At 59.6% G+C, this 57,671-nt stretch carries 53 protein-coding genes (2 of these 53 running past the window's edge); 27 read left to right on the top strand and 26 right to left on the bottom strand.

The genetic code is table 11. The features are described from left to right. The 10 genes from pnuC to WM94_RS23010 form a co-directional block, all read left to right on the top strand. A protein-coding gene (pnuC, locus tag WM94_RS23055) for a nicotinamide riboside transporter PnuC (RefSeq protein ID WP_061552174.1) crosses the window boundary here: on the top strand, window positions 1–435 show its 3' portion. 132 nt of this gene lie to the left of the window's left edge; 435 of the gene's 567 nt are visible here — the last part of the coding sequence; its start codon lies off the left edge, out of view; it ends in the stop codon at window positions 433–435. Then, the gene (locus tag WM94_RS23050) at window positions 432–1,001 is read left to right on the top strand and encodes an AAA family ATPase (RefSeq protein ID WP_061552173.1); all 570 of its coding nucleotides are present in this window, start codon (window positions 432–434) and stop codon (window positions 999–1,001) included. Before pnuC ends, WM94_RS23050 begins: the two co-directional genes overlap by 4 nt. A 298-nt stretch (window positions 1,002–1,299) precedes the next feature. Beyond that, on the top strand, window positions 1,300–1,734 hold the full coding sequence (locus WM94_RS23045; protein WP_015270165.1) for a hypothetical protein: 435 nt from the start codon (window positions 1,300–1,302) through the stop codon (window positions 1,732–1,734). A gap of 1 nt (window position 1,735) precedes the next feature. After that, window positions 1,736–2,314: a hypothetical protein gene (locus tag WM94_RS23040; RefSeq protein ID WP_061552172.1), complete on the top strand. Its 579-nt coding sequence runs from the start codon at window positions 1,736–1,738 to the stop codon at window positions 2,312–2,314. Window positions 2,315–2,362: 48 nt separating this feature from the next. Continuing rightward, on the top strand, window positions 2,363–3,814 hold the full coding sequence (locus WM94_RS23035; RefSeq protein WP_061552171.1) for a hypothetical protein: 1,452 nt from the start codon (window positions 2,363–2,365) through the stop codon (window positions 3,812–3,814). A gap of 62 nt (window positions 3,815–3,876) precedes the next feature. Next, window positions 3,877–4,557 carry a C39 family peptidase gene (locus WM94_RS23030; RefSeq protein ID WP_013972457.1) on the top strand — a complete coding sequence of 227 codons (681 nt, stop codon included), beginning with the start codon at window positions 3,877–3,879 and terminating at the stop codon, window positions 4,555–4,557. Window positions 4,558–4,603: 46 nt separating this feature from the next. Continuing rightward, on the top strand, window positions 4,604–5,356 hold the full coding sequence (locus WM94_RS23025) for a hypothetical protein (RefSeq protein ID WP_061552170.1): 753 nt from the start codon (window positions 4,604–4,606) through the stop codon (window positions 5,354–5,356). A gap of 46 nt (window positions 5,357–5,402) precedes the next feature. After that, window positions 5,403–6,683 (top strand): transporter, encoded by a 1,281-nt coding sequence (locus WM94_RS23020; RefSeq protein WP_024087027.1) that lies wholly within the window; start codon window positions 5,403–5,405, stop codon window positions 6,681–6,683. Between the two features lie 135 nt (window positions 6,684–6,818). After that, window positions 6,819–9,020 carry an LTA synthase family protein gene (locus tag WM94_RS23015; protein WP_061552169.1) on the top strand — a complete coding sequence of 734 codons (2,202 nt, stop codon included), beginning with the start codon at window positions 6,819–6,821 and terminating at the stop codon, window positions 9,018–9,020. Between the two features lie 94 nt (window positions 9,021–9,114). Further along, window positions 9,115–9,843 carry a thioredoxin family protein gene (locus WM94_RS23010; protein WP_061552168.1) on the top strand — a complete coding sequence of 243 codons (729 nt, stop codon included), beginning with the start codon at window positions 9,115–9,117 and terminating at the stop codon, window positions 9,841–9,843. Between the two features lie 343 nt (window positions 9,844–10,186). Here WM94_RS23010 and ureG read toward each other — a convergent pair whose 3' ends face one another. The 9 genes from ureG to xerC all read right to left on the bottom strand — a co-directional run bounded on the left by ureG (window position 10,187) and on the right by xerC (window position 17,069). Then, window positions 10,187–10,810 (bottom strand): urease accessory protein UreG, encoded by a 624-nt coding sequence (ureG, locus tag WM94_RS23005; RefSeq protein WP_010953755.1) that lies wholly within the window; start codon window positions 10,808–10,810, stop codon window positions 10,187–10,189. A gap of 11 nt (window positions 10,811–10,821) precedes the next feature. Beyond that, on the bottom strand, window positions 10,822–11,496 hold the full coding sequence (locus WM94_RS23000; protein WP_039612955.1) for an urease accessory protein UreF: 675 nt from the start codon (window positions 11,494–11,496) through the stop codon (window positions 10,822–10,824). Next, window positions 11,496–12,041, bottom strand: coding sequence for a HupE/UreJ family protein (locus WM94_RS22995; protein ID WP_061552167.1), 546 nt, complete (start codon window positions 12,039–12,041; stop codon window positions 11,496–11,498). Before WM94_RS22995 ends, WM94_RS23000 begins: the two co-directional genes overlap by 1 nt. Before the next feature lie 17 nt (window positions 12,042–12,058). Beyond that, window positions 12,059–12,568: an urease accessory protein UreE gene (gene ureE / locus WM94_RS22990; RefSeq protein ID WP_039612953.1), complete on the bottom strand. Its 510-nt coding sequence runs from the start codon at window positions 12,566–12,568 to the stop codon at window positions 12,059–12,061. A gap of 10 nt (window positions 12,569–12,578) precedes the next feature. Further along, window positions 12,579–14,282, bottom strand: a complete 1,704-nt coding sequence (ureC, locus tag WM94_RS22985; protein WP_013972449.1) for an urease subunit alpha — start codon at window positions 14,280–14,282, stop codon at window positions 12,579–12,581. Beyond that, window positions 14,279–14,596, bottom strand: coding sequence for an urease subunit beta (locus WM94_RS22980; RefSeq protein WP_003256924.1), 318 nt, complete (start codon window positions 14,594–14,596; stop codon window positions 14,279–14,281). Before WM94_RS22980 ends, ureC begins: the two co-directional genes overlap by 4 nt. A 19-nt stretch (window positions 14,597–14,615) precedes the next feature. After that, window positions 14,616–14,918 (bottom strand): urease subunit gamma, encoded by a 303-nt coding sequence (locus tag WM94_RS22975; RefSeq protein WP_003256923.1) that lies wholly within the window; start codon window positions 14,916–14,918, stop codon window positions 14,616–14,618. A gap of 9 nt (window positions 14,919–14,927) precedes the next feature. Continuing rightward, the gene (locus WM94_RS22970; RefSeq protein ID WP_061552166.1) at window positions 14,928–15,761 is read right to left on the bottom strand and encodes an urease accessory protein UreD; all 834 of its coding nucleotides are present in this window, start codon (window positions 15,759–15,761) and stop codon (window positions 14,928–14,930) included. Window positions 15,762–16,154: 393 nt separating this feature from the next. After that, window positions 16,155–17,069, bottom strand: a complete 915-nt coding sequence (gene xerC / locus WM94_RS22965; RefSeq protein WP_015270152.1) for a tyrosine recombinase XerC — start codon at window positions 17,067–17,069, stop codon at window positions 16,155–16,157. A gap of 214 nt (window positions 17,070–17,283) precedes the next feature. Here xerC and WM94_RS22960 point away from each other — a divergent pair, with 214 nt between their 5' ends. After that, on the top strand, window positions 17,284–18,465 hold the full coding sequence (locus WM94_RS22960) for an NnrS family protein (protein ID WP_061552165.1): 1,182 nt from the start codon (window positions 17,284–17,286) through the stop codon (window positions 18,463–18,465). A gap of 49 nt (window positions 18,466–18,514) precedes the next feature. Here WM94_RS22960 and WM94_RS22955 read toward each other — a convergent pair whose 3' ends face one another. From WM94_RS22955 to WM94_RS22935, 5 genes are all read right to left on the bottom strand, one after another. Beyond that, complete coding sequence (locus WM94_RS22955) at window positions 18,515–20,776, bottom strand: ATP-dependent DNA helicase (protein WP_061552164.1); 2,262 nt, start codon at window positions 20,774–20,776, stop codon at window positions 18,515–18,517. Continuing rightward, window positions 20,773–22,422, bottom strand: coding sequence for a VRR-NUC domain-containing protein (locus WM94_RS22950; RefSeq protein ID WP_061552163.1), 1,650 nt, complete (start codon window positions 22,420–22,422; stop codon window positions 20,773–20,775). The genes WM94_RS22955 and WM94_RS22950 overlap by 4 nt, the downstream gene beginning before the upstream one ends. 311 nt (window positions 22,423–22,733) lie before the next feature. Beyond that, window positions 22,734–24,089 carry an aminotransferase class I/II-fold pyridoxal phosphate-dependent enzyme gene (locus WM94_RS22945; RefSeq protein WP_061552162.1) on the bottom strand — a complete coding sequence of 452 codons (1,356 nt, stop codon included), beginning with the start codon at window positions 24,087–24,089 and terminating at the stop codon, window positions 22,734–22,736. Next, complete coding sequence (locus WM94_RS22940; protein WP_061552161.1) at window positions 24,089–25,474, bottom strand: hypothetical protein; 1,386 nt, start codon at window positions 25,472–25,474, stop codon at window positions 24,089–24,091. Before WM94_RS22940 ends, WM94_RS22945 begins: the two co-directional genes overlap by 1 nt. Window positions 25,475–25,986: 512 nt before the next feature. Continuing rightward, window positions 25,987–27,009 (bottom strand): zinc-dependent alcohol dehydrogenase family protein, encoded by a 1,023-nt coding sequence (locus WM94_RS22935; RefSeq protein WP_015270146.1) that lies wholly within the window; start codon window positions 27,007–27,009, stop codon window positions 25,987–25,989. 206 nt (window positions 27,010–27,215) lie between these two features. Here WM94_RS22935 and WM94_RS22930 point away from each other — a divergent pair, with 206 nt between their 5' ends. Both WM94_RS22930 and WM94_RS22925 read left to right on the top strand, forming a co-directional pair. Continuing rightward, window positions 27,216–28,130: a LysR family transcriptional regulator gene (locus WM94_RS22930; protein ID WP_013972367.1), complete on the top strand. Its 915-nt coding sequence runs from the start codon at window positions 27,216–27,218 to the stop codon at window positions 28,128–28,130. A 151-nt stretch (window positions 28,131–28,281) separates the two neighbouring features. Next, a complete protein-coding gene (locus tag WM94_RS22925) occupies window positions 28,282–29,547 on the top strand; it encodes an integrase arm-type DNA-binding domain-containing protein (protein WP_038409467.1) in 1,266 nt (421 codons plus the stop codon). A 371-nt stretch (window positions 29,548–29,918) separates the two neighbouring features. Here the strand turns inward: WM94_RS22925 and WM94_RS31225 are convergent, their stop codons facing one another. The 4 genes from WM94_RS31225 to WM94_RS22910 all read right to left on the bottom strand — a co-directional run bounded on the left by WM94_RS31225 (window position 29,919) and on the right by WM94_RS22910 (window position 33,573). Beyond that, window positions 29,919–30,014 (bottom strand): hypothetical protein, encoded by a 96-nt coding sequence (locus tag WM94_RS31225; RefSeq protein WP_371264042.1) that lies wholly within the window; start codon window positions 30,012–30,014, stop codon window positions 29,919–29,921. Between the two features lie 298 nt (window positions 30,015–30,312). After that, a complete protein-coding gene (locus WM94_RS22920) occupies window positions 30,313–31,197 on the bottom strand; it encodes a DMT family transporter (RefSeq protein ID WP_038409466.1) in 885 nt (294 codons plus the stop codon). 352 nt (window positions 31,198–31,549) lie between these two features. Continuing rightward, window positions 31,550–32,488: a citrulline utilization hydrolase CtlX gene (ctlX, locus tag WM94_RS22915; protein WP_013972363.1), complete on the bottom strand. Its 939-nt coding sequence runs from the start codon at window positions 32,486–32,488 to the stop codon at window positions 31,550–31,552. A 32-nt stretch (window positions 32,489–32,520) separates the two neighbouring features. After that, a complete protein-coding gene (locus WM94_RS22910; protein ID WP_013972362.1) occupies window positions 32,521–33,573 on the bottom strand; it encodes an ornithine cyclodeaminase in 1,053 nt (350 codons plus the stop codon). 183 nt (window positions 33,574–33,756) lie between these two features. Between WM94_RS22910 and WM94_RS22905 the strand changes: the two genes are divergently transcribed. The 3 genes from WM94_RS22905 (at window position 33,757) to WM94_RS22895 (ending at window position 36,183) form a co-directional block, all read left to right on the top strand. Next, complete coding sequence (locus WM94_RS22905) at window positions 33,757–34,179, top strand: Lrp/AsnC family transcriptional regulator (protein ID WP_038409465.1); 423 nt, start codon at window positions 33,757–33,759, stop codon at window positions 34,177–34,179. Window positions 34,180–34,523: 344 nt separating this feature from the next. After that, window positions 34,524–35,939, top strand: a complete 1,416-nt coding sequence (locus WM94_RS22900) for an amino acid permease (protein ID WP_061552160.1) — start codon at window positions 34,524–34,526, stop codon at window positions 35,937–35,939. A 10-nt stretch (window positions 35,940–35,949) separates the two neighbouring features. Next, a complete protein-coding gene (locus WM94_RS22895; protein ID WP_038409464.1) occupies window positions 35,950–36,183 on the top strand; it encodes a ribbon-helix-helix protein, CopG family in 234 nt (77 codons plus the stop codon). Between the two features lie 49 nt (window positions 36,184–36,232). On the opposite strand, the gene WM94_RS22890 is transcribed toward WM94_RS22895, so the two are convergent. Further along, entirely contained in the window at window positions 36,233–37,210 is a 978-nt protein-coding gene (locus tag WM94_RS22890) for a LysR family transcriptional regulator (RefSeq protein WP_013972359.1), read from the bottom strand. A 156-nt stretch (window positions 37,211–37,366) separates the two neighbouring features. Here WM94_RS22890 and WM94_RS22885 point away from each other — a divergent pair, with 156 nt between their 5' ends. The 8 genes from WM94_RS22885 to WM94_RS22850 all read left to right on the top strand — a co-directional run bounded on the left by WM94_RS22885 (window position 37,367) and on the right by WM94_RS22850 (window position 45,532). Next, the gene (locus WM94_RS22885; protein ID WP_038409462.1) at window positions 37,367–38,662 is read left to right on the top strand and encodes an MFS transporter; all 1,296 of its coding nucleotides are present in this window, start codon (window positions 37,367–37,369) and stop codon (window positions 38,660–38,662) included. Between the two features lie 13 nt (window positions 38,663–38,675). After that, a complete protein-coding gene (locus WM94_RS22880) occupies window positions 38,676–39,431 on the top strand; it encodes a class II aldolase/adducin family protein (protein ID WP_013972357.1) in 756 nt (251 codons plus the stop codon). Beyond that, a complete protein-coding gene (locus WM94_RS22875; protein ID WP_038409461.1) occupies window positions 39,428–40,357 on the top strand; it encodes a glyoxylate/hydroxypyruvate reductase A in 930 nt (309 codons plus the stop codon). Before WM94_RS22880 ends, WM94_RS22875 begins: the two co-directional genes overlap by 4 nt. A gap of 28 nt (window positions 40,358–40,385) precedes the next feature. Next, window positions 40,386–41,612 carry a Zn-dependent hydrolase gene (locus tag WM94_RS22870; protein WP_038409460.1) on the top strand — a complete coding sequence of 409 codons (1,227 nt, stop codon included), beginning with the start codon at window positions 40,386–40,388 and terminating at the stop codon, window positions 41,610–41,612. A 139-nt stretch (window positions 41,613–41,751) separates the two neighbouring features. After that, complete coding sequence (locus WM94_RS22865) at window positions 41,752–43,077, top strand: MFS transporter (RefSeq protein WP_038409459.1); 1,326 nt, start codon at window positions 41,752–41,754, stop codon at window positions 43,075–43,077. A 73-nt stretch (window positions 43,078–43,150) separates the two neighbouring features. Then, the gene (locus tag WM94_RS22860) at window positions 43,151–44,458 is read left to right on the top strand and encodes an OprD family porin (protein ID WP_038409458.1); all 1,308 of its coding nucleotides are present in this window, start codon (window positions 43,151–43,153) and stop codon (window positions 44,456–44,458) included. 58 nt (window positions 44,459–44,516) lie between these two features. Next, on the top strand, window positions 44,517–44,906 hold the full coding sequence (locus WM94_RS22855; protein ID WP_038409457.1) for a RidA family protein: 390 nt from the start codon (window positions 44,517–44,519) through the stop codon (window positions 44,904–44,906). Next, window positions 44,903–45,532 (top strand): RraA family protein, encoded by a 630-nt coding sequence (locus WM94_RS22850; RefSeq protein WP_013972351.1) that lies wholly within the window; start codon window positions 44,903–44,905, stop codon window positions 45,530–45,532. Before WM94_RS22855 ends, WM94_RS22850 begins: the two co-directional genes overlap by 4 nt. A gap of 277 nt (window positions 45,533–45,809) precedes the next feature. Here the strand turns inward: WM94_RS22850 and WM94_RS22845 are convergent, their stop codons facing one another. The 3 genes from WM94_RS22845 to WM94_RS22835 form a co-directional block, all read right to left on the bottom strand. Beyond that, the gene (locus WM94_RS22845) at window positions 45,810–47,114 is read right to left on the bottom strand and encodes an aspartate aminotransferase family protein (RefSeq protein WP_061552159.1); all 1,305 of its coding nucleotides are present in this window, start codon (window positions 47,112–47,114) and stop codon (window positions 45,810–45,812) included. A gap of 243 nt (window positions 47,115–47,357) precedes the next feature. Continuing rightward, a complete protein-coding gene (locus tag WM94_RS22840) occupies window positions 47,358–48,854 on the bottom strand; it encodes a CoA-acylating methylmalonate-semialdehyde dehydrogenase (RefSeq protein ID WP_038409454.1) in 1,497 nt (498 codons plus the stop codon). Between the two features lie 64 nt (window positions 48,855–48,918). Next, complete coding sequence (locus WM94_RS22835; RefSeq protein ID WP_013972348.1) at window positions 48,919–50,265, bottom strand: aspartate aminotransferase family protein; 1,347 nt, start codon at window positions 50,263–50,265, stop codon at window positions 48,919–48,921. Window positions 50,266–50,366: 101 nt separating this feature from the next. On the opposite strand from WM94_RS22835, the gene WM94_RS22830 reads away from it, so the two are divergent. The 3 genes from WM94_RS22830 (at window position 50,367) to WM94_RS29600 (ending at window position 53,791) form a co-directional block, all read left to right on the top strand. Then, window positions 50,367–51,287 carry a LysR family transcriptional regulator gene (locus WM94_RS22830; RefSeq protein WP_013972347.1) on the top strand — a complete coding sequence of 307 codons (921 nt, stop codon included), beginning with the start codon at window positions 50,367–50,369 and terminating at the stop codon, window positions 51,285–51,287. Between the two features lie 241 nt (window positions 51,288–51,528). Beyond that, window positions 51,529–52,385, top strand: a protein-coding gene (locus WM94_RS29605) for an IS5 family transposase (RefSeq protein ID WP_085982917.1) whose coding sequence is annotated in 2 segments (ribosomal slippage) — window positions 51,529–51,870 and window positions 51,873–52,385 — 855 coding nt in all. Because the reading frame shifts where the segments join, the coding sequence is not laid out codon by codon here. Between the two features lie 518 nt (window positions 52,386–52,903). Beyond that, a complete protein-coding gene (locus WM94_RS29600) occupies window positions 52,904–53,791 on the top strand; it encodes a LysR family transcriptional regulator (RefSeq protein WP_082810618.1) in 888 nt (295 codons plus the stop codon). Window positions 53,792–53,923: 132 nt separating this feature from the next. Here WM94_RS29600 and WM94_RS22815 read toward each other — a convergent pair whose 3' ends face one another. From WM94_RS22815 to WM94_RS29595, 4 genes are all read right to left on the bottom strand, one after another. After that, entirely contained in the window at window positions 53,924–54,760 is an 837-nt protein-coding gene (locus WM94_RS22815; protein ID WP_044047000.1) for an ABC transporter permease, read from the bottom strand. A 2-nt stretch (window positions 54,761–54,762) separates the two neighbouring features. After that, window positions 54,763–56,019, bottom strand: coding sequence for an ABC transporter permease (locus tag WM94_RS22810; protein WP_256207039.1), 1,257 nt, complete (start codon window positions 56,017–56,019; stop codon window positions 54,763–54,765). Between the two features lie 14 nt (window positions 56,020–56,033). Further along, a complete protein-coding gene (locus WM94_RS22805) occupies window positions 56,034–57,089 on the bottom strand; it encodes a polyamine ABC transporter substrate-binding protein (RefSeq protein ID WP_038409451.1) in 1,056 nt (351 codons plus the stop codon). Between the two features lie 69 nt (window positions 57,090–57,158). Further along, window positions 57,159–57,671, bottom strand: the end of a protein-coding gene (locus tag WM94_RS29595; RefSeq protein WP_080563775.1) for an ABC transporter ATP-binding protein. It continues 573 nt past the right edge of the window; 513 of the gene's 1,086 nt are visible here — the last part of the coding sequence; its start codon lies beyond the right edge, outside the window; its stop codon occupies window positions 57,159–57,161.

Genomic DNA, 57,671 nt, shown 5'->3' with positions numbered 1-57,671 from the left:
AAGCTGTACTCCGGCATGTTGCTGCAACTGGCCTATGCCATCCTGCAGGTCTACGGCTGGTGGCAATGGAAGCGCCCGGGCCATGCTGAAGACGCCCGCCAGGTCACCCGCCTGCGGCGCCCGGCATGGCTCGTCGGTTTGGCCGGCGGGGTGCTGTTGAGCGCCACCTTGGGCGCGGCGATGGCCACCTGGACCGACGCCGCCCTGCCCTGGCTGGACGCCACCCTGACCGGCTTCAGCCTGGTGGCACAACTGTGGATGGCGCAGAAGCGCCTGCAGTGCTGGCCGCTGTGGGTAGTGGTAGATATCGTCTACGTGGGCCAGTACCTGCACCAGCAGTTGTACTTCACCGCCGGTTTCTTCGCCGTGCTCACCCTGATCGCCGTGCGCGGCTGGCTGGAATGGCGCCGTGACCCGGCGTTGGTGCAGCCATGAGCGCGGCACAATCCATGAAAGTACTGGTGCTGTGCGGCCCGGAATCCAGTGGCAAGAGCTGGCTCAGCGGTGTGATCCAGGCGCATTTCGGCGGCGTGGTGGTGGCCGAATACGTGCGCCACTTCATCGATCAGGAACGCCGCGACACCTGCTATGCCGATATCCCTGCCATCGCTCGTGGTCAGCTGGCCTGGGAAGACCAGGCCCGTGAGCAGGCACCGTCGCTGCTGATTCTCGACACTCACCTGCTCAGTAACATGCTCTGGAGCCACGCCCTGTTCGGCGACTGCCCGGCCTGGCTGGAACAGGCATTGCTGGCGCGGCATTACCACCTGCACCTGCTGCTGAGCCCGCAAGGCGTGGATTGGGTTGCCGATGGCCAGCGCAGCCAGCCCGAACTGCGCGACCGCCAGCGCTTTTTCGACGACAGCCTGCACTGGCTGCAACGGCATGAGCAAGCGTACAAAATAATTGAGGGCAATTGGCCACAACGCCAGCTGCTGGCACTTCAAACAGTAGCTAAGCTCATTGGTAGCAATGCGCCACCCTGCCCCGCCGAGTGTTAATTCACCGACACACCCCTTTTAGGCGAAGGCCCTGAAAACATGGGGTCTTTCCTTGCGTCGAAGGTAGTGTCAAGCTGCTGATACACTTCTGCAAAAACCCTTCCAATCAAGGCCAACACTGGCTTTGCCTGCATCGCTCGCCGCTGCATGTTTCACCCCTGAGACAGAATACGCCGCAGCTTGGCATGGTACTCATCTTAAGCTTTTGATCTGAAAACGCTTCTCAAAAGCGGCACACCTTCTGCTCCCTCGTTCGCATCGCTGAACAGGGCCAGCGCTCATTGAAGGAGTTGCCGTCGTGAGGAAAACTGACAAACGCCTTTATCACCTGCTGCTGATGGGCTATGTGCTGGGTTCGTTGAGCCTGACGGCCCAGGCCGACAACGGCATCATCGTGATAACCCGTGATGTGCAGACACGCAACGCTGTGGTCCCGCCGTTAAGACCCGACCCCAACCCCACCACCGTCAATGCCAATCCTTCCGCTCACATCCTCAAGCAAACCAACGAACTGAGTGATGGCGACTTCGCCAACATCAGCAGCGGTGCGGGCATCAGCACCCTGATTACCCAGCAGACCAACAACCTGGGCGGCAATCTCAATAACCAGTCCCAACTGCCCAACCTGGCCGGTGGCCGCGGTACAGGCTCGGGAAATGGCATCTCGAACATGGTCAACTCGAGTGTGCAGCGCGGCCTGGCGCCGCTGCAGATCCTGACCGGAGGCAAGTGAGATGAAGCACACGCTGCTGATCCTGGTCACGCTGTGCAGTACATCGGCCTTCGCGCAATCCCCGGTCCCCGTGATCAACAACGCCGACATCGACAGCTCGGGCAGCCGTTACCAGGGCAACCTGTCGGTCAACCAGGCAGCCGGCGACCAACAGCAACAGGCCAACGCGCGCGCCTTCGCCGCAGGGCCCGAGGCTGGCGCCGCCACGCAGATCCGCCAACGGCTGAACGCCCCCGCAACTTCCGCGATGGACGCGCGCTCGACCATACAGGGCGACGCCTTCAGCAACGGTAGCGGCGCCCTGGGTGTCAACCAGAGCGCCGGCGCCAACACCCAGCAAGCGAACGCACTGAGCATCAGCCTCGGTGCCCAGCCGCAAAGCATCGACGACAGCGTACTCATGCAACAGAACGTGGCGCTGCTCAACAACTCCGGTCCGATTGACACTTCAACTGGCCATCGCCAGGTCACCACCAGTGACCAGGCATTCACCGGTAGCCGTGGAGTGATTCAGTTGAACCAGAGTGCCGGGGTGGGAAACCGAATGGCCAACACCTTGAGCATCCGGGTCGCGGATTGACCCATCCAGTTAAGAACAACACTTAACCTAAAAGTACGGAGAATCACCATGAAACCCTCGATGGCAATCAAGCCTCTGGTTTTCGCAATTGCTGCGGTCATGGCTGTTGCTGTACAAGCTGATCAGAACGACCGGCGTGGCGGGCACCACAATGGTCACCACAATAACGGGCATCACACCCCTCCTCCCACCCGGATTCCTGTGTATGCCACAGCCAACGCCATGGACAGCCAACGCAGCACGGGTAATACCATCACCAACCAAGGCACCATCAACGAAGCCGAAATGAGCAGCTCGGCCACGGGTGCAAGCGGCAACGTGGGTGTCAACGTGGCAGCCGGTAACGGCAACCAGCAGGACAATGCTGCGGCTATTGCCAATGCATCGTCCGAGTCCAGCCTGGACAACAGCTTCGTGTTCGGCACCGCCGAGGCCACCGCTGACGTTCGCCAGTTCAGCAACAACAACCGTGTCGACAACTGGTCCACCCAGAACTCGGCAGTCATGGCCGGCTCGGCCGATGGTGCGGAGGGTAACGTCGGCATCAACATCGCTGGCGGCGACCTGAACCAGCAGAAAAACACCATGGCCATCGCCAACACCGGTGCCCCGCTGGGCAATGCCACCGCCACCGCCTCTGCCGACCAGAACGGCCCAGGCCTGACGGTGAACAACGGCGCCGACCGCACCTACCGGGTGGACACGCTGACCATCACCACCACCAAGAGCGGTTCCAGCTCGCGTGAGGGCACGTTCAATTCGACCGACGACCGCAGCTCGTCCTCGAGCTTCAGCGTGGCCGGCTCGCAAAGTGCCAGTTCCAGTGGCTCCAGTGGCTGGAACTCCAGCGGTTCGAGCAGCATGAACGCCAGCGGCTCGCACAGTTCCACTGCCAGCGGCTCCAACAGCTGGAACGCCAGTGGTTCGATGGCCGGCAACTCCAGTTCGTCCAGCAGTGCCAGCCTGAGCGCCTCCTTGGCCGCGGCAGCCGATGCGACCCGAACCACGACCACCGATTTCGGCCGTCACGAGCGCACTCGCACCGACAGCTTCGATGCCTCGCTCAATGCATCGCTCAATGTGGATGTCGACCACTCGCGGGAAAGCTCTTACGACAAGTCGTTCGAGAAGGCATTCGACTCGTCGTATGACAAGGCTCGCCAATCGAGCTACGAGAAGTCTCGCGACTCCTCGTATGAGAAGGCTCACGAGTCGTCCTATGCCAATGCATCGGAATCGGCGTTTGAAAAGTCTGGCGAGAAATCGTCTCAATCGTCGAACGACGTGTCGAAGAGCTACAGCGAAAGCAGTGCCTACGACTTGAGCAATACCGTGTCCTTCCAAGTGCTGACCCCGACCGGCTGGGCAAACCCTGTTACCAACACTGCAACCCTTAGTGGTTCGGTGAATGGCGGCAGTGGCAACCTGGGCGTGAACGTGGCAGCCGGTGTGGGCAACCAGCAGAGCAACTCGCTGGCCATCTCCAACACCTCGTTCTGATCGCTGTGCTTGAGGCCCCCTTCGGGGGGCCTTTCTTCAACAGAACCGGAAGGCATCCGATCATGCGCATCATTGCCCTGGCGTTTTTGCTGTGCCTGGCCAGCATGAGCGAAGCTGCACAAATGCCGCTGTCCGTCCTGCCGGGCGGCGCTGTGGTGTTCAAGCCCATCCAGAGCATACGCGAGCGCAAGTTCGCCGACCTGGTGCAACAGAAAACCGACTTCAGCTGCGGCGCCGCCGCGCTGGCCACCATCCTGCGCCAGGCCTACTGGCTGGATGTGGACGAGCAACAGATCATCGAAGGCATGCTGGCCCACGCCGACCAGGACCTGGTGCGCACGCAAGGCTTCTCGATGCTCGACATGAAACGCTACGTGGAAAGCCTGGGGATGCGTGCCCGCGGCTACCGGGTGGCACCCGAGACCCTGCACAGCGTGCGCATCCCGGTCGTGGTGCTGATGGACGTGCGCGGCTACAAGCACTTCGTGGTCATGCAGAAGGTCGACAAGGGTTGGGTGTATATCGGTGACCCGGTACTGGGCCACAAGCGCTACAAGGTCGAAGATTTTCTCAAGGGCTGGAACGGCATCATCTTCGCCGTCATCGGCCAAGGCTACGACAAGAACAACATCCTGCTCGACCCGCCCCTGCCGCTGACCGCCAAGGGCCGGGTGAACAACTTCACCCCGGTGCAGGATGCAGAGCTGCTGGACTTCGGTTTCATCAAAAGCGACTTCTTCTAACGACTCTTGCAACGACAAGGAGCACGAGGCTCCGGGGAGCACCCCAATGAAGAACCCATTCTGGCTCGCGATCGCATGCCTGGCCGTCAGCCTTCCCACCCATGCCGAAACGTTCAAGCCCATCGAGCTGAAGGACCATGAGTTGGCGACCCTGCGTGGCCGCTACGTGATGCCGGGGCGAATCGTGAGTTTCGGTATTGTCATGTCCAGCACCTGGCAGAATGCCAAAGGGGACGTGATCGGTGCCACGAGCACGATGCAGATTCAGCAGTCAACCATCAAACCGCAATTCTATGTGTCGTTGATCGACGAAAGCGGCACCGGCACAACGTCAGCTGGATCCACCGCACCAGGTACCGGTACCGTCACGGGCGGTGCCGGCCTCAACACCACAGAGGGTGTTACCCAGGTGGTACGCGCCGCTGGCGACAACAACACCGCCTACAACGATGTCGCCATCAATGTCTCCAAGGCCAACCAGGCGCCCACCGCGCAGCCACAGGGCCAGGCACTGGCCAACGGCCAGACGCTGACGGGCGAAAACGGCGCAGGTGCGCTGAGTGTGTCTGCCAGCGGCGTAGGGGTGCAGTTCAATATCAATGCCAGCAACAACCAGGGCAGCAGCGTACAGCGCCTGGCGCAGGGTGGCCTGATGCAGAACTCGACGCTGCTGGGCAATGGCAACCGGGTGAACAACGTCACCACGCTCAATGTGGTGATGCGTGAAAGCGTGCCTACAGCCGCGTCGCTGAACGGTAGCCTCGATCAGCTCAAAGGTCTTCGCACATTCGGATACTGATCTACGCTCAGTCTCATCAAAAGTAGTCGGCAGGGACGGCAATTCCATGCACCGATCTTTATCGCTCAAAGCTTTTGTGTGTTTGACCACTTTGGCCCCGGCCACATTGCTCTACGCCGCCTCCGACCCACAGGTTGAGGCTCTCAAGCAGGAACTGATGGAACTGAAACGTCGCTACGAAGCCCAGCAGCAAGCGCTGATGGTGCTGGAGCAGCGCGTACGCCAGGTCGAGGAAACCCCGGCAGCACCACCGCCCAAACGCCTGGTCAGGTCCCCGGCCGAAGGGGTCAAGGGCGCACAGACGGTGGCATCGGGTGCACCGGGCACCACCGGCAGCTCCTATGGTCAGGCGCTGACCGCCGACGCCGAACCGGCACAGAGCGTGTCCAACCTGTATGACGAGGCCAGCGGCTTCTTCGGCGGCGGCAAGTTCAGCTTCGAGACCGGTGTCACCTATACCCACTACGATACTCGGGCGCTGGTGCTCAACGGCTTCCTGGCACTTGACTCGATCTTCCTCGGCAGTATCAACCTTGACCGGGTGAAGGCAGATAACTGGACCCTGGACATGACTGCCCGCTACAACCTCGCCCAGCGTTGGCAGTTCGACATCAACGTCCCGGTGGTGTACCGCGAATCCACCTACTCTTCCGGCGGTGCGGGGGGAGCCGGGGCGAGCACCTCGGACGAAACCGTAACCCGCGACCCGGAAATTGGCGACGTCAACGTCGGCGTCGCCTACAAGTTCCTCGACGAAGACGAGACCTGGCCTGACGCCGTCGCTACCTTGCGCATAAAGGCACCGACCGGCAAAGACCCGTATGGCATCAAATTGCGCCAGGTCGAGGGCAACGACAACCTGTCGGTACCGGAAAGCCTGCCGACCGGCAACGGCGTCTGGTCGATCACGCCGGGCATCTCGCTGGTCAAGACGTTCGACCCGGCCGTGCTCTTCGGCAGCCTGTCCTATACCTACAACATGGAAGACTCGTTCAGCGACATCAGCCCACAGGTCAACAGCAAGGTGCCCGGCGACGTGAAGCTGGGCGACTCCTGGCAGATCGGCGGCGGTATCGCCTTTGCCCTGAACGAGAAGATGAGCATGTCGTTCTCGGTGTCCGACCAGTTCGCCCGCAAGAGCAAGATAAAGCCGGATGGTGGTGACTGGCAGTCGATCTCCAACAGCGACTACAACGCAGCCAACTTCAACATCGGCATGACCTTCGCCGCCACCGACAACCTGACCATCGTGCCCAACCTGTCCATTGGTCTGACCGATGACGCACCGGACTTTTCCTTCAGCCTGAAATTCCCCTACTACTTCTGATACTTGCCATCGGCCGGGCCCGCGCTAAAGGGCCCGGTTTTGGTTACCAGCCTTGTCCCGGACCGCCTTCCATGCCACGGCCTGTTATCATCAAGCACAGTTGCATGACGATTTAATGGCAAAAGGGATGTTTTCGTGAAGAACCTGTCAGACCACCCACGTACCCGGCTTGTCGCCCTGGCGACCCTGGTACTGGTGATCCCACTGGGTACGCGCGCCATGCTGGGTTGGTCCAACCCGCTCGGTTACCTGTCCGACCTCGCACTCGGCAGCCTGCTGGTCTTGCTGCTGCACCGTCGGCCGTGGTGGTTGGCGCTCCCCGTATTGCTGGCCTGGGCGGCCCTCTGGGTGGCTTCGGCCGAACTGGTCAGCGCGGTTGGCCGTTTGCCCACCAGCGCTGACCTGACATACCTGCTCGACCCGCAGTTCATGGAAAACTCGACCGGTGGCGGCCTGGCCCATGCCTGGCTGCCCTGGATCATGGGCACCGGCCTGCTGGGCTGGCTGGCCATCGCCTGGCGCAGCCGTAGCCAACGCAGCCAGCCGCTGCCACGCAAGGCCTGGGCCATTCCGCTGCTGCTGTTTGGCGCCCACTGGGGCAGCCAGCAACTGGTACCTTCCGACGCCGACCAATGGCGGCAATACAACCTCACCCACCAGTTGCTGTCGGCCGGGGCCGGCAACCTGCAGCGCCAGGTCGAAGGCTGGATGGGCCGCACACATACCTTCACCCCTCTGGCCAGTACCGGCCTGACCCAGTCCGACCTGCATGGCCAGCGGCTGCTCGCCGGGCCAGGCAACGCCCGCAACCTGCTGATCATCACCGTGGAAGGCATCCCCGGGGCCTACCTGCGGCCCAACCGCCAGGCCCTGCACAGCCGCTTCGACGAAGAGTTGATGCCAAAGCTCAGCCAGTGGGCCGAGCGCGGCATGAACACCCCGGACTACGTGCTGCATACCCACCAGACCATCCGTGGCCTGTACGCGATGCTCTGCGGTGACTATGACAAGCTGGCCAACGGCACGCCCAAGGGCATGGAGCTGCTGACCCAGAACGATCGCAACCAGGCCTGCCTGCCGGCGCAGTTGCGCCAGGCCGGTTTCACTACCCACTACCTGCAGGGTGCCGGCCTGCGCTTCATGGCCAAGGACCGCATCATGCCGCACATCGGCTTTGACTCGGTGCACGGCCAGGAGTGGTTCCGCAACAAGAACTACCTGGACTTCCCCTGGGGCAAGGATGATCGCTCCTTCTTCGAGGGGGCGCTGAACTACGTCGGCCAGCTGCAAAAGCAGGACAAGCCATGGATGTTGACCCTGCTCACCGTGGGCACCCACCAGCCCTACTCGGCGCCGTTCGAGTACATGGAGCGCTACGACACGCCGAAACAGGCGGCAGTCGCCTACCTGGACGATGCGCTCGGTGCATTCCTCGACAACCTCGAACGCCAGGGCGTACTCAAGGACACCCTGGTGGTGGTGACTTCCGACGAGTCCCACGGTATCGACGGTGTGCGCCTGGCCTCGTCCTGGGGCTTCAACCTCACCCTGGCGCCGGAGCAGGCGCAGTTGCCACGGATCAAGCGGGGCACCTACGGCCATATCGACCTGGCCACCTCGCTGCTCGACTACTTTGCGCTGCCCATCCCCATGGCGCTCGGCGGTCGCTCGCTGTACCGCGATTACGACAGCGGTCGTGAAATGATCTCCTACACCAACGGCATGCTGCGCTATCACGACGGCCGGGGTGTGTTCACCGAGTGCGACTTCCAGCAGCGCTGCCGGCGTTACGCCAGCGAGGGCTTCATCGCCGACCAGGCACGTTACCTTGGCCTGGGCGACAGCCTGCTGGGCCAGCAGATCGGTGCCCTCGCCGGGGTGCTCGACCAGTCCCTGCTGCAGACACCGCTCAACCTTCGTTACCAGTTCGGCGGCCCATCGCCGATCCAGCTGCGCAAGCGCATCAAAGATGACTGGGCCGACAACCTGATCGGCGCCCAGTACCTGGAAATGCCCGAGGGTTCGCATACCCGCGTACGGGTCAAGGTACGTTCGCTGGACCCCAAGCGCGCAGCCTATATCCAGCTCAAGGCCAAGCAGCTGGAGCAGGACGTACCGCTGGGCTTGCCTTACGAAGTGAAAGTCACTGCCGACGAGCCGCTGGAGATGGAGTTCAGCTTCGACAACCCGACCGCGCGCAAGGCGTTTTCCTTCCATTTGCTGGGCTATGGTGGTGGCCAGGTGGAAATCAGCGACTTCAGTGTGATAACCGCACTGCCAGGGGAAGACGAAGCAGCGGATGAGCTGACCGAAGGGCATATCGCCCATTCGGGCTGAACGGTACCACTCATCGCCGGGCTGCCGCGACCTGTCGATTCAACCCGCCAGTGCTCGACTAGTGTGTGAATCCCCCCAATGTGGAGATAACACCATGAGCACGAGCGAAAGCAGGCACCCGGTGGTTTCCCGCAGCCAGTGGCTGGCGGCCCGCCGGCAGCTGTGGCTGCACGAAAAGGCCTTCACCCACCACCGCGACGCGCTGTCCGCAGCCCGTCGCGCCCTGCCCTGGGTCAAGGTGGAGCACGACTATCGCTTCCAGGGACCGGACGGCGAACTGAGCCTGGCCGACCTGTTCGCAGGCCGCAGCCAACTGCTGGTTTACCACTTCATGTTCGCCGAAGGCTGGAGCGAAGGTTGCCACGGCTGCTCATTCCTGGCCGACCACTTTGACGGCGCCAACCTGCACCTGGCCCATCACGACGTGTCGCTGGTGGCGGTGTCGCGTGCGCCGTATGCCGAGTTCCAGGCATTCCGCCGACGCATGGGCTGGCAGTTCCCCTGGTATTCGTCACATGGCAGCGGCTTCAACGAGGACTTTGGCGTCAGCGTCGGCAGCGAGGGCCAGCGGCAGTACAACTATGAGCCATATGAGGGCGATGAAAGCGAGCTTCCCGGGCTGAGTGCGTTCTACCGCGAGCCGGACGGCAGCGTGTACCACACCTACTCAACCTATGCCCGCGGGCTGGACATCCTGGTCAACACCTACAACTTCCTCGACATCGCGCCACTGGGGCGCAACGAGGCCGGGACCATGGACTGGGTGCGGCACCACGACCGTTATGAAGGGCAGCCGGATAAGCCTAACTGCTGCCACAAATAACGTGAGCCAACACATATCCCTGTGGGAGCAACTGTCTTGCTCAAATTCCCAAAGGCGGCGCGACCTCTGTGGGAGCGGCCTTGTGTCGCGAAAGGGCTGCAAAGCAGCCCTAGGAATTTCAATTGTTGTGAATCAACCCTGGGGCCGCGTTGCGGCCCTTTCGCGACACAAGGCCGCTCCCACAGGTATAGCGACAACCTCGAGAGCAACGCTGTACCTGTGGGAGCGGCTTTAGCCGCGAAGAAGCCAACGCGGTGGGTGGCACCGGCTGCGCCGGTGTTCGCGGGTAAACCCGCTCCCACAGGAATTGCGCCATGGTCAAGACTGCGTTCAACCCGTTACATCACCCGCGCACACCCAGCATCCCGCGCTCGACGATGAAGTCGATCACCGCCTGCAGCCCCTCGCCCTTCTTCAGGTTGCTGAAGGTCCATGGCCGCTGCGGGCGCATGCGCTGGGTATCGCGCTCCATCACCTCCAGCGAAGCCCCCACATAGGGCGCCAGGTCGGTCTTGTTGATCACCAGGAAGTCCGACTTGGTAATCCCTGGTCCACCCTTGCGCGGGATCTTCTCGCCTTCGGCCACGTCGATCACGTAGATAGTCAGGTCGGCCAGCTCAGGGCTGAAGGTGGCACTCAGGTTGTCACCGCCGCTTTCGACAAAGATCACCTCGAGGTTGCCAAATTTGCGCGCCAGTGCTTCGACCGCCGCCAGGTTCATCGAGGCGTCTTCACGTATCGCCGTGTGCGGGCAGCCGCCGGTTTCCACGCCGACGATGCGCTCCGGCTCGAGGGCCCCGGCTTCGGTCAGGATGCGCTGGTCTTCCTTGGTGTAGATATCGTTGGTGACCACTGCGATCTGGTAATGGTCGCGCATGGCCTTGCACAAGGCTTCGAGCAGCGCCGTCTTGCCGGAGCCGACCGGGCCGCCGACACCGACGCGCAGGGGTTGTTGATAGCTTTGCATGCAGGCAGTCCTCAGGAACGGAACAAACGGGTGTATTGGGTTTCGTGTCGCGATGAGGCAATGGCCAGCAACGGCAGGCCGCCGCCAAGCTGGTCATCGCCCAGGCCCAGTGCCTGGTCGAGGGCCGCGGGCAGCCCTGCCCCCAGGTCGCGCAGCAAGGTCTGGGCGGCCTGCTGGCCGAACGGCACCAGCTTGACCCCGGCCATTACCGCGCCCTCCAGCCAGGCAAAACCATGGCCCAGGGCCAACTGGCGCAGTGGGATCGCCCAATGCGCAGCCAGCCAGGCCATACCGCCCAGCTGGGTGAGTTCTAGGCTGGCCCGCCAGGCCGGCGCCTGGCCCAGTTGCCAGCCGTCCAGCAGCCGTGCCAGCGCCGCGCCGCGCTGCTGTTCTTCCAGGCGCAGCTCGGCGGTTTCACGGTTGGCCAGCAGAAAGCGGCTCCAGTGGCCGAAGGCTTCGGCGTCCTCGGCCTGGCAGGCGTGGTACAAGCGCGCCAGCACCGGCCAGTCGAGGCAGGCCAGGGTGTCGTCGATCTGCTCGCGCTGCCAGGCAGCGAAACCATCCACGTCCCGTACCCAGCCCGCCTCGACCGCCCACTCCAGGCCTTGCGAGTAGGTGAAGCCACCCACCGGCAAGCCAGGGCTGGCCAGCTGCAGCAGGCGCAACAGCGCCAGGTCGCTGTCCATCAACCAGCCAGTACCAGCGCGGCGCCGGCCAGCAGGCCGCCGCCAAAGGCCTTCTGCAGGCCGCTATGCCTGCGCAACAGGCAACCGACCGCAAAGCCGGCCGCCAGCAACAGGCCGCTGACCGTGACGAAGCCGGCGCTGAACTGCCAGAACGCGCTTGGCGTGGCTTCCACGCCATGGGCCCAGCCATGGAACAGGGCGAACACCGGCATGGCCATTGCCAGCAGCAGTTGGCGGCTGGGCAGCAGCACGGCACCGGCAGCCACCAGCAGCGACACGGCAATTAGGGTTTCCATGCCCAGTACATCGCCGAACAGGTGGCCGCACACCGCGCCGCCAAACATCGCCGCCAGGGTTGCCAGGGGTAGCGTCAGGTTGCGCCGGGTCAGCGCGGCGAGCGCACCGGTGCCCAGCAGCATCAGCAGGTGGTCAAGACCGGTCAGCGGGTGCAGCAGGCCGTCCTGCAGCGGGTTGGCGTCGTGCCCGGGGTGGGCGAAGGCAGGCAGAGCCAGCATCAGCAGAAACAGGGCGAAAGTCTTTTTCATCGGTTGCTCCAGGCAGTTCAGGAATGGGCAGGCAGGCGCACGAACGGGTGATCGTGGCCGTGGGTGTGGCTATGGCTGTGGCTGTGGCTGTGCGGTGCGCTCTGATAGGCGCCCGCTTCAGGCTCGAACGGCGCCTGTTCGGCCTCTACCGTCAGGCCCAGGCCACGCAACATGTCGTCCAGCACGTGGTCGTGCTGGAAGCGCAGCAGGCCGGGTTCGATCTGCAGCGGTACATGGCGGTTGCCCAGGTGATAGGCCGCGCGGGCCAGCAGGTGCGGGTCGGCGCAACGCACCGTGGACACCGCTTCGGGCGCCGCCAGCACACGGATCAGCTGGGTGCCCTCGGCATCGGCCAGCAGTTCGCCTCCGCGCAGCAGGTGGCCGCGTTCGAGCATCAGCCCGGCCTCGCGACCATCATCCAGGGTCACCCGCAGGCGGCTCTTGATGCGGCTGTCCACGTCCAGGGTAACGGTGCCGGTTTCGCCCAGCGTGCCGGGCTCGGTGATACGGCGGGTCAAGACAATCATCGGTGCTCCTTCAGAACAGGAAGTAACGCTGGGCCAGCGGCAGTTCGCGGGCCGGTTCGCAGACCAGCAGTTCACCGTCGGCACGCACCTGGTAGGTCTGCGCATCGACCTCGATCAGCGGCTGCAAAGTGTTGTGGACCATGTCGGGCTTGCGCACCCGGCGGCAGCCGTGGGCCACGCCGATCAGGCTGCGCAGGTTCAACTCCTCAGCCAGGCCACGATCCATCGCCGCCTGGGGCAGGAAGGTCATGCGCGTGGCATGCCGCGCCGCGCCCAGGGCGCCGAACATCGGGCGGTAATGCACCGGTTGCGGCGTGGGGATGGAACCGTTGATGTCACCCATGGGCGCGGTGACGATCATTCCGCCCTTGATCACCAGGGCCGGCTTGACCGCAAAGAACGCCGGCGCCCACAGCACCAGGTCGGCCAGTTTGCCGACTTCCACCGAGCCCACTTCGTGGCCGATGCCGTGGGTCAGTGCCGGGTTGATGGTGTACTTGGCGATGTAGCGCTTGACCCGGAAGTTGTCGCTGTAGCTGGTGTCCGGCGCCAGTGGCCCGCGGCGCAGCTTCATCTGGTGGGCCACCTGCCAGGTGCGCAGCACCACCTCGCCAACCCGGCCCATGGCCTGGGAGTCGGACGAAGTCATGGCAAAGGCGCCCATGTCGTGGAGAATGTCCTCGGCGGCGATGGTTTCGCGGCGGATGCGCGACTCGGCAAAGGCCACGTCTTCGGCGATGCTCGGGTCCAGGTGGTGGCAGACCATGAGCATGTCCAGGTGCTCGTCCACGGTGTTGACCGTGTACGGCAGGGTCGGGTTGGTCGAGGAAGGCAACACGTTGGCCTGGCCTGCCGCGCGGATGATGTCCGGGGCGTGACCGCCACCAGCACCCTCGGTGTGGAAGGTGTGGATGGTGCGGTCGCCGATCGCCGACAGGGTGTCTTCGATGCAGCCGGACTCGTTGAGGGTGTCGGTGTGGATCGCCACCTGGATGTCCATTTCCTCGGCCACGCCCAGGCAGCAGTCGATGGCTGCTGGTGTCGAACCCCAGTCTTCGTGCAGCTTGAGGCCCACGGCGCCGGCTGCGATCTGCTCGCGCAGCGCTTCCGGCCGCGAGGCGTTGCCCTTGCCCAGCAAGCCGATGTTGATCGGCAGGCTGTCGGCGGCCTGGAGCATGCGCGCCAGGTACCAGGGGCCGGGCGTGCAGGTGGTGGCATTGGTGCCGGTGGCCGGCCCGGTGCCGCCGCCGATGAAGGTGGTGACACCGCTGTTCAGCGCCTCGTCCACCTGCTGCGGGCAGATGAAGTGGATGTGCGAGTCGACACCACCGGCGGTGACGATCTTGCCCTCGGCCGCGATCACCTCGGTGCCGGGGCCCACTGGCACGTTCACGCCCGGCTGCACATCGGGGTTGCCAGCCTTGCCGATCACCGCGATACGCCCGTGCTTGATACCGATATCGGCCTTGACGATGCCCCAGTGGTCGATGATCAGGGCATTGGTCAGTACCAGGTCCATGGCTTCGGCAGCCAGCATCTGGCCCTGCCCCATGCCATCGCGGATGACCTTGCCGCCACCGAACTTTACCTCTTCGCCATAGATGGTGAAGTCGTGCTCCACCTCGACCCACAGCGCGGTGTCGGCCAGGCGCACGCGGTCGCCCACGGTGGGGCCGAACATGTCGGCATAGGCCTGGCGGGAAATGCGGCTCATGCCCTGCCCTCCAGCGCGCCCATCACCTTGCCCTGGAAGCCGTAGACCTCGCGCTTGCCGGCGTATGCGACCAGTTGCACGGTACGCGCCTGACCAGGCTCGAAGCGCACGGCGGTACCCGCGGGGATGTCCAGCCGAAAGCCCAGCGTAGGCGCGCGCTCGAACACCAGCGCCTCGTTGACTTCGTAAAAGTGGTAGTGCGAGCCGACTTGCACCGGCCGGTCGCCATGGTTGGCCACGCTGACAGTGACTGTCGCGCGGCCGCTGTTCAGCTCGATGTCGCCGGCGGCGACCTGGATTTCACCTGGGATCATGCGGGGCTCCTGGGCAATTTCAAACGATGGGGTCATGCACGGTCACCAGCTTGGTGCCATCCGGGAAGGTCGCTTCAACCTGCACGTCGTGGAGCATTTCGGCGATGCCAGGCATTACCTGCTCGCGGCTCAATACTTCACGCCCCAGGCTCATCAGCTCGGCGACGGTGCGGCCATCACGGGCGCCTTCGAGCACGGCGGCACTGATCAACGCCACCGCTTCCGGGTAGTTGAGTTTCAGGCCACGGGCCAGGCGCCGCTCCGCCAGCAGCGCGGCGGTGAACAGCAGCAGTTTGTCTTTCTCTCTCGGGGTCAGCTCCATGGCGCTCTCTCAGGTGGCCCAGATACGCGGCGGGCAGGCCGGCAGGCCGAGGACGGCCGGGCGCAGCACATGCCACAGGCGTTGCAGGGTGCGTTGCAGGTGTTGGTTGTCATGGTCGAGCACGCGGATCACCAGCAACGACCCGAGCAGGGTCGCGCCGGCCGGGTTGGCCATCTCGTCGAGCAGCGGGCGCACCAGATCCAGCACGGCCTGGTCGGCGGGTGCGGCGCAGAAGGTGGCTAGCAGCGGATGCCCGCCAAGCTTGCTCAGGCGCCCGCCTTCGACGCGCAGGCGCTCGTGCAGGCCCACTTCGTCGGGCAGTTCGATGTGCAGGCGGCTGTCGAGGGCACCCTGCTCGAAACGCTCGTTCATCACCGGGCGCCCCAGGCACAGGGTTTCCCAGGCCAGCAGGCGCGCCCCTGGTTCGAGGGTGAAACGGCTGTCGAGGCTGGCGCGGGCGCCGGAGAAGAAGATGCTGTCCTGCGGCAGCCACTCCAGGGTGCTGTCGGCGCCCAGGTGAAAACGCTGGACCAGCCGCGCGGTCGGGCCGATGCTGCGGTAGAACTTGCTGGCGCCGGGCATGGTCAGCAGCGCGTGGCTGCCCGGCTCCAGCAGGATATCCAGCTCCAGGCGGTCGCCAGCGACGATCCCTCCAGGAGGGTGCAGCACGTAGACATGGCACGGTGCACCTTCGGGATAGAATGGCCGCTGCACCAAAAGAGGTCCGAAATGCCGCCACGCACCAAGGCGGGTCACCTTGTCGCGTCTGACGAAGCGCAACTGCAGGTGAGCGCTCCAACCGGCATCGTCGTGTTGTTGTTCGATCTGCTCCGCGAGCGACATCCTGCGGCCCCTGAAATCCGTGGCCTGCTGGCCGTTTAGAGTGGCAGGCACGCACGGCTACGGCGTGCGCGCCCTGACCACTCGATCAAATTCGCAGGCTGGATATAGCAGGTTGCGGGCCAACTCCGCAGGTGAACGAAGATGAAGGATTTGCCATGGCCGCTCTGGCATCGGGCATAGAGGGAGATGGCGCACAAGGCAGGGGCGTGCTTCGGCCCTGTTTCGGTGCTGGGATCTCAAGGCAAAAATTACCCGATGCTGCGACACGGCCTCTGTGGGAGCGGGTTTACCCGCGAAGAATCCAACCCAGTGCATGGCACGGGCTTCGCCCGTGTTCGCGGTTGAACCCGCTCCCACAGGGTTAGAGCAAGCCCTTTATACAGCGACAAGGCCTCAGTAATCGAAGCGGTCCACCGCACGCCGGCGTTCGTTGTCGTCACGCCGGTCATAGATGGCGGTGGTCTGGATATTGGCGTGATGCGCCAGCTTCTGCGCAATGGACAGGTCGTGCTCTTCGATCACCCGGGTGATGAACGCGCGACGGAAGTCGTGCGGCATGATCTTCACGCCCACCTGCGCACCACGCTGGCGGGCGATGTAGTAAATGGCATGCTTGGTGATACGCGCCCGGGTTATATGGCTGCCACGGCGGATGCGGTTGAACAGGAACGGGTCGTCTTCGGCCCCTGCGGGCAAGTCCTGGCGGCGCAGGTCCAGCCACGCCTGCAACTTCTCGAACGCCCATGGCGGGGCGTACTTGATCAATTGGCGGTTGCCCTTGCCCAGCACCTGCAGGCTGCGCGCTTCGAAGTCGACCTGGTCCAGGTCGATGTCCACCGATTCCGACTTGCGCATGCCGGTGCCGTACAGCAAGGCGATGATCGCCGCGTCACGCACACCCTGAGGCCGTGGGTCGGCCGCGCACACATCCATCAGCTCGCGAATCAGGCTGCGGCGCAGGTTGCGCCCCGGCGGCAGGCGGCTGCCGGTGGCCGGCTTGACCTCGCGAATGCGCAGCAACTGCTCGTGATCGATCAGGCCCTGGCGCCAGGCTTCGTTCATCACACCGCGAATGGCGTTGACGTACAGCGACGAGCTGTTGGGGGCGTAACCATCCGCACGCAGCGCCGCCACCAGGGCGATCACATGGCCGGGCTCGAGCCGATGCCAGGGCACATCGACGATATTGCAGTCGACAAAACCCAGCCGATCGGCGGCGTCCTGAAGGATGTAGCGCATGGTTTGCTGGCTGGATGGGGCCAGGCGGGCCATGTACTGCAGCAGCGGATTTTTCGAGAGGTCGGACAAAACGTGAATCCTGTAGCGAAGCGTTGGCCAGCGGCGAACCGGCCAGACCCTGAAGCAAGTCAATACGACATACAAGCAGGTCCAAATAACAGCGGAATACACATGTCATTCGGACCCGAAGAAGTGCCATCACCTTGATATACAAGGGGTTCGGAGCTGGCACGGATCGTGATCTTACCCCAATTGAGCCCACTGAACGAACGAAGGTCAGCCCATGCTTGTGCAGCCGATCGATTCACGCCCACGCCAGGCCGTCTGGGGCCTGGGTTTCCGCCCATTCTTCCTGGGTGGCAGTTTGTTCGCGCTGCTCGCCTTGCTGTTGTGGGGCGGCGTACTGGCCGGTGCGCTGAAGCCCACGCCCCCCGGTGGCATGCTCGCCTGGCACCGCCACGAAATGCTCTATGGCTTTGCTGCTGCCATCATCGCGGGCTTCCTGCTGACCGCCGTGCAGAACTGGAGCGGCATCCCAGGCTTGAACGGGCGCCCGCTACAGGGTTTGTTCCTGCTTTGGCTGCTGGGCCGGGTGAGCTGGTTCCTGCCACTACCGGGCAGCGTGCTGGTAGTGATCGAGGGCAGCTTCCTGCCGCTGGTGGCACTAGCCCTGGCACGGCCGATCGTGCAACGGCGCTTGCGTAACAACTACCCGATCGTCGGCCTGGTGCTGTTGATCGCCGCCTGCCAGTGGCTGACCCTGGTCGGCTGGCTGCGCCAGGACGAACTGTGGCAGCGCCGCGGGGTGTTTGCCGGGTTGTGGCTGGTGGCCGCGATGATGACCGTGCTTGGCGGGCGGGTGATCCCGTTCTTCACCCGGCGCGGCCTGGGCAACATGGCACCGGCCCCTGCCCGCCCCTGGCTGGACCGGGCCTGCCTGCTGCTGAGCGTGGCGGTACCGCTGGCCTTTGCTTCGAGTTTGGCCGATACGGCGCGAGTAGGCCTTGCCGTGCTGTTCGGCACCTTGTTTGCCCTGCATACGGCCCGCCTGGCCTTGTGGCATGACCGCGGCCTGTGGCGTGTGCCCCTGCTGTGGTCGCTGCATCTGGCCTATGCCTGGATTGCCATTGCCTGCCTGGGCATGGCGCTGTGGCATGCCGGGGTGGCGCTGGGCCCGAGCCTGGTGACCCACGCCCTGACCGTGGGCGCCATGAGCGGCTTGATCCTGGCGATGATGGCACGGGTCAGCCTGGGCCACAGCGGCAGGCCGCTGCAGGTGCCAACCAGCATTGCCTGGGCCTTTGCCTTGATCCAACTGGCGACGCTGGCGCGGGTGGTGCTGCCGCTGTTCACGCCGCTGGGGGTGAGCCTTTCGGTGGTGTGCTGGAGCCTGGCGCTGCTGCTGTTCCTGCGTCACTACCTGCCCATCCTGCTGCGGCCACGGGCTGACGGTATGCCTGGCTAGCCTTGATGCCCAGATTGGGGCCGCTTTGCGGCCCATCGCCGGGGCCGCGTTAACCTCCCGGCGCCGGCCACCACCCCGGGAACATTTGCTGCACCCGGGGTTCGGCGAAGCGCTCGTCGATCAAGACCAGAACGCCACGGTCCTGGTCGCCCCGGATGACCCGGCCTGCCGCCTGGATAACCTTGCGCACGCCCGGGTAGAGATAGGCGTAATCGAACCCCGCACCAAACTGCCGCCCCAGGCGCTGCTTGAACTGCTCGTTGACCGGGTTGACCTGGGGTAGCCCGAGGGTGGCGACAAACGCGCCGATCAGCCGTGTGCCCGGCAAGTCCACCCCCTCCCCGAATGCACCACCCAGCACCGCAAAGCCCACCCCACGGCCATCCGCCACAAAACGATCGAGAAAGCCCTGGCGGGCCGCTTCGTCCATGCCTGGTTCCTGAACCCACATGGGTATCTGCGCATGTCGCTCGGCCAACAGCCCGGCCACCTGTTGCAGGTACTCGAAACTGCTGAAGAACGCCAGGTAATTACCCGGCATCCGCTCGTACTGCCGGGCAATCAGCTCGACGATCGGCGCCAACGAAGCCTGGCGTTGCTGGTAGCGGGTGGATACCTGGCTGGCGATGCGCACTTCCAGCTGTTCGGCGCGAAACGGCGCGGCCACTTCCAGCCAGGCGGTATCGACCGGCATGCCCAGCAGGTCGCTGTAGAAATGCCGTGGGCTCAGGGTGGCGGAGAACAGCGTCACGCTGCGCGCCGCCTGCATGCGTGGGCCCAACAGGCGCGCCGGGGTGACATTGCGCAGGCACAGGGTGGCCAGCCGCCGCTTGCGTGGCCCTTGGCGCTGGCTGATGTCGAACAGGAAGTGCTCGTCGAACAGCTCGGCAACCCGGCTGAACTGCAACGCCTGGTAGAAGAACTGCAGCACCTGCGGGTCCATTTGCGCGGGTGCCTGGTTCATCTGTTCCTGGATCAGCCCGATGCATTGCTGCAGGGCATGCAGCAAAGCATCTGGCAGCGACTCGCTGGCCTGGTACGGCGCGCGCTGCTCCTTGTAGAGGGCGTTCCACTGCCGGTTCAGCCGGTCCAGCGCACTGACCAGCCCGGGCGGTTTGCTCTGGCGCAGGGCCAACAACTGCCCCTGGTCGAGGCTGGCGCTGTACATGCCTCGGCCGCGCTCGACCAGGTTGTGCGCCTCGTCCACCAGCACCGCGACCCGCCACTGGTTGGCCTGGGTCAGGCCGAACAACAAGGCATGGGCATCGAAGTAGTAGTTGTAATCCGCCACCAGCACGTCTACCCAGCATGCCATCTCCTGGCCCAGGTAATACGGGCACACCTGGTGCGCCAAGGCCACTTCGCGCAGCTGGGCGCGGTCAAGCATGGGCAACGCTGCCGCCGCAGCGCGCGCGGCCGGCAGGCGGTCGTAGAAGCCTGCGGCCAAGGGGCAGGATTCGCCATGGCAGGCCTTGTCGGGGTGCTCGCAGGCTTTGTCGCGGGCGATCAGCTCCAGCGTGCGCAAGGCCGGCTGCGGCGTGGCATCGGTGATCTGGCGCATGGCATCCAGGGCCAGGGCCCGGCCCGGGGTCTTGGCGGTGAGAAAGAACAGCTTGTCCAGTTGCTGCGGCACCATGGCCTTGAGTAGGGGGAACAAGGTACCGAGGGTCTTGCCAATTCCGGTACTGGCCTGGGCCATCAGGCAGCGGCCAGTGCTTACCGCCTTGTACAGGGTTTCTGCGAGTTGTCGCTGGCCCTGGCGGAACGCCGGATAGGGGAAGCCCAGCGCTTGCAGGCCCTGGTTACGCTCGGCCAGGCGCTGCTCCTGCCCTTGTGCCCAAGCCAGAAAGCGTTGGCACTGGGTCTCGAAGAAGGCCTGCAGTTCGGCTGCCGTGCAGTGTTCACTGATCAGCGTCTGGCCATCGCTGTCCACGTCCAGGTACACCAGCGCCACCTCGATGTTCGGCAGTTTCCGAGCCTGGCACATCAACCAGCCATAGACCTTGGCCTGCGCCCAGTGCAACTGGCGATGGTTGGCCGGCTGGCGCGACAGGTCGCCACGGTGAGTCTTGATCTCTTCCAGGCGGTTGCAGGTGGGGTCGTAACCGTCGGCGCGGCCACGTACTTTCAAGGTTTCGAACTGGCCTTCGAGGGTAATTTCCGACTCATAGCCCGCAGCGCGTCGCGCCACCGCCCGACGGTGCCCCTCGATCCCCTCCTGAGCGGTGGGTGATGGGGTGAAGCGCAGGTCCAGGTCGCCGACCTTGGCGCTGAACTCGCACAAGGCCCGTACCGCCACGCTATAGCTCAAGGCGTTTCGCTCCAGCGTACATGGCACACCGCGACAGGCAAACCGTGCGCCCGGCAGAACTCCAGCCAGCGCAGCTGGTTGTCCTGCAGGCGGTCGCCGGGCCCCTTGACCTCGACCATGCGGTAGCGGCCCTGTTCGGGCCAGAACTGGATCAAGTCGGGCATGCCGGCGCGGTTGTTGCGGATGTCCTGCAGCAGGCGCAGGAAGCACTGTTTCAAATGGACCGCCGGCAGGCAGGCCAGGGCTTGCTCAAGCAACTCTTCGCTGAGCACGGACCAGAACACGAACGGCGACTGCAGGCCTTGCTTGGCGGTGTAGCAGTCGAGAATCGCGCTGTGATGGCTGCCATCGTCGAGTCGCCCCAGGCAACGGTCGAACAGAGCACTGCGGCGTTGCTGGAAATCACCGTCGTGCAGGTCCTGCGGGGCGGCCTGGAACGGGTTGAAGAAGGCGCCAGGCACCGGGGCGAAGATCGCCTCCCAGCACAGCAGGCCGAACAGGCTGTTGAACAGCGTGTTCTCCACGTAATGCACCGGCCCACCGGCTTCGGCCAGGTACTGGCGTACCGCCTCCTCCACGCCCAGCGCTGCCTGTTCCCGGGGCAGCTCCAGCTCGATCAGTTCCAGCGGCGCGACACGCTGGCGCCGCTGTGGCGGGCCACCGAGCTTGCGTGCCAGGCGTGGCAACATGCGTTCCAGCGCCTGCACTTCCAGGGCGTTGGCCGGCGCCGCCGCCAGTTGCAGCGCCAGCGCATGGGCCTGGGGCCACTGCTCGCTGCGCTCCAGCACCCGCACCTGGCGGATGCGCGCCTGGGCATGGCTGCACTGCGTGTACACAGCCATGGCCTGCGACCAGTCGCCTAGACGCTCGCATTGCTGGCCCAAGGCGAATTGCAGGCGCGCATGGCGCCGGGCCAGCCATGGGTTGTCGCTGTGCAGGCCCTGCATGGCTGCCAGGATCGCCTGCGGGTCGTCGCCTTGCTCAAGGCGCTCGGCGCAACGGTGCAAGGCCATGGCCAGGTCGACTTCGGCACGTTGTTGAAGGGCACGCGAATCGGGGCTGAACGGCACCTGTTCGTAGCGCAACAAGCCAAGGTCGGCGAGGACGAAGTCCGACCAGTCCTGGTACAGGTTGCCGAAGAACAGCAGGCGCATGCGGTCGCACAAGGGTTGCAGGCACCAATGGAGGATGCGCATGCCGCTGTCCGGGAACCACTCGGCCAGTGAACGGGCTTGCAGGTCCAGAGGTTGCAGCTGTGCAAGCAGGTCATGCTTGGCGGCGCGAGGGCGGCTCAGCTGTGGGGCAAAACAACGGGCAAATTCGTCCTTGCGCAGCAGGGCGAACAGTTGCTGCAGTTCCAGTTGCGCGGGCTCCCGTACCCAGCCGAGGGCCAGCAACGGCTGCAGGGCCTGTCCGGTATCGCCGATTTCGGCATAGTCGAGGCGGTCGCTGCGAAACAGCTCGCCCTTGCGCATGACCATGCGCACCATCAGGGCCTGCGCCGGGGCGTCCAGTTGGCTGAAGGTGTGGATGAAAGCGAGTTCCTGATCGTCGAGCAGGTCTTCGTAGCGCTGTTCTACCCACAGCAGCACCTGGCGGAAATTGTGCAGGTAGTAGAACGGGTCGTCGACGGAATGGGCGATCACGGGCTGGGGTCAGGCGGCTGGAAGGGGTACTGGTTATACATACAGACCAGTAAGCCTGGCAAGTGCCGTGGGTCAGTTCGGTGGCGCTGCCTGTGGAGCGGCCTTGTGTCGTGATGGGCTGCGCAGCAGCCCCGGCGAACTGGCCCGCACGGCGGCGGTGTCGGCCTGTGCGAATACGTGCAGAACATTGCCCTGTTCGACTACATCCCGGTGTCGGCCTCATCACAGCACAAGGCTGCTCCTACAAAGGATGCGTCAGGCGAGCGATATCTGTTCTTTGCGCACAGCACCGCCCGACATCCCCCGACGGCTCAAGGTGTAACCCCGGCGGGCCGGCCACAGCGCAGTTCCAGCACCTGGGCCAGGCGCTCTACCGCCTGTTGCAGCTCACCCGGGTGATTACCCAGCCACGCCATCGCCAGGCACTGCTGGTAGCGCCCCTGCAGGCTGAACTGCTCGCCCGGCATTGCATGCAGCGCTGAACCCGCCAACGACGCGGCAATATCCGCCCATGGCAGCGGCTGGCGAAAGCGCACCCACAGGGTCCGACCGCCCTCCGGCATTTCCAATGCCACCCGCTGGCCAAACTGCAGCTGCAGCTCACGCGCCAGGCATTGCATACGCTTTTGCAGGTCCGTGCGTAGCCGCACCAGTTGCGTCTCGATCTCGCCTTTGCCCAACATGTGCGCCAGCGCTTGCAGGCGAAGCGGTGCAAGCCGAAACGCACGCTCCGCGAAAGCCTTGGCCAGCCCGGCATCATGGCCCAGCAAGTAGGCATAGGGCGCCTCGCTCCCCACTGCGGCATCGAACGCCCCCATCACCAATAACCAGCGGGGGTCGACCCAATCGCGCAGGCGCATATTCGGCGGCCCGCTGTAACAGTGCTCACTGTCCAGGTCGTTTTCCAGCACCCATACAGAGTGCTGCCCAAGCATCTGGCCAAGCTGCTGCTGATAGTGCGGTGATACCAGCCGCCCCTGCGGCATGCCAAGGCACGACGGCATCACGAGCATGCACACCGGCTCGTTATCCAGTAGCCAGGCCAGGGCGCGCAGGTCCGGGTTGCCGCAGGTATCCAGTGGTACCTCCAACACTCGCATGCCGGCGCGGGCCAACGCGCGCAGTACCTGCCAGCAACAGGGCGAGTGCACCACCACGGTTCCTCCTTGCACGGCCAAGGCCGCCAGCAAGGTCTCCAGCAACGCCTGCACATCCGGAGCCAACTGAACGTCATCGGCACGCCAGTACCGATTGGAGGAACGGGTATAGCGTTCTGCGACGGCATTGCGCAGGCGGGCGCTGCCGGGCGCGTCCCAAGGGGCACCATTGTGCGTGCGCTGACGTGCCAGGCGCCGTTCGTGGCTGAGCAGGGTTCGCTCCAGCATCGGCTGTGCCGGCAGGGGTGCCTGCAGAGGCATGGCCGCGGCAGCATCCTTGGCAGTGCCCTGTACGTAATAGCCCGACCTGGGCAGGCATTGCACGCGGCCCTCTTCTTCCAGCAGGCTGTAGGCACTCTGTACGGTGGCCAATGACACCCGCAACCGCCGGGCCAACTCGCGCAACGACGGCAAACGGCAGGGGCCACTTCGTGGAGCCTGGTCGATCAGGGCTTCCAGGTAGCGATAGACCTTGCGATAGGCGAACTCTCCGGCGCCCGATTGCTCCATCAAGGCGGCCCCGCATGACCACGCCGCCGCCCCGCTGCCCGCCGCGGCAGCAACCTCAGCTGTACATCGCGACGGGCCAGATGGCTCATCAGGCGCCAGGAGGCCAGCGGCAGGCCCCCGCCATAGATCAACCTGAGTTGCCCCAGCGGCAGGCCGCTGGTGTTCACCAGCCAGTTTTTCACCGCTTCAGGGCAGGGTTTACCCTGCAAGGCCCGATGCAGATATGGCAGCGCCACCAGCATGTCGGCATGCCAGCACTGCAGAAAACGCTCCAGGTTCTTCCCCTGCCTGGCAAACGGGCTGAACAGCAGGCACACCTGTTGGATCTGGTTGATGCCGTATGCCCTGCCGAACTGCAGTTGATGCACATCGCGCCGCTTGTTGGCGCCCGGCTGGCCAGCCAGCCGCAATGCCGGGCGACTTGCCTGCGGTTCGAGACTGCGCGCGTGCAGTTGCTGCAACTGCGCCGGGGCCAACGGCTCGACGAACGCGGCCAATGGCCGGGCGTCCTGGCCCCCCTCGAAGCGGCAACCGAGCATGAGGTCAAGCTGCTGTTCTTCGAGCAACGGCGGCAGCAGGTCGTCAATGGCAATCAACCGCACCGGCGTGTTCTGCGGCGCCGCCCCCACGGCCGGTTCCGCCAGGGCGCTCGATGGGCCCCCGATGCTGCCGTGCAGGCGACTGAGCCCCTGTGCCAGCGTCGCCAGGCACTGGTGCACCGCATGCGACCCCCGCTCCCCTGCCAGGCGCAAGCTGCGCCGTGCCCAGGCAAGGTACCGGCGGCGCTGGCACGCCGGGATGGCGGTGATCAATACATCCGCAGGGGTATGGGCCTGCAGCGCAAAGCCCACCGCGGCCGCCAACTCCAGGTGCAGGCGACTCCCTAGCAGCGCTTCGGGGCTGGCGTCGACCAGGTGACCGAACATCAGCATGGCGTCCCTCGCCAAAAGCCAGCTTTCGGGCGCGGCAGGGGCATGCCGGCTGAACGGCACTACTTCACGCCCCTTGATCATCTGCAGTTGCACCCGCGGGTCATCCTGCAAGAACAGCGCATTGAAGCCGCGCTCATGGCATTCGAGCGTGGCACTGTCAGCCACGGGCAGGCTCACTACCAGCACCCGCAGCTGGAAGGTTACCGGCGCACGCAGGGCGATACTCAGTTGTGCGGCACGCAGCATCGCCAGCAGCCGGGCACTGCGGTGATCGTTGCCTTGCAGCACCAGCAAGCGGTAGGTGCCGATGTATTCTGGCCCGCCTGCAGCAACCAGCAGCCGTTGTATCAACAACTGCAAGGAAGCACGCTGCGCCTGTGACATATGACTGAGCAAGCGCTCGAGTACTTGCTGGTAGATATAGTGCATTGCCTGGTCGTGAATAGCAGTCACGAAATCACCTCATCAACTTCATGCAGCCAGCGCACGTTGATCAGAGAACCTGAACATCAACATGCCCTGAACTTTTCCAGAAGAAATTTCCTACAACTAATTGGAAGTAATGACGTAACCAGTCACTGTCGCCAAGACATCGAGAAAAACGCATCGTAGCGACGCCCCGCCGCTGCCATACACCGCCCTGGCCTGGGCATAGCCATGCTCATTCCACGCTCCTTGCGCAAACTATCATTGAGCCATTATCGAGGGATGCAAGGCGAATAGAAGATACAGATCAGGGTAAAAAAACCATTCAGAAGAAGTGAGAAAACACATTGACCGCGAGGGAATAACAATTCAAGGCAAAAAGCTTGGCGGAATATTTCGACGAACCTCCGAGTGATCGTTTAAATATAATCCGCGTCTCCTTTTTTTGTAGGAAAATTCTTTTTTAAACATCAATCATTCTGTACCGGGCACAAAAAACCCGGGACTCTGCCCGGGCTTCCTGATGACGCAAACCGCTGTCAGTGTTGCGCCATGTCCAGCACCACGCGCCCGCCGCATGGGCATTGGTCCATGTAGCGATGCGCCTCGACCACCTGCTCGAACGGGTAAACCTTGATGATCTGCGGTGTCAGCAACTGGTCGGCAGTGAACTGGTTGATATCGCGCAAGGCGCGCTGCAGCGCCACCTGGTCCTGGCTGATACCCAGCTCCGGCTTGCCGGTGAAGTTGCCGATGCAGTGCACATAGAACTGGATGTTCTTCTGGAACGCCGCGCAAGCCGGGAATGGCGTCTGATTCCCGCCTTGCAGGCCATACAGCACCAGGCTGCCGCGCGGTGCCAGTACATCGCCGAGCAGCGACATCTGCGGCCCACCCATGCCATCCAGGACCATGTCCACACCACGGCCATCGGTGTACTTGCCAACCTGCAGCAGCAGGTCCTGCTCTTCGGTGACAATAACCTTGTCGGCGCCCAGGCCCAGCAGGTACTCACGCTGTTCCGGCTCCTTGGTGGCGGCGAACACCTTCAGCCCCAGGGCCTTGCCCAGTTGCACGAAGGCAGGGCCCGCGCAGTGGCTGGCATCGGTGACCAGCGCCGTCTGCCCGGCTTTCGCCCGGGCCAGGTCGACGTAGGCGAAATACGCGATCAGCAGCGGCGTGTAGTGCACGCTGGCCTCGATCGGGGTAAGCACATCCGGATAACGGGTAATGGCCGAACGCGGCAGCACGATGACATCGCCATACACCGGGTGGTCGTTGGCACTGGTGGCCGGGAAACTGGCAACCCGGTCACCCACCGCAATATCCTCGACCCCTTCACCGACCGCGGTCACCACCCCGGCCATCTCGTGGCCGATCCCCGCCGGCAGGCGCGCCTGGGACGGTGCCAGGTTCTGGCGCCAGAGCACGTCATACCAGCTGACGCCAACCGCCTCGACGCGGATTTGCACCTCGTCGGCAGCAGGTGACGGTTCGGCCTGCTCCTCGCAACGGAGCACATCGGCAGCGCCGAACTTGTGGAAACGGATCATGCGGGACATCGCATACCTCGCCTTTGTGAACCTCTAATTACCACGGACTTTATCCGGGCTTTGCCGGTTAGACCATCAGTGGTCATTAATAGTCGACATGCCTGTCATCGATTGGGCACCTGACTTTCCCTGCGATTGGTCCCCCTAAACCCGTGCAGGGTACCAGCCTTTGGCCTTAAGATTCACCTCTGCCCCACTTCAGGCGAAGCTCACCGATGAATCGAAACGACCTGCGTCGCGTAGACCTCAACCTGCTGATCGTGTTCGAAACGCTGATGCACGAACGCAGCGTGACCCGTGCCGCGGAAAAACTGTTCCTCGGCCAGCCCGCCATCAGCGCGGCGCTGTCACGCCTGCGCAACCTGTTCGACGACCCGCTGTTCGTGCGTACCGGCCGCAGCATGGAGCCCTCGGCCCGGGCCCACGAGATCTTCGCCCTGCTGTCCCCGGCGCTGGACTCGATTTCCACCGCCGTCAGCCGCGCCGCCGAATTCGACCCGGCCACCAGCAATGCGGTGTTCCGCATCGGCCTGTCGGACGACGCCGAATTCGCCCTGCTGCCGCAGCTGCTCAAGCGCATACGCGCCGAAGCGCCGGGTATCGTGCTGGTGGTGCGCCGGGTCAATTACCTGCTGATGCCGACGCTGCTGGCTTCGGGCGAGATCTCGGTGGGGGTCAGCTACACCAGCGAGCTGCCAGCCAACGCCAAGCGCAAGGTGCTGCGCCGCAGCATGCCGAAACTGCTGCGCGCCGACAGCGTGCCCGGCGCCATCACCCTGGACGACTTCTGCGCGCGGCCGCATGCGCTGGTGTCGTTTGCCGGGGACCTGTCGGGGTTCATCGACGAGGCGCTGGAAGAGATTGGCCGCAAGCGCCATGTGGTGCTGGCGGTGCCGCAGTTCAACGGGCTGGGGAGCTTGCTGGCGGGCACCGACATTGTCGCTACGGTGCCGGACTACACGGCGGATGCGTTGACCGCGGCGGGTGGGTTGCGGGCCGAGGATCTGCCGCTGGACGTGCGCAGTTTCGAACTGCACATGGCCTGGCGCGGGGCGCAGGACAATGACCCGGCGGAGCGGTGGTTGCGGTCGCGGATACAGATGTTCTTCGGGGATCCCGATAGCTTGTGACCGACTTCCATCAAGATCCGCAAAAATCAATAAAATCAGTATCTTAACCTGAGTCTACATCTAAGGCCGTCCGTCGTATTCCGCTCATTTCCAATACGCCTGCGGGTATATTTTGGGGTACTTTTTCCGTTTCGAAAAAAAGTACCCGCACATGACGACTTCCCTCCCCACGCCTGCATTGCGGCGTAAACTCAGCGATGCCTTCTTGCGTGCCATTGCTGACCCCGGCAAGTACGCCGACGGCGAGGTACCCGGTCTTTACCTGCATGTTCAGGCCTCGCAGAAGTCGAACAAGCCTGCAGCAAAATACTGGCGGATGAGGTATCGCCTGAACGGCAAGGAGAACGTGTACGCGATTGGCCGTTATCCCGACATTGGCTTGAAAGACGCCCGCGACCTGGCCCGAGCCGCGCGCCAGAACGTAGCTCATCACGTCGCCCCGCTGAAGGCCAAACGCAAGAAAATCGCCGAGCAGCTACTTAATGAGGAACGCTCATTCAGTTACGTCGCCGAACAGTGGCTGGCCTTCAAGTCACACGACCTCGTGAGCAAATCCCTCGCGGGCTTTCGCGGCGCTTTGAACAATCACATCCTGCCCACGATCGGCAACATTCCCGTCAGCGAGATCAAACTGGACCACATCATCGAGATCATCGCTACCTTGCGCCGAGCACGCACACTGGCCATGGCCAAGCGCGTGCGTACCATCATCCGTGCCGTGCTCGGTTTCGCTGAGGGCCGCGGCTGGGTGGAGCGTAACGTGGCCCTGAGCAACACCGAAGAGCTCAAGGTTCGCCATGTGGTGACCAGTAATCCAGCGATCGAACGTCCAGCCGATTTGGGTCACCTTCTGCTTCGTCTGGATGAGCTCAGCCCGAGCAGCGTGAGCATGGCGATGCGTTTGCTGGTCATGCTGCCGGTGCGCCCCGGCGAGCTGGTGAAAATGCGTTGGGAAGACATCGATCTGGTCAGCGCCGACTGGCGCTATGTAGTAGGGAAAACACGCCATCTGGATAAGAGCAAACACATCGTGCCACTGCCGGAGCAAGCCCTTGTGCTGTTGCGTGAACTACATGAACGGCGGGTGGTGGATGAAGCGGGCAATGGCTGGGTCTTTGTATCGCCGGTCTACCCAGGCTATCCAGTGGACGCCACATCCCTGGCCAAGGCCTACCAGCGGATCTGGCCGGAATACCGCATCACTGCGCACGGTTTCCGCGCCACCTACCGCACTATCGCTCACGAGCATTTAGGTATCGATCCGATTGTACTGGAGTTGTCGTTATCGCACCGCATGCCAGGTGCACTGGGTGCCGTGTATGCCCGCGCGCAATTGCTGCCGCAGCGTCGGGAGGCCGCACAGCAATGGACGGATTACTTAGATCGGTTACGCAAAAATGCTGCACTCGCTGAGTAAGTTCAGGTGCGCATGCGGGGGTTGAAGCACTGTTGAGAACGATGAGTGCGAAGCGGGAAACGAGACTCGCATCGGGCTTGCGAGCTGTTGAAATCTAAGAGCTTTCAGCCATCCCAAAATTGGGAATGGCCTTAATTCTGGACTCATTCTTTAAGGGTTGCAACGGGAGCGCATATGGTGCAGGGGAAGCTCAGGACTGAATACCCGTCTCACGGCTCAAAGGGCGCTTACCCCAGTGACTGGAATCATCGGATACCCTGCAATAACTGATTTATCACTTGCTGAACCAACTCATCCGACATAGTGCAAGGACGGCTAGAACGCGGCTCATCGTTCAAACGTAGCAGTCCCTATATTGAGAAGCATTGTCATCAGCGTAACACCAAATCCTTGTTGGCACCCAAGCGCTGAGCAATGTCTTTGTCTGACCTGCCAGCCGCATACGCAAGGATTATCTCAGCACGCAGGCGAGTATCTTGGGCGCCCCTGCGGAGCTTTACCCGGCGTAACAGGTCCGCTTTTCGGATTTAGAAAGAACAATAACAATTGCTGGTCGACCCATGTCGATACACAAATCTTGATGAATTATTATCTACAGAGCCCAGCTAAAAATTTTCAGCAGTATTTCTGAAACACCACATTAGGGTTTGGAAAGCTTCACCGCATTGGCGAGCATGTATACGAAGGATATGCCGAAGTTCCCAACGACAATAGATGACCATGGCCTTGAAACCCTAACAGAGTCAAGCTGCCGTAAGTTCAGCCTCAACTTGGCAAACGGCGCTTTCGACCAGGTACCAACCCCAGAACCAGAACACAGCCCAGCAGAATTACTAGGCCGCCTACCATTTGAAGCAGGTTCAGTGCTTCGTTGAGGAACAGTGCACCAACCACGACCGCAACCAGTGTTACAACGAACTCGACGCTGATTGCCCGGGTGGCGCCGATGCGCTCTACCAATCCGAAATACAGCACATAAGTGGTGGCACTCATCAAGCAGCCACTGACCAATAGATACAGCCAGTCAATAGTCTGAGGCACCTGCGTAATGGGCACCAACAGTAATAGTGGCAGCGTCAAAACCCCTCCGCAGAGGAAAGCTCCGCCCGTCACCGTCCACGGGTCATCACCCCGCAAGTGCAGGCTTGCATAGTTACTACCGTATGCCGCGCTGACACAACCGAGAAGTAAAGCAATGCAGCCGTGAATGAAATCAGCGGTGACTGCTTGGGCCGGAAAACCGACCAGCATGACGATTCCTACTAAACCCAAAAGCAACCCTACTAGGCCTTGGGAAGAAATCTTCTCCAACCCCCATATGCGGCCGATGATCATCGAGAATAGCGGAATGGTTGCCACAAAGATTGCCGCCATGGCTGTACCAACACGTGGAGTACCATAGGACAGGCCGATCAGTTGCCCTGCCACAGTGGTTGCTCCGACTACCAGCAAGGGTTTGAGCAGCGCTCGCAGGCGCAATGCTCGTCCAAATAGGAACCCGATGATCGCCAAAGTGCTGCCGGCAATCAGCGCACGTAAACTGACCGCACCAACCCATCCGAACGCATGCACGACCTTCAATATAACCAGAAAGGAAAGTCCCCAGGCGATGGCTAGGAACATGTAGGTGGCGATATCGCGCTGTTGCATTAAAAAGAGCCTATACGGTGGAAAAAACGCGTAGTTTACCACGATTCGCTTTTTGGGGTTGCCAGTCGGTTGGGATGTAGGCAGAGATCCCTGCAGAATAACCTTCTACGCATCGAGCCTTTTCTCGCACCGTACTGACCATCGGATTAGGGCAGGCAGTACTATTTCGGTATAAAGGCCCATATCGGCACCAGTGTCGGTGCCGATGCTCAGTCAGATTGAATGAACCGCACAATGGCTGCTTGGACTCCGGAGTTCCGCCCCAATTTCGGAGAGTTTTGGCGACAGCCCACTTCAGGGCTACGAAAACCTAGTGCGGCGCTCAAAAAACCACCTCGGCGTTTTTTGTGGATTAGTCACGAGGAGAAAGATGAATTCCAGCGATCATGCATCGTACCGAGCCGCCAGCCATCTCGATGGTAGGCACTTGTAAGGGAACCAACCTGGCCGAGTGTTCGATTCGCTGCTTCTGTGCATGCGTGAGGCTGTTGAACGCCCTGCGTGACAGAGCCAGGATTCGGCCGTCACGCCCTGAAAGCTCGATAGCGTTACCAGCAAACTCGCCGATCTGCTGGTGAGTCAGGTCGATGACATCTCGCCCTGATTCCATCAGTCGCATGCGCACTTCTTCAGCACGTGCTTTGTTTGTGAACGTCTCGAAGCCCACCAGCGCGAACTCGGTCGCCACGCACATCAGCACGTTGGTGTGGTAGATCGGCGCCCCCTTCACGTCCGCGGTATCGAACACCATCGGCTCGAAATTGAAGTGGGTGCTGAACCGTTCCAAGGCAATCGGGTCAGCTCGGTTCGAGCGAGCAGTGTAAGCGACCCTGGACATGTGGTCGAACACCATGGCCCCAGTGCCCTCAAGGAACAGTTCATCCTGCTCAAGCCCCGAGTAGTCGATCACATCCTGAACCCGGTACTCCTGCTTGAGCATCTCAATGACGTCCACTCGTCTTTCCCTTCGACGATTCGGGGAGTACATGGAGTAAATCGCCACATGGCCGCCTGGGTGGGTCGAGAACCAGTTGTTCGGGAACACGGAGTCAGGGGTGTCGTTCTCGCCAAAGTCATCAAACAGGTGAACCCGCACACCCTCAGCTTCAAGTCGGCGAGCGGCCTGCGTGACTTCGTCCCGAGCGATCTCGGAGAGTGTTTGAGCGGCGATATCTGAGTTGATGCTCTGGAACGAGTTATCTGCTGCCGTTTCCGGGTTGGGGGTGAAGGCATGTGGCCTGACCATCACCACCGCTGCAGGTGCTTGAATCGAACGCGTAGGAAATGCCATCTCGAAATTCCGATGTGTGTCTGATCTTGGAGTTATGCAACGCGTCGGATGCGTTTCTTGGCAGCGCGACCGCGGGTGTGGCTGAACAGATCCTTGGGGTCATCCTCAACCCAAGGCACGAGATCGATCTTCGCTCCCGCACCACGCTGCTCAGCCTGCTGCAGCACGTAGCGCAGTACCGAATAGTCCTCGAGCGCAAAGCCCACGGAGTCGAACACCGTCACCTGTTCAGCGCTCTGGCGCCCTTCCTGTTCGCCCGTTAGCACTCGCCACAGGTCGACGACAGGCGAGTCCGCTTCAAGTTGCTGGATATCGCCTTCGATACGGGTCTGGGGCTCGTACTCCACAAAAACCCTGGCCTTGCGCAAAACGTCGGCATGGAGCTCGGTCTTACCGGGGCAGTCACCACCTACGGCGTTCAGGTGCATGCCCGGTTCAAGCATCTCCGGCGTAATGATTGTTGCATAGGCCTTATCTGCAGTCACAGTGGTGACGATGTCCGCACCCCGCACTGCTTCAGCAACGCTCTGGGCACGCGTGATTTTGAGCTCTGGGTATTCCTGAAGGTTGCGAATCAGCTTCGCGGTGGCGAGAGGGTCGGTGTCGAAGGCGACGATCTCCTGGATGCCGAGATGCTTATGGAACGCCAAGGCCTGGAATTCGCTCTGGGCACCATTCCCGATCAACGCCATCTTGCGAGCGTTCGGGCGAGCGAGAGCCTTGGCCGCCATCAGCGAGGTCGCAGCGGTACGCAGAGCCGTTGCAATCGTCAGCTCGGACAGCAACACCGGATACCCCGTATCGACATCGGCCAGCACCCCGAATGCCATCACCGTGTGGAGATCCTTGAACGTGTTGGATGGGTGCCCATTCACATACTTGAAGGCATATTGGCTGGTATCAGCCACAGGCATCAACTCGATCACCCCAACATCAGAGTGGCTGGCGACACGGGCAGATTTATCAAAGTCCGGCCAACGCTTGAAATCGTCGCGGATAACCTCGGAAAGCTCTCCCAGAAACTGGACTACGCCAATGTCATGAACCAGGTCTGACATCGTTGGAACGTCGATGAAATGCGTCATTGTTATGCACCTTGTGAGTGCGCCCGCTTTCAATCAGTGCATAGCGAGCGTCGAGTGTAAATTCTTGCCACCTCCAAAAGTCTGATGAAATAGTGGTACAAATTGAAGCATACAGGTTGCCATATTTATCGGTTTTTTAGACACTTTGCTCACCCAATCTAGCAGTATGGATAGCGTAGTATCATGGATAGCATTGATCGAGAGCTCATCGCCCTCCTGAGGGACAACGCTCGAACCCCCGTCATGACCTTGGCCAAGAAACTCAAGGTCGCTCGCGCGACTGTTCAAAACCGCCTCACCAGACTGGAAGAGAGCGGTATTATCATGGGCTATACGATTCGCCTGCAGTCAGATGCGATTGAGCGCGGGGTCAGGGCAATCACAAGTATCGGTATCAGTGGCCACCATGCTTCCGAGGTCAAGCACGCGCTGCGCGGGCATCCCAACGTGGTCGCCATCCACACCACCAATGGCCGCTGGGATCTCATGGCAGAGCTTCGCGCCGAGACGCTCGAGGCCTTTGACAAAGCGCTGAACACCATCCGATCCATCCCACACATCGAGAACACCGAGACCAGCATCCTGCTGTCGACCTTCAAGATGTAGGGGAAAGACCTGGCTTTTGCACCATGACTGTGCACCCAATCAAAATGCTCCATAGGGTGCGCAAAGTGCTAAAAGATGCCCTGATGGCTGACATTTTGTAACGTTCCTGTTGACAACTACGGCTGGCAAAATGGCAACTTCCATACCGCCAAGGTGGATGCCAACAAGAAAGACAACCATATAGCGCTTCCAAATTTATTATCTGACAACTTGGTCAGATTATTCTTTCTGGATTTACTTTTCCTCGTCTGCGTATCAACCGACCCATCCGCCTCGTGCCTATAAACAACCTTCCATTAGGAGGGATGGGACAGGTTTCACAGAAAAAGAATAAGAGGTCATTTATGAATCAATCGTGCAACTCGCAAGACGCGACTCATGGCGACGGTCGAACACTTAAGCGACGGCTGGAAAACAGACACATCCAGCTGATTGCCATCAGCGGCGCCATCGGCACAGGCCTGTTCATGGGATCCGGGAAGATGATTGCCCTCTCCGGATCGTCAATCATCCTGGTCTACGCGATCATTGGATTCTTCGTTTTCTGCATCATGCGAGCGATGGGCGAGATGCTCCTCGCCAATCTTGAAATGGGCTCCTTCGCTGAGCTCGTCCACCACCACCTGGGCCCACGCGCCGGCTTCATCCTCGCCTGGTCATACTGGCTCAGCTGGGTGGTCACCGCAGTCGGTGATGTGGTGGTGGTCGCCGGATTTCTTCAATACTGGTATCCAGATCTTCCCACCTGGATTCCGGCATTCGGCGCGATGTTCATGCTCTTGGCGCTCAACATGCTCGCCGTCAAAGCATTTGGCGAGGTGGAGTTCTGGTTCGGCCTGATCAAGATCATCGGCATCGTTGCCCTCGTGCTCACCGGTCTCTACATGGTTGCCACCTCCTACACCTCTCCAGGCGGTGTGACTGCGTCGTTCAGCCACCTGATTGAGCCGGGCGTGATGATGCCGCACGGCGTGCTGGGCTTCCTGGCCGGTTTCCAGATCGCCATCTTCTCGTTTGTAGGCACCGAGCTCATCGGTACTGCTGCAGCTGAGGCCCACAACCCCGAGAAAACGCTCCCCAAGGCCATAAACACCATCCCGCTGCGGATCCTGCTGTTCTACGTCGCTGCGCTCGCCTGCATCATCAGCGTGATCTCTTGGGCCCACGTACCTGCGAACCGAAGCCCTTTCGTCGAGCTGTTTCTGCTGGGTGGCTTGCCAGCTGCAGCCGGGATGATCAACTTCGTGGTGATGACATCTGCGGCCTCCTCGGCCAACAGCGGCGTATACTCAGGTTCTCGCATGCTCTACGGCCTGTCGCACAACAAGCAGGCTCCCCAGTCCTTCGGACGTTTGTCAGGTTCTGGCACTCCCATCCGGGCACTGATGTTCTCCGGCCTGTGCATGACTATCGCGCTGACGTTGCTGTTCGTGATCCCTGACGTCATGGCGGTCTTCACCCTGGTCTCTACCATCTCGGCGGTCATGGTGATCGTGACCTGGTCATTAATCTTGCTGTCGTACCTCGCCTACCGCCGCAGCAGCCCTGAAGCCCATCAGCGATCAACCTTCAAGCTCCCCGGCGGTAAGCTCACTGCGGTGACGTCACTGGTGTTCCTGATGTTCGTCCTGTGTCTGCTGGCACTTGAAGCAGATACCCGCACCGCCCTGTATGTGATGCCTGTCTGGTACATCGGCTTGCTGCTGGCCTATCAGCGCAGCGCGAAGGCATCCGGCCCTGTAGCCGTATCGGCGTTGTGAGGGGGCGCCCGTGAGTTCGACTACAGGCATCAAACTTGACGCGCCGACCAAGGAGCGCATCAGGGAAGCAGCAGGCTCGCTTGACCGGACGCCTCACTGGTTCATGAAAAAGGCCGTGATGTACTGGCTGGAGCGAGTTGAAGCAGGAGCCAGCGTTGCTGACATGCTGAACGAGGTCGAGCTCAAGGACGATCATCGGCTGAACAGCGTACTGACCCGGCAGCGATTGCTGAACGCCGACTAGCAAAAGGTAACGACCGCAGCCAGTGCTGCGGTCGTCTCACTTGGACCCCTCAAACGAGCGAGGCCTGAGCGAGACAGTGCTGAAAGCTCTCCAAGAACACCGTCTCCGCCATGGTCATCCTTTGCTCCCTGTTCCAGAGCAGGTGCAAGTCCACATCGACAATCCCTTCGTAGGGCGGCAGCCGCCAGAGCAAGCCTTTCTCCAGATCCTCATGGAGAAGGTGCTCAGGCATGCAACCCACTCCGTAGCCGGCACACACCAGCCTCTGGACTTCCTCAACGCTCGGCGAGGAAGCAACGATGCGCCCGGTGAAACCATGCTGATCGCGGAACATCGCAAGCGGCGAAAGGTTGCCGCCCAATTGGTCGCTTACGAAGCTCACAAAGTTCTCCCCACGCAGAGACTCGAGGCTGACATCGGTGCGCCCGAACAGCCGATGTCGCACACCACAGAAGAACGCATAGCGCTGATTGAGCAACAGGCGCTGCTCCAGCTTGGGCTGGGGTATACGACACAGGCCAACACCTGCCGTGGCGGTCTTCTGCAGCAGAGAACTGATGATGTCGGCACTGCGCATGACATCAATCTCCAGCTCGACTCGTGGGTGGGCCTCGTGGAAATCCCCCAGAAAATCGTCATATACCCGCGACTGCACGCGACTGACGCTCAGGATCCGCACCTTCCCGACGACCTCATCGCTCTCTTTTTCAACAGCCGCACTGATGCGCGACACGTCGCCATAGATATCGATGGCGATACGCAGCACCTCCTCCCCGGCAGCCGTCAGGTCGAAGCGCGGGCCACCTCGAAGAATGAGGGCACAGCCAAGCTGCTCTTCAAGACGCCTGAGCGCCTGGCTAACCGCTGACTGGGTCACGTGCAACCTTGCTGCAGCCCTGCTGATGCTGCCCTCTTGGCCAATCGCAAGGTAGGTACGCAGCAGGTTCCAGTCCAGGCGGTCGTTCAGAAATCGACGCCCTTCCCATTTGTTGACCAAAGCATCAGATCTTGAAGTTGGCGGATTCATTTACGGGCCCATTAGTAGCGCTGCTAATACGACGGATAAGAATTAGCAAATTGACTAATCATAGCCCCAAGGCGATAAATCTCGAAAGCGCCGAACAGAGCGCGACCGGTTTAGCCAACCCTGCCCACCTGCCTATAACTCTAAGAAGGGCCTTGCATGCATACGTCAAACCAGCCGCGTCGTGCTGCGGCTGCCGCATTTGTCGGCACCACCATCGAGTTCTACGACTTCTACATCTACGCCACGGCGGCTGCACTCGCACTGGGTCAGGTGTTTTTCCCGAGCAGCAACCCCTTGCTCAGCACCTTGGCGGCATTCGGCACGTTCGCCGTAGGCTTCGTTGCCCGACCAATGGCAGGCATGGTCTTCGGCCATCTGGGCGACCGTCTGGGTCGCAAAAAAATGCTGCTGGTCACCATGGTGCTGATGGGCCTGGCCACCACAGGCATTGGCCTGCTGCCCAGCTACGCCACTGCTGGTATCTGGGCCCCCATCGGACTGATTGCCCTGCGGATTGTCCAGGGGATCTCCGTCGGTGGTGAGTGGGGAGGTGCCGTCCTGATGGCCAGTGAGCATGCGCCGGCCAAACGCAAAGTGTTCTACGCCTCGTTCGCTCAGCTCGGCAGCCCGGCTGGCCTGCTGCTCGCGCTGATCGCATTCCGCCTAGTGTCTTCCTTAGAGCCCGAAGAGTTCCTGAGCTGGGGTTGGCGTCTGCCGTTCCTGGCCAGCGGCATCCTGATGCTGGTAGGTCTGGCTATCCGCTTCGGGGTCGAGGAAAGCCCTGAGTTCCAGGCAGCCAAGGCCAAGCAAGAGGTCGTCAAATACCCGGTGCTGGAAGTGGTACGTGACTGCTGGAGACAGATCCTGTTCGCCGCCCTGGCGGTGACCATCGGCTCCGCCGGCTTCTTCTTCACGAACACCTTCATGATCACCTACGTCACCACCTACCAGGGTATCCCTCGAGCAACCATCCTCGACTGCCTGTTCCTGGTGACCATCCTGCAGTTCCTGACCCAGCCACTGGCCGCGCTGCTGGCTGAACGCATTGGCGAAGGCCGCTTCCTCAAGCTGGTAGCCCTGCTGTGCATGGCTGTGCCCTACCCCATGTTCATGCTGGTCGGCACCCATAACCTGGTGTTGATGACAGCCGGCATCGCGATGGCAGTGGTCACGCTCTCGGCACTGTATGCGGTGATCGCCGGCTACATGACCCAGGCCTTCCCTGCTCACTTGCGCTACTCCGGGATCTCTCTGGCCTACCAGTTGATTTGCGCCATCGCGGGGGGCAGCACGCCGATCATCGGCACGTTGCTGGCCGACCGCTTCGCCGGCCAGTGGCTGCCACTCGCCGTGTTCTTCACCGCGCTCTCCACGCTTTCCTTGATCGGCGTCTGTGGCCTCTCTCGCCTGCGTGGCGAGCAGCAGCAACCCACCCCCGCCATCGCTCGTTAAATCAGGAGTTTTCATGAGCAAGCCGCACAACATTAGCGATGTCGAATGGCAGGCACGCTGCGAACTGGCCGCGCTGTACCGGATGGTTGCACACTTCCGCATGACCGATTTGATCGACACCCACATCACCCTGCGTATTCCTGGGCCTGAGCATCACTTCCTGATCAACCAATACGGCGTGATCTTCGACCGGATGCGCGCCAGTGATCTGGTACGCATCGACCAACATGGCAATGTGGTCGACCAGGCCAATGGCGAGCGCCGGGTGAACGCAGCTGGCTTCGTAATCCACTCGGCGATCCACATGGCACGACCGGACATGCACTGCGTGATCCACACCCACACCGCAGCCGGCATCGCCGTCTCGGCTCAGGAGCACGGGTTGCTGCCGATCAGCCAGCACGCGCTGAAGTTCTACGGCAAGCTGGCCTACCACCAGTACGAAGGCATCGCCCTGTCTCTGGATGAACGCGAGCGCCTCATCGCCGACCTCGGCACGCACAAAGCAATGATCCTGCGAAACCACGGCCTGCTGGCCGGCGGAGCCAGTGTTGCCGAGGCCTTCCACGAGATTCACTTCCTGGAGCGCGCCTGCCAGGCGCAAGTACAGGCATTGGCCAGCGGCAGCAAGCTCATCTACCCCAGCGAAGAAGTCTGCCGCCACACCGCCGCGCAGTTCCAACGCGACGAGTCAGCGCAAATCATCAGCCTGAGCTGGAACGCCGCCCTGACCTTGATCGAACACCAACGCGAGTCGTACTGCTCATGAAACCGCTGGTACTACTTTCAACCGACCAGGCACTTCTGGGCCAACTGCAGTCTGCCTTCGCTCGCAGTGCTCCCCAGTTACGCGTAGTGCTGGCCAACGATCCCGCAGCTCAGGAGGCACAGGTAGCCGCTTGCTGGTTCCCTCCCGTAGGCAGCCTCAGCGCATTACCCAACCTGAAGCTGATCCACTCAGTGGCTGCTGGTGTTGATCACCTGGCCAACGACCCGAGCCAGCCAGCATTGCCAGTGTGCAGAGTCGTAGACCCAGCTCACCGCCAAGGCATGGCGGAGTATGTTCGCTGGGCGGTCATCCACTACCACCGGGACTTCGACCGAGCACTTGCCCAACAGCAGCAACAGGTATGGCAACGTCATCCTCAACGCCTCGCTGGTGAATACCGCATCGGCGTCATGGGGCTCGGCTCCCTTGGAGGGGCTATTGCCGGCGAGTTGGCCGAGGCCGGATATGCTGTCCGAGGTTGGTCGAGGAGTGCCAGGCAGCTGAGCGGCGTGCGCACATTCTCGGGCCCAGCGGAGTTCGATCAGTTCCTGGATGGCCTCGACCTGTTGATCAACCTGCTGCCATTGACCGATGCCACTCGCGGCATCCTCTGCCAGAAGACCTTTGAAGCCTTGGCGCCAAACGCGGCAGTGATCAACTGCGGACGCGGGCAGCACCTGCAGGTGGATGATCTGGTCAACGCCGTCAACAGTGGCCGACTGCGCGGTGCGCTTCTCGATGTGTTCGAGAAAGAGCCGCTGCCATTGGACAGCCGCCTCTGGAACACGCCGGGAATCGTCGTCACACCCCACATGGCCTCATGCGCTTCCCACGACTGTATTGCCCAGCAAGTAGCCGAGAACGCTCGACGTCTGGCCTGTGCTGAACCACTCCTGAACCAAGTAGACCCCGCGCTCGGATACTGATCCCACCGCCTGTTTGAGGATTCACATCATGCATACATGCAATGGCACACGGCTGTGGGACAGCCTCATGGACATGGCCAAGGTCGGCCCAACCGCCAAAGGCGGCAACTGCCGCTTGGCACTGTCGAAAGAAGACCGAGACGGACGCGAGCTGTTCGCAAGCTGGTGTCGCGAGGCCGGAATGAGCATCCATGTTGATGCCATCGGCAACCTATTCGCACGCCTGCCAGGTCGGAATGACGCCCTGCCCCCGGTGGTCATGGGCAGCCATTTGGACACCCAGCCGAAGGGCGGTCGCTTCGATGGCATCTACGGCGTACTTGCCGGCCTGGAAGTGGTACGTAGCCTTCAGGACAAAGGCCTGCAGCTCGAGCGCCCATTGGAAATCGCGGTCTGGACGAACGAAGAAGGCGCTCGTTTCACTCCTGCCATGCTCGGATCGGCGGTGTTCACGGGCGAGCTGCCCCTCGAGCAAGCGCTGTCCAGCCGCGATGCTGAAGGCGTCAGCGTTGCCGAAGCGTTGGAGCAAACCGGCTACGCAGGTGAGCTACCTCTGGGCCGTGAGTTCGACGCGTACTTCGAAGCACACATCGAGCAAGGCCCAATCCTGGAAGACGCCGGCCTGCCCGTAGGGTTGGTCACGGGTGGGCAAGCGATCTGCTGGCTGGACATCGAGATCAGTGGCCAGGCCGCTCACGCAGGCACCACGCCAATGCCTCTACGCCGCGACTCCTTGTTCGGCGTAGGGGAAATGATCACCGCACTGGAACAACTGTCACGCGACTTCGCGCCCAAAGGCCTTGTTACCGTTGGCCAATTGCAGATCGCTCGCTCTTCCCGCAACACCATCCCTGGCCACGTGGCGTTTACCCTCGATCTTCGCCACCACGAAGATGCCGCCATCGCAGACATGGAAGCCAGCGCCCGTGCACTCATCGACCAAATCGCCACCAAGCGTGGCTTGGAAGTCCAGATCAATCGTCACTGGCTGAGCCCGGCCACGCCTTTCGACCCGGCCTGCATCGATGCAGTACGCAAAGCCATCGAAGGCCTGGGCTACCCGTACCAGCCAATCGTCAGCGGCGCCGGCCATGATGCGATTCATCTCGCCCGCCACTGCCCGACCACCATGGTGTTCATCCCCTGCGTCGGCGGCCTGAGCCATAACGAAGCCGAAGACGCCTTGCCCCACGACGTGACCATGGGCTGCGACGTACTGCTCAACGCCGTGCTGACCCGCGCCGACAGACGCTGACTTAACCCGATCCACCCAGGCGCCCAGCCAATTCAAGAAAGCTGGGCCCACGGGAACGCTTTGCCCAAAAACAAGAAATAGCCGCTCCGCCTTCAGCTGCCAACAACAACCAGAACCCATCTTTCGGGAGAAAATGGCAATGACCAGCCCTGCGTACACCGAGGTTGCCAGCGCGCAACCACAACGCACCGCCGACATGAAAAAAGTCGCGGTCGCCAGTGTGATCGGCACCACCGTTGAGTGGTATGACCTGTTCCTCTTCGCCACGGCCTCGGCCCTGGTATTCAACAAGATCTTCTTCCCAGGCTTTGATCCCCTGGTAGGCACCCTCCTCGCTTTCGGCACCTTTGCTTCAGCCTATGGCGCCCGGATGATCGGCGCCGCGCTTTTCGGTCACTTCGGTGACCGCCTGGGCCGAAAGTCGATGCTGCTCATCTCGTTGCTGACCATGGGTGCGGCCACCTTCGCCATCGGCCTGTTGCCGAGCTATGAGTCGGTCGGCATCTGGGCACCGATCATGCTGCTTACACTGCGCATCATCCAGGGCCTGGCTCTGGGCGGAGAATGGGGCGGCGCCGTGCTGATGGCGGTGGAACATGCGCCAAAGCATCAACGCGGACTCTATGGCTCGTGGGTTCAGATCGGCGTACCGGCGGGGACGATGCTGGCCAACCTCGTGTTCCTGATGTTCGCCACCACGCTGACCAACGAGCAGTTGCTGGACTGGGGCTGGCGTGTGCCGTTCCTGCTCAGCGTTCTGCTGATCGGATTGGGCTTGTACATCCGCCTCAACATCCATGAGACACCGTCGTTCAAAGCGGTGGAAAATAAAGGCACGCAGGTCAAAGTGCCGCTGTTCGAAGTGTTCCGCAAATACTGGAAGCAGGTAGTCCTGGGTGGTGTGGCAACTATGTCCACTGGCACCTCCTACAACCTCATCGTGGCCTTTGGCCTGACCTATGGCACCCAGACCTTGGGCTTCACACGTGGAGAAATGCTCACGGTAGTGCTGGTTTCCTGCGCTGCCTGTATCGCTATGCTGCCGTTCTTCGGCGCCCTCTCCGACAAGGTTGGCCGCAAGCCGATCATTATCGGCGGGATCATCGCCGAGGCACTCGTAGCCTTCCCGATGTTCTGGCTGATGGATTCCAAAGTTCTCGGCCTGGCGTTTGCCGGTTACATGCTGATGATGACGGCATTCGCGGCCAACTACGGCCCCATTGCCACATTCCTCGCGGAGTTATTCGGCACTCGAGTTCGCTACTCGGGCCTGTCGATCAGCTACATGCTTTCCGGCCTGCTCGGAAGCGCCGCAACGCCTCTGGTTACCACCGCATTGCTGTCGTGGACTGGCAAAGGCTCATCGATTGCCTGGTACATGATCGGCTCAGCCGTTGTTTCTCTGATCGCGCTGCTGCTACTCACTGAGACCTTCAAACGGGATATCGACCAAGCACGGCAGTAATTCCGTGCTGTACCCCCGAGTTTCTCTCGCCAACCAGGCGAGTGTTTCCTACTTCCGTTTGAAGAGTTTCCAGATGAAAAAATACCTGATGAGTGCAGGCGTTTTCGCCTTGTCCCCTTTCGCTCAAGCCGATCTGGTGGGCGACAGCCATGCGAACCTTGGCCTGCGCAATTTTTACTTCAACAACGACTTTCGCGACCAAGCCGGTAGCCTCGGCCAAAGCAAAACCGAAGAGTGGGCCCAGGCCTTCGTGCTCGACTTCAAATCCGGCTACACCGAAGGGCCAATCGGAGTCGGCCTGGATGCCCTAGGCTTGATGGGCGTGACGCTTGATAGCGGCGATGGTCGCCACCGGGGCAGCAGCATGATCCCCGACGAAGGCAGTGGCGCGTCCCAACAGTGGAGCCGCCTGGGCCTGACACCTAAGCTGAAAGTCGCCAACACCGAACTGCGATACGGCACGCTGATGCCCAAGCTGCCGGTGCTGACCTACAACGATGGTCGCCTGCTGCCCCAAACGTTCGAGGGGGCCCAGATCACCTCAACCGACCTGGATGGCCTGACCCTTACCGGCGGGCGCCTCAATCGTGCTACGGGCCGTGCCTCCAGTGACCGTACTGGATTGGCCGTAGCCGGCGGCACCCGTGAGAGCGACCAGTTCCTCTTCGCGGGTGGCGACTACCGGATCGGCAAACAACTCACGGCGCAATACTACGTTGCCAACCTCGAGGACTATTACACCCAGCACTTCGTTGGTCTCACCCACACGCTTCCACTCTCCGAAGGGCAATCGCTGCGAACTGATCTGCGCTACTTCCGCACCTTCGCCGATGGAGCCAACGACTCTGCTGCTGGTCGCGCAAGTGGATACCGCGTGGGCGGTTACACCGAGGACGGTGACGGCAAGATCGATAACCACACCTGGAGCGCAGCGCTGACCTATTCCGTCCAGGGCCACGCGCTCATGGCCGGCTATCAGGAGGTGTCGGATGGAAGCAACTTCGTCCAACCGAACCAGGGCTCCCTCAGCGGCAAGGGCGCAGGTGGTGCCAGTGTCTACCTCTACACCGACCGGATGCTCGCGAGCTTCAACCGAGCGGGCGAGCGTACCGCGTTTGCCCAGTACAGCTATGACTTCGCCGCTGCCGGCGTACCTGGCCTGAAATTCTCCCTGATGTACCTGAAGGGTGAAGACATCCGCACCACCAGCGGCAATGACGCGTCCGAGTGGGAACGGGATGTGGGCCTGGACTATGTCGTGCAGGACGGTGCGCTCAAAGGCCTCGGCCTGTCTTGGCGCCATGGATTGCTGCACTCCGAAATCGACCCCAACCAAGAGCAGAACCGACTCATCGCCAGCTACACCCTGGCGCTCTTCTGATCTCTGACCACGTGCTGCCGGCGAGCCGGTGGCACATCTTCGCTTCAAGGAGCTCTCAATGAAACGCATCCACAGCGCCCCTGGCACCATCAGCCCAGTAGGCCCGTATTCTCAAGCCGTGGTCAGCGGCCACCTGGTGTTCACCGCCGGCCAGATCCCATCGCTGGGCAGCCTGGAAGAGCAGCCCGACAATTTCAAAGACCAGGTCAGGCAGACGTTCGCGAACCTGGCCGCGATCCTCGAAGCGGCGGGCTCCAGCCTTTCCCACATCGTCAAGGTCAACGCCTACCTGACAGACCCCGATCAACTGGTGCCCTTCAACGAGGCATACAAGGAAATCCTCGGCCATGCACCACCCGCTCGTACAACCGTCTGCGTGCAGCTGTGGGGCGTGAGCTTGGAAATCGACTGTGTGGCCGAGCTGATTGACATGGAGGTAGGGAAATGAACGACGACCTGATCGCAAAACTACAGAAGGTGAGCTTCGCCACGCTGGGCCACTTCCTCGAGCGCGGGTTCGTCAGCCATGAAGTCCGCGCAATGGTGCCTGGCGGTCGCATTATTGGGCGCGCCGTGACGCTTCGCCTGGCCGAGCCCGATGCCATCGCCGTCAACCGCGCCCTTATCGCCCTTCAGCCAGGCGATGTCCTGGTGATCGACATGGCGGGTGACCATGCCCACGCTTGTGTCGGGGCGGTCACGCAGTTTGCGGCTCGCTGCGCGGGTGCCGCCGGCATCATCGTCGACGGCGTAGTAACCGACATCAACGAACTGCGTACCTGCCAGTTGCCGGTGTTCGCTCGTGGCACCACTCAGCTGACGACCAAGCTGATCGGCGGCCAAACAAGTCAGGTGAACGTGCCCGTGAATTGCGCTGGAGTAGAGGTGCACCCCGAAGATTTTGTCCTGGCCGATGACAACGGCATCTTGATCTTGCCGGCACAAGAACTCACAACGGTGATCGACAAAGCGTTGCAATCGGACCTTTACGAGCCTGAGTTGATGGCGCGATTACTCAGTGGCGAACCGCTGCCGGAAGTACTGACCATACGCGCTCAAGCCAGCCAACCCTAAGAAAGCAAACTAATAAACTGTTCTACCGCCCCACAAAAACTGGGTATCCAATAAAAATGTTTAGCAACCAAAACACGACACAAATAAATCAGCTTCCATTAAGCCCAAGACTCGCAGCCCACACATCTAAACCTGGCTGAAAACTTGACTTAAACCTCAATCGTAATAGTTTACGCCTACATAGAAAAATAATACGGGGGAAAAATTTGTAGTGAGATCTGCCTCCAAGCGCTGCAAAATCTGCAGCGCCTTCCTGCACCTAATTATATCGATCGTATCAGCCCAACACCGCTTCAATCACTTCGTCGAGAATTGCAATACCCGCTTCCACCTCTTCAGCGCTGACTATGCAAGGCGGTACCACATGGATGCGATTCTCGACAACAAACGGCAGTAGTCCACGTTCGATGAGCTTGGATTTCAACAACTGCATCTTGCCTGCGGCAAGCGGCGCCCGAGTTTCCCTATCTTCGACAAATTCCATAGCCCAGAAGACGCCAGCACCACGTACCTGACCAATGACTGAATGACGTTTCTGGAGCTCCCTTAGACGTGGGCCCAGGCAGTTAATCCCAATATCTAGCGCATTCTCTACGACACGCTCTTTACGCATAGCGTCAATTGCAGCGACAATCGAGGCCATAGCAAGCGGATGCCCAGAGTAAGTCAAACCACCTGGGAAGAAATGAGTATCAAAGTAAGCACTGAGTCTCTCCGAAATCACCACGCCACCAACAGGTACATAGCCCGAGTTCACGCCCTTGGCAAAAGTGATCAGATCAGGCACCACGCCATAATGCTCTAGAGCGAACCACTTGCCGGTCCTACCGAAACCAGACATGACTTCGTCGAAAATGAGCAGGATCCCAAACTCATCCGCCAACTGGCGAACGCCCTGGATATAAGAGGCAGATGGCATCAGGATACCGGCAGTACCAGGCAGGCTTTCGAGCAGAATAGCTGCAATCGAGTTTGAACCTTCACTCTCGATGACCCGACGAAGATGGCGCAACGCGCGTTCTGTTTCTTCGAGCTCAGTCTGAGCACTAAACTCGCTGCGATACAGATAGGGCGTAAAGAAATGTACGTGACCACGTGCATATTCATTCGGCACACGACGCGGATCACCAGTGGCGACAATCGCAGAGCCAGTATTGCCATGGTACGACCGGTAAGACGACAGCACCTTATCTCGCCCGGTGAAAATCCTTGCCATACGAATCGCGTTTTCGTTCGCGTCAGCACCGCCGTTAGTAAAGAAAACTTTCTTGAAGCCCTTCGGTGCCTGCTCGATGATCCGCTTGGCGGCTTCGCCTCGCATCAAGTTAGCTGTCGCTGGAGCGATAGTGGCCAGCGTAGCTGCTTGCTCTTGAATCGCAGCGATGACAGCAGGATGCTGGTGACCCAAGTTGGTATTGACTAGCTGGCTAGAAAAATCCAGATAACGTTTTCCGTCGTAATCCCATACTGTGCACCCTTCCCCTCCTGCGATAACCAGAGGATTGAGCAAACCTTGAGTCGACCATGAGTGAAACACATATTCGCGATCAAGACCTTTAACGTATTCGTTTGTAATTGCCATGATTATCAAAGACCTCTTTATTAGCCAATAACTGAAACTTCATCCAGAGCTTGCAGAGAAAATGCTTGCGCGAGTTTGAAAAGAAATGCCACCAGTGAGATGGTGGCGAGGTCTCCAGCATGCGCTTTCGACAAGTGGTGAGAAATCGAATTCTTTACATACGTGATTTTCCTGCCACAGCGGCATCGACTCTTACAGCTACTTAAGGGTCGATGACGCTGCCGCCTGAGCAGAGATAGTTAGTTAACTATTGCTCGGGAATGCGAACTGCGCAGCTTCATGGCTAGTGCGCTTCGGCCAACGCTGGGTGATGGCTTTCTTGCGGGTGTAAAATCGGACGCCATCAGGACCATAAGCATGTAGATCCCCAAACAGCGAACGCTTCCAGCCGCCAAAACTGTGGTAGCTCACTGGCACTGGCAGCGGTACGTTGACACCAACCATCCCCACTTCGATCTCGTCGCAGAACAGACGTGCTGACTCGCCGTCACGGGTGAAGATGCAGGTGCCATTGCCGTACTCGTGGTCGTTGATCAGCTTGATCGCTTCTTCCAGGCTGTTCACGCGAACTACGCACAGCACTGGGCCAAAGATCTCTTCCTTATAGATACGCATCTCTGGAGTGACGTGGTCGAACAAGGTGCCACCGACGAAGAAGCCATCCTCATTGCCACGAACCATGAAGCCACGACCATCCACGACGACCTTGGCACCTGCAGCAACACCGTCATCGATATAACCCAGCACCTTGTCACGGGCGGCAGCGGTGACAAGCGGGCCCATGTCCAATCCGGTTTCTGTACCGGCGCCAATCTTCAGCGCTTTGATTTGCGGCTCCAGCTTCGCAATCAACGCATCGGCCACTTGGTCACCAACGCATACCGACACAGAGATAGCCATGCAGCGTTCGCCGCATGAACCGTAGGCAGCGCCCATCAACGCGCTGACGGCATTGTCCAGTTCCGCATCCGGCATCAGTACCGCGTGGTTCTTCGCGCCGCCCAGGGCCTGGACCCGCTTGCCACGCTTAGTGCCCTCAGAATAAATGTACTCAGCGATCGGAGTCGAACCAACAAAGCTCAATGCTTTCACTTCCGGCGCTTCGATCAGAGCATCCACAGCTTCCTTGTCGCCATGCACCACATTTAGCACGCCTTTAGGCAGGCCAGCTTCGTGAAGCAGTTCGGCAATCAGCAGCGTGGAGCTCGGGTCACGCTCTGACGGTTTGAGAATGAAGCAATTGCCGCAGGCGATAGCAAGCGGGTACATCCACAGTGGCACCATGGCCGGGAAGTTGAAAGGGGTAATGCCGGCGACAACGCCGATTGGCTGTAGATCACTCCAGGCGTCAATATTTGGACCGACGTTGCGACTGTAATCACCCTTGAGCAACTCTGGGGCAGCTGACGCGAACTCTACGTTGTCAATACCACGCTTAAGCTCGCCGACGGCATCTTCGATAGTCTTACCGTGCTCTTCACTGATGAGCTTGGCGATACGAAGCTCATTAGCCTCCAGCAGTTGTTTGAAGCGGAACATCACTTGAGCACGCTTAGCTGGAGGAGTGTTGCGCCAAGCAGGAAAAGCAGCTTGAGCAGATTCGATGGCCTTCTGCACCGTGGCACGACTTGCCAAACCAAGCTTGTGAATCGCTTGACCGGTGGAAGGGTTGAATACGTCAGTGGTGCGAGCATCGTCTGCGACGTGTTCACCATGGATCAAGTGCTTAATACTGGTCATCTTCTTTCCTCAAAGCATTATCTAAAGCTGCGGATTGATATGAAGTTCAAAGGCGGTGAGCCGATCAGCTGATACCCTGCAGTACCTCCCCGACGGCATCGAACAGGCGATCCAGATCCTGGATTTTTGTGTTGAAAGTTGGGCCGAACTGAAGGGTGTCACCACCGAAGCGGACATAGAAACCGGCCTTCCAAAGCGCCATGCCGGCCTCAAAGGGGCGGACCATGCCATCGCCGTCACGAGGTGCGATCTGCAGCGCACCAGCCAACCCGCAATTGCGTATATCGACGATGTGCTTCGCACCTTTGAGGCCGTGTATGGCATTTTCAAAGTGAGGAGCCAGCTCCGCGGATTGCTGAATAAGGTGTTCCTTCTCTAACAGTTCCAGGTTGGCTAACGCGGCTGCACAAGCGACTGGATGGGCAGAGTAGGTATAACCATGGGCGAATTCGACCGCATATTCAGGTGCGGCCTGGTACATGAACGCATCATAAATTCTGCTGCTGGCAATCACTGCCCCCATTGGGATGGCACCGTTGGTGATCTGCTTCGCGACGTTCATCAGGTCTGGAGTGACTCCGAAGTAATCGGCACCGGTGACGGTGCCCATCCGGCCGAAAGCAGTGATAACTTCGTCAAAGATCAGCAGTATGTCGTGCTGGTTGCAGATTTCACGCAGTCGCTCCAGATATCCTTGAGGTGGCACTAACACCCCTGCCGAGCCGGACATAGGCTCGACGATGACTGCCGCGATGTTCGAGGCGTCGTGGAGTTCAATCAGTTTCAGCAGCTCGTTGGCCAGAGCTACACCGCCAGTCTCAGCAGCGCCCTTGGTGAATGCCAGGTCGGGTTGCAGGGTGTGCGACAGGTGGTCGACATCCATCAGTTGCCCGAACATCTTGCGGTTGCCGCCGATGCCGCCCAATGAAGTACCTGCGACGTTCACACCATGATAGCCACGAGCCCTTCCAATGAGCTTTGTTTTTTGGGGCTTACCATTCAGCCTCCAGTAGGCTCGCGCCATTTTGATGGCGGTATCGGCACACTCAGAGCCGGATCCGGTGAAGAAAACATGATTGAGATCACCCGGCATCATGCCGGCAAGCTTCTCTGACAGCTTGAACGACAGCGGATGGCCGTACTGAAAAGCCGGGGAATAGTCCAAGGTCATAAGCTGCTGTGCTACAGCAGTGGCAATTTCCTGACGTGAATGGCCCGCTCCGCAGGTCCACAAACCGGATAGGCTGTCGAAGACCTTGCGCCCATGCTCGTCGATTAACCAGTTGCCTTTGGCGCCAACGATAAAGCGGGGGTCCTTGCGGAAATTACGGTTCGAGGAGAACGGCATCCAGTGGGACTCAAGCTTAAGTTCGCTGGCCAGGGGGGTTCTTGTCTGCACGGCCTGATTCATGGCGGTGATCCTGAGCTGGGTTAATGAGGTCTAGCTTGAACCCAATCGTCATATGCGTTAAATCTGAACTTCCTTTAATTCGGTTATCGGAAAACTCACGCATGAGCCCGAAAAAAAACCTTCACCAGGTGAGTGATTTCGACCTGAGATTGCTGCGCATATTCAAAACCGTAGCCGAGTGCGGCAGCTTCTCCGGCGCAGAGAGCGCGCTGGGAATTACCCGCTCGGCCATCAGCTTGCACATGGGCGATCTGGAGAAACGGCTGGGCATGCGTTTGTGTCAACGCGGTCGGGCTGGCTTTGCGTTGACCGATGAAGGCCGGGAGGTACTGCGTGCCAGCGAAACCGTACTCGTAGCCATTGAGGGGTTTCGAACTGAGGTGAACCAGATGCACCAGCAACTGCGTGGCGACCTGAACGTGGCTATCGTCAATAACCTAGTCACGCAGCCTAGAATGCGCATAACCAACGCCCTTAAGGCGGTGCGAGCTGAAGGCAGCGGTGTGCGGATCAATCTTAGTATGAGCACACCGGGAGAAATCGAACGCGGCCTGCTGGATGGCCGATTACACGTTGGTGCCGTGCCACTCATTACTCCTTTGTCGGGCCTGGACTACAGCCTGCTGTATGAAGAGCGGTCTAGCTTGTACTGCAGCCATGAGCACCCGCTCTACAAGCATCCGACCTCAGTGACAGTGGAACAACTATCGCAGGCAGATGCAGTCATACCCGCCTACCGAATGCCAGCCGAAGCTATTGGCCTACACCAACGGCTCAGTTTGGCTGCGACAGCAACTGACCGAGAAGGTATCGCTTTTTTGATTTTGACAGGTACATACATTGGGTTCCTACCTGACCATTATGCCGCAGCATGGGTGGAAAAAGGCCTAATGACCGCCCTAGACCCTGGCAAGCTCTATTTTGACTCGAAGATCGCCATCGCCACGCGAAAAGGGCGCAGACAAAATCTGATACTCGAACGCTTTTTAAAGGAGTTGCAACTCAACGTAAACGGCGACTGACCCTTTTTGCGACGCATTCTCGAACAACCTATCACCATTTATAACAAATTCCTAATATGCATTAGCCGCATGACAACTGAGCGACAAACAGAGTTGACGGGCACCAAAAAAATTCGATAGTCAATGCATAAACCCTATATCAATACTAGGTTCTGTACGAAATCCCGAGAAACTGAATCGACGCCCCTCGGAAGCTGAAATTCTGTAGGGTTCCCCGCCATCTACGGAAAGGAATTCTGTGATGGCGAAGCGTTACGAACTCTCGGATGAGGCCTGGATTGTGGTTGCTGATCTCTTCACCGAAACACATGGCCGGGGGCGGCCCCGCCTGAGCGACCGCCTGATGCTCGACGGCGTGCTCTGGGTGCTTTGCTCGGGTGCTGCGTGGCGAGATATGCCTGAGCGCTTTGGGCCGTGGTCAACGGTGTATCAACGCTTTCGGGGTTGGCGAAACCAGGGGACATTCGATCAGATGCTCAAACGCTTGCACCTGAGATTGAATGAGCAAGGCTTGATCGATTTGCAAACCTGGATGATCGACTCAACTGCTGTGCGCGCAACCCGAGCCTCTTCCGGCGCCGGGAAAAAAGGGGGCCTGACGAGCCTGCCGATCACGCTCTAGGCCGCAGTCGCGGTGGCCTGACAACCAAGATTCACATGCTCTGCGACGCCAACGGGACACCGTTGCGCTTCCTCCTCTCTGGCGGTCAAGCCAGTGACATCAGCTACGCGCAACCACTGCTGGACGAAGTCAGCATTCCATCGGCCCAACGTGGCCGCCCGCGTAAACGCTGCAAGTGGTTGCTTGCAGACAAGGGCTACGACGCTGAAGCGCTGCGCCGCTACTGCGACCAATATCGAATGCAACCCGTCATCCCGATGCGCTCGATGAAGCGCAAGCCCAAGCCTGGCTTACCCAGACTGTTTGATCGGCCCAAGTATCGGCAGCGCAACGTCATCGAGCGCATGTTTGGCTGGCTGAAAGAGAACCGTCGGATCGTGACACGCTTTGACAAGCTCGCGAAAAGCTATGCCGCCATGGTCTCGCTGGCTTGTTCCATGCGGTGTTTGCGACATCTCTTTTCGTACAGAGCCTAATGCTACCCTACGCGAACGAGCCTGCAGGGAAATCCTTGCCCCATCAAACTCGCAAGCTTAGCTAACCAAGCGAGATGCACCCTAGAACTGCTCAACAATATCAAGTAATCCACGAGGTTAGCCACATTATCGAGCAGCAATGGATAAAAGTAGCACCATGCTGCCTTCAGATAGCCAAATGCGCACCAAAAGAGGTCAGAATGGTTTGCAAAATGCTATCAAAATCATAAGAGTGATCTTTTCACGCTATCAAGCAAAGGACCACCTGATGTTACAAGTTATTGTGCGATACGATTAATCACCCGATAATGTGGGAAGATCCGTAACGTTTTAATCGCGACTCACAGTCAAGCGGCAGGCATGAATACTACGCGCAGAAACGAGCAGCAAGATACCCCAAACATCTATCAATGCCGCATCCTTGAGCGGCCATTCGTTATTACAAAAGAAATCTTCAAGCAACCATTAAAGGCACAGAACTTGCTTAAGCATTTACTTCGCTCATGGTGTAGGTGTCTATGAACAGAAAGCTTCCATCGCTTTTGGCAGTACGATATTTTGAGTCCGTCGGACGTCATCTAAGCTTTACGCTGGCGGCCCATGAATTGAATGTCACTCAAGCTGCAGTTAGCCATCAAGTAAAACAGCTAGAAGAAAAAATAGGTGTCTCGCTACTTACACGGCTACACCAGCGAGTGGAACTAACCCCAGAAGGAGAAGAGCTACTTAAAACAAGCATAGAATGTCTAGACATGCTAGCTGGAACTTTCGACAAAATAACTTCCAGCAAGTCAAATCGAAAAATCGTGCTGAGCGTTACTCCATTACTTTCTGCACACTGGCTACTACCCAGGCTGAATAGGTATCTTGCTGATCACACCAGCGCCGATATCGTGTTGCACAACTCATTAAAAACCCCAACAAAGGACACAGACGATTTTGACCTAAAAATATTCTATTCTGCCGATCAACTGCATGATATCAACTACGAACCACTTTTGACTGACGAATTATTACCCACCTGCAACGCTTCTTTGACTCATGGCGTTACCTCTCTTGCCCTCAGCGAATTTTCAAAATTTAACCTTGTACATGAGTTCGACCATAGCTGGTGGGAGGCATGGTGTAGGTTAGCAAACATTGATCCAAGCTTAGCTCATCGCGGAATGGTTGTTGATGACCCAGTTGTTCTTGAGAAAGCCGCACTAGTTGGTCACGGGCTAGTTCTCGGATCCGCCTCATTCATGAGGGAAAAAATTGAATCTGGAGAGTTAATCACCCCATTTGGGGACTTTCCTACTTTCAAGATCTACTATTACCTGTACACAAAGCCTACCGCAAGAGAAAAATCCATCAGCGACTTCAGGGAATGGATAATATCGGAATTCCAACAATCGGCAAAATAATAAAGTCATACGCAAAAAGGCGGCAAGCACAAATATGCATCCGCTGCATATCTGCACTTGCCGCCGCCCCAGAAAAAGGTCACCGCAACTAAAGGCTCTGGAGCAACAAAAGAATAATTATTCAGCGCTGAATCAAATTACCTCACTAGCGAATTTTGCCGACCGCCTTGCTGCACGACCTCTCAGCCACTGCACGGTAAGTTGAAGCAAAATCGAGAAAGCCACAACGCACGTTGCCACAGCCAAGATAGTTGGAGTAATTTGCTGCTTGATACCTGACCACATTTCTCGGGGCAGCGTGCGCTGCTCAGGGCCCGCCAAGTAAAGAGCAACCACGACCTCTTCTAATGAAGTAACGAACGCAAAGAGTGCGCCAGAAGCAATACCTGGAGCTATCAAAGGCAACATTACCAACCGAAAAGCCCGTAGAGGACTTGCGCCCAAGCTCGCTGCCGCTCGAAGAAGATTATTATCAAAGGAGGCTAACGTTGCCATTACAGTCACCACCACAAACGGGGTACTTAACACCGTGTGTGCAACGACCAGGCCCGTAAGACTGTTGATCAATCCGACATCGGCAAATGCATAATACATCCCCACCGCACTTACAATAACAGGGATGATCATCGGAGAAATCAGGACGGCCATCAATATACTTTTGAATGGACAGTCACGACGGTTCACACCAAGCGCCGCCAAAGTCCCCAACGTACAAGCACAAACAGTCGAAAACACTGCAACTATGAAACTATTGCGCAGAGCCAACTGCCACTCCGGGGAGTTAAAAAACTCCTCATACCAGCGGAACGAGAAACCTGCCAAAGGGTAACTGAAGAACGGTTCCGAATTAAACGAGAGAGGAATAACCGAAAGAATTGGAGCCACTAGAAACACCATGGCTACCCCGCAGAACACCCATACCAGGCATTTTGCTAACCGGCCAAGCACGTAATCATATACTGTGTTCATAATCAACCCATCTTCAATTTTTCGATGCCAACTATGCGAGCATAGAGAAAATAAAGCACAAGCACGGAGATGACTAGGACTAGACTCAGAGCTGCAGCCATACCCCAGTTTATCGTTCCGCTTGTAAACTGATTGATATATCCAGCAATCATTTGATCGCTAGGCCCGCCAACTAACGCAGGGGTAATGTAGTACCCCAGGGCCAAGATGAACACCAACAAACAACCTGCACTCACACCTGGGAGTGAAAGAGGCAGATAGACCCTGAGGAACGCCTTAAATGGTGGAGCCCCCAAAGACAAAGCTGCCCTCATGTAATTCGGCGACATCGACCTCATTGCGCTATAAATCGGCAAGACCATGAACGGTAAGAGCGTATGCACCATCGCAATAAGTACACCTACCCGATTATGCACAAGTTCTAGCGGCTCTGAGGGAGATATAATTCCTATTAATGCAAAGAACGAGTTCAATGCTCCATTACTCTGCAATACAACAAGCCAGGAAGTATTCCTCACCAACAGTGGAGTCCAGAAAGACAGTAGGACCATGAGCAAAATAAAATTAGCACCACGCGGAGTCGCTTTGCTAATTATATATGCTAGCGGGTATGCCACAAGCAGGCATATCATGGTAGTCAGAAAGCTAATATAGAACGTTCTATAGAGCACCTCGCGATACACCGAACTTTCAGGGGATGCGGCAACAATGTCACCCACTGCATTACGTTTCAGGTCTAAAGCTGCAAGCAGGTAGAAGTCAGTAAAGCGAGGTAACGCCTGCTTAACAGCCCCCCAGGTCTCTACATTCCCCCACGCTGCATTTGCGCTCGGTAGATAATCAAGCGCGTTTCCTGAAGGATTCGCTCGCGCAGACCTTGCAGCCGCCATAACGGCAGTTCTCAAGCCTGATTTATGATAATTGAGCGTTTTGGCAACAAGCGCGACCTGCTCGGGCTTTCCTGCCCTCAGATCCTCAGCAAGCGCTTCAAAAAGAGCAGAATCGGGAGGAGTCTCCCCTCCCCAACTCGCAATGGCCGCTGAGGTCCTAGGCATGATCTCTGCCACTTCCCTATTATCAACACTCCGCGCGAGGAGCAAAACAATGGGAATCAAGAACGCGAAAATCAGTAACAACAAGAGAGGTGCAACTAATGGAAGAGCCATAATTTGGCGCTGCAATTTGGCTCGGCGTATTTTGGCCTCTAGGTCTGCCAGACTGCCCTGATTGGAGACCGCCACGGCCTGGTCTCCCTTCACAGCGGGCAACTCCATCATTTCGCTAGCCATTTGTTAAACCGCTCAGTCAATTCTTGTTCGTGATCAGCCCAGAATTCAGCCGAGAGAGTAAACGAATTCGTCATATTCTCGGGGGCATTCGGCAAGTCATTGACAATGCCAGGTTTCACGAAAGGCATGGCACTTGGAATAGCGGGCCCATAAGCAATGTAATCGGAGAGGCCAGCAGCTACCTTAGGCGTTGTTGTAAATTGAAGAAACTTTTCTGCAGCGGCCAGGTTTTTTGCGCCCTTAGGGATTACCCAGATATCGAAGTCGAGAGCTTGACCATCTCGTACGATCTGAAGGTTCTTTCCGTATTCCTTAATTGCGGCTTGGATACGACCGTCATAAGAAATAGCCATTGAGACCTCACCATCTGCCAACAGCTGAGGCGGCTGGGCTCCGGCTGTCCACCACACTTTGATGCTGGGCTTGATACTATCAAGCTTTTTGAATGCTCGATTCACGCCCTCTTCGGTCGCGAGAACCTTGTACACTTCACTTGGCTTAACACCATCGCCAATAAGGGCGAATTCCATGGTGTACTTCGGCCCTTTGTATAGCGCCCTTGGGCCTGGGTATTTGTTAACATCAAAAAAGTCTGCCATCGTGGTTGGGCCACCACCAGGATATTTGTCTTTATTGTAAGCAAAGACGATACCATAGTTATCAATTGCGACACCGCACTCCATTGCGGCGCCTGGCATGAATTTTTCCTTGCCACCGAGCTTGGAATAATCAATTTTCTCCAGCCAGCCTTCTTCACAACCTTGCAGTGCCACGTTGGTTGTGGATGACACAAGATCCCAAGTAACTTGCTGGGTGTCCACCATCGCTTGGATACGCGCGGTTGAACCATCCCACTGATCTTCACGAATTTTTATATCTGAGTTTTTACCGAAGGGCTCAAAAAATGCCTTCTGCATTGCAGTGGTATAAGACCCGCCCCATGTTGTAATAGTGACCACATCACTTGCCGCATGTGCTTGCGAAAGGTTAATGGCCATAGCCAGGGAGGCTGCGAACGCAACTTTAGTAGATCTGCTCATTTATTTTTCCTCTTTTCAATCTTCGTGCAGCTTGTTAAGGGAAATTTCTATTTGTCGAACAGGCAGTTTCTATACAGCAAGGGCGCGGCAATCCTCAGGACGCCAGCCGACAGTTACTTCTGAATTAAGCTGCAACGGAAGCGCGGACGCACCACTCTTCAGTTTCAGCATAATATTATTATTGCCACACCCTTGAGCCAAAAGGCGAATGTGGTCACCGTGATAAATCACGTCTTTCACAACAACCTTGGCCAAATTCAGGCCAATATTTTCAGCCGGTGCTAGCTCGATACATTCCGGTCGAAGGGACAGAGACACACGATCCCCAGTGGACAGATTAGATGTGGAGGTAGCAAAGATCGTTACTCCATCATCAGTTAGAGTTCTACATATAGCACCGCTGCGATCAAGAACCCTGGCTTGAATTGAGTTATTCTCACCAATAAATTGAGCAACGAAAGCAGTGGACGGAGATTCGTATATTTCACGCGGAGGAGCCAGTTGCTGCAGTACGCCATCATGGAATACACCAACTCGATCCGACATGGTCAGTGCTTCATCCTGATCGTGAGTAACAAAAAC

Origin of the sequence: Pseudomonas sp. ABFPK, assembly GCF_001586765.1 — a bacterium.
Taxonomy (GTDB): Bacteria; Pseudomonadota; Gammaproteobacteria; order Pseudomonadales; family Pseudomonadaceae; genus Aquipseudomonas; species Aquipseudomonas asiatica.
Note: the sequence above shows the minus strand (reverse complement) of the source record. Positions and strands in the feature narration are given on the sequence as shown.

Excerpts from the sequence above, each read along its gene's own strand:
- WM94_RS23050 (WP_061552173.1), top strand. The coding sequence starts at position 432 with ATGAGCGCGGCACAATCCATGAAAGTACTGGTGCTGTGCGGCCCGGAA.
- WM94_RS23040 (WP_061552172.1), top strand. The coding sequence starts at position 1,736 with ATGAAGCACACGCTGCTGATCCTGGTCACGCTGTGCAGTACATCGGCC.
- WM94_RS23035 (WP_061552171.1), top strand. The coding sequence starts at position 2,363 with ATGAAACCCTCGATGGCAATCAAGCCTCTGGTTTTCGCAATTGCTGCG.
- WM94_RS23030 (WP_013972457.1), top strand. The coding sequence starts at position 3,877 with ATGCGCATCATTGCCCTGGCGTTTTTGCTGTGCCTGGCCAGCATGAGC.
- WM94_RS23025 (WP_061552170.1), top strand. The coding sequence starts at position 4,604 with ATGAAGAACCCATTCTGGCTCGCGATCGCATGCCTGGCCGTCAGCCTT.
- WM94_RS23020 (WP_024087027.1), top strand. The coding sequence starts at position 5,403 with ATGCACCGATCTTTATCGCTCAAAGCTTTTGTGTGTTTGACCACTTTG.
- WM94_RS23010 (WP_061552168.1), top strand. The coding sequence starts at position 9,115 with ATGAGCACGAGCGAAAGCAGGCACCCGGTGGTTTCCCGCAGCCAGTGG.
- ureG (WP_010953755.1), bottom strand. The coding sequence starts at position 10,810 with ATGCAAAGCTATCAACAACCCCTGCGCGTCGGTGTCGGCGGCCCGGTC.
- WM94_RS23000 (WP_039612955.1), bottom strand. The coding sequence starts at position 11,496 with ATGGACAGCGACCTGGCGCTGTTGCGCCTGCTGCAGCTGGCCAGCCCT.
- WM94_RS22995 (WP_061552167.1), bottom strand. The coding sequence starts at position 12,041 with ATGAAAAAGACTTTCGCCCTGTTTCTGCTGATGCTGGCTCTGCCTGCC.
- ureE (WP_039612953.1), bottom strand. The coding sequence starts at position 12,568 with ATGATTGTCTTGACCCGCCGTATCACCGAGCCCGGCACGCTGGGCGAA.
- ureC (WP_013972449.1), bottom strand. The coding sequence starts at position 14,282 with ATGAGCCGCATTTCCCGCCAGGCCTATGCCGACATGTTCGGCCCCACC.
- WM94_RS22980 (WP_003256924.1), bottom strand. The coding sequence starts at position 14,596 with ATGATCCCAGGTGAAATCCAGGTCGCCGCCGGCGACATCGAGCTGAAC.
- WM94_RS22975 (WP_003256923.1), bottom strand. The coding sequence starts at position 14,918 with ATGGAGCTGACCCCGAGAGAGAAAGACAAACTGCTGCTGTTCACCGCC.
- WM94_RS22970 (WP_061552166.1), bottom strand. The coding sequence starts at position 15,761 with ATGTCGCTCGCGGAGCAGATCGAACAACAACACGACGATGCCGGTTGG.
- WM94_RS22960 (WP_061552165.1), top strand. The coding sequence starts at position 17,284 with ATGCTTGTGCAGCCGATCGATTCACGCCCACGCCAGGCCGTCTGGGGC.
- WM94_RS22945 (WP_061552162.1), bottom strand. The coding sequence starts at position 24,089 with ATGGAGCAATCGGGCGCCGGAGAGTTCGCCTATCGCAAGGTCTATCGC.
- WM94_RS22935 (WP_015270146.1), bottom strand. The coding sequence starts at position 27,009 with ATGTCCCGCATGATCCGTTTCCACAAGTTCGGCGCTGCCGATGTGCTC.
- WM94_RS22930 (WP_013972367.1), top strand. The coding sequence starts at position 27,216 with ATGAATCGAAACGACCTGCGTCGCGTAGACCTCAACCTGCTGATCGTG.
- WM94_RS22925 (WP_038409467.1), top strand. The coding sequence starts at position 28,282 with ATGACGACTTCCCTCCCCACGCCTGCATTGCGGCGTAAACTCAGCGAT.
- WM94_RS22920 (WP_038409466.1), bottom strand. The coding sequence starts at position 31,197 with ATGCAACAGCGCGATATCGCCACCTACATGTTCCTAGCCATCGCCTGG.
- ctlX (WP_013972363.1), bottom strand. The coding sequence starts at position 32,488 with ATGGCATTTCCTACGCGTTCGATTCAAGCACCTGCAGCGGTGGTGATG.
- WM94_RS22910 (WP_013972362.1), bottom strand. The coding sequence starts at position 33,573 with ATGACGCATTTCATCGACGTTCCAACGATGTCAGACCTGGTTCATGAC.
- WM94_RS22905 (WP_038409465.1), top strand. The coding sequence starts at position 33,757 with ATGGATAGCATTGATCGAGAGCTCATCGCCCTCCTGAGGGACAACGCT.
- WM94_RS22900 (WP_061552160.1), top strand. The coding sequence starts at position 34,524 with ATGAATCAATCGTGCAACTCGCAAGACGCGACTCATGGCGACGGTCGA.
- WM94_RS22890 (WP_013972359.1), bottom strand. The coding sequence starts at position 37,210 with ATGAATCCGCCAACTTCAAGATCTGATGCTTTGGTCAACAAATGGGAA.
- WM94_RS22885 (WP_038409462.1), top strand. The coding sequence starts at position 37,367 with ATGCATACGTCAAACCAGCCGCGTCGTGCTGCGGCTGCCGCATTTGTC.
- WM94_RS22880 (WP_013972357.1), top strand. The coding sequence starts at position 38,676 with ATGAGCAAGCCGCACAACATTAGCGATGTCGAATGGCAGGCACGCTGC.
- WM94_RS22875 (WP_038409461.1), top strand. The coding sequence starts at position 39,428 with ATGAAACCGCTGGTACTACTTTCAACCGACCAGGCACTTCTGGGCCAA.
- WM94_RS22870 (WP_038409460.1), top strand. The coding sequence starts at position 40,386 with ATGCATACATGCAATGGCACACGGCTGTGGGACAGCCTCATGGACATG.
- WM94_RS22865 (WP_038409459.1), top strand. The coding sequence starts at position 41,752 with ATGACCAGCCCTGCGTACACCGAGGTTGCCAGCGCGCAACCACAACGC.
- WM94_RS22860 (WP_038409458.1), top strand. The coding sequence starts at position 43,151 with ATGAAAAAATACCTGATGAGTGCAGGCGTTTTCGCCTTGTCCCCTTTC.
- WM94_RS22855 (WP_038409457.1), top strand. The coding sequence starts at position 44,517 with ATGAAACGCATCCACAGCGCCCCTGGCACCATCAGCCCAGTAGGCCCG.
- WM94_RS22850 (WP_013972351.1), top strand. The coding sequence starts at position 44,903 with ATGAACGACGACCTGATCGCAAAACTACAGAAGGTGAGCTTCGCCACG.
- WM94_RS22845 (WP_061552159.1), bottom strand. The coding sequence starts at position 47,114 with ATGGCAATTACAAACGAATACGTTAAAGGTCTTGATCGCGAATATGTG.
- WM94_RS22840 (WP_038409454.1), bottom strand. The coding sequence starts at position 48,854 with ATGACCAGTATTAAGCACTTGATCCATGGTGAACACGTCGCAGACGAT.
- WM94_RS22835 (WP_013972348.1), bottom strand. The coding sequence starts at position 50,265 with ATGAATCAGGCCGTGCAGACAAGAACCCCCCTGGCCAGCGAACTTAAG.
- WM94_RS22830 (WP_013972347.1), top strand. The coding sequence starts at position 50,367 with ATGAGCCCGAAAAAAAACCTTCACCAGGTGAGTGATTTCGACCTGAGA.
- WM94_RS29600 (WP_082810618.1), top strand. The coding sequence starts at position 52,904 with ATGAACAGAAAGCTTCCATCGCTTTTGGCAGTACGATATTTTGAGTCC.
- WM94_RS22815 (WP_044047000.1), bottom strand. The coding sequence starts at position 54,760 with ATGAACACAGTATATGATTACGTGCTTGGCCGGTTAGCAAAATGCCTG.
- WM94_RS22805 (WP_038409451.1), bottom strand. The coding sequence starts at position 57,089 with ATGAGCAGATCTACTAAAGTTGCGTTCGCAGCCTCCCTGGCTATGGCC.